Source organism: Stenotrophomonas terrae (assembly GCF_039674165.1).
Taxonomy (GTDB): domain Bacteria; phylum Pseudomonadota; class Gammaproteobacteria; order Xanthomonadales; family Xanthomonadaceae; genus Stenotrophomonas; species Stenotrophomonas terrae_A.
In genome coordinates this window covers 1-41,071 of sequence record NZ_JBDJMY010000039.1, presented here as the reverse complement: position 1 = coordinate 41,071, position 41,071 = coordinate 1, and the positions used below count along the sequence as shown (strand labels likewise).

The window sequence follows — 41,071 nt, the reverse complement described above, 5'->3', positions numbered from 1 at the left end:
CTCAGCTCCCCCGGTGCCTGTCGGTCGGCGCGCCTTCTCGCCCCCCCCCCCCCCCCCCCCCCCCACTACATGGGTATCGCCCCATGCCGAGCATGGCTCGGCACTACATGGCCTGCCTGCCTTCAGTCGTGGCCGCCGGCATCCACATCCAGCGTCATCTGGTAGGTGAACTGATCCGGCCGGTATTGCACGCTCAGCAGGTCGACCATGTTGCCGTCGCCGTCATAGGAGCGGCGCTCCAGCGCCAGCAGGGCGGTGCCTGGCTCCACCTTCAGGTGCAGGGCGGCAATCGCATCGGCGTTGACCGCCGACAAAACCTGCTCCACCTGCTTGATCTGGATGCCGGCGGCCTGGAACAGCTTCAGCCGTGAGCTGTTGGCCAGCTTGGCTTCGTTGAAGTCCGGGTGATCGGTATTGGTCCAGCTGTTGTAGTAGCCGAACGGGGTGTCGCCGCGCAGGCGCAGGCGGATGGCGTGCACCAGCACATCGCGCGGGCCGGTATCGAACAAGGCCCGGATCGGCTCCGGTGGTACCGCACGGCGGAACTGCAGCAGCTGCACCTTGGTGTGCTCGGCCAGCACTTCCAGGCTCTCCAGCAGCCCGGTCAGCGGGCTGTGCATGGGCTTGGGGCGCGAGCGGTGGATGACGTGGGTGCCCTTGCCGCGACGGCGCTCCACCAGGCCCTCAGCGGCCAGCTCGTCCAGCGCCCGCTTGGCGGTGATGCGCGACACGCCAAAGCCGTCGGCCAGGTCGAATTCGGTAGGAATACGTGCGCCGCGCGGGATCTCGCCATTGAGGATGCGGTCGCGCAGCAGGCTGAACATCTGGTGGTAAAGCGGCGTCGGCAAGTCGTTACGCAGCAGCTTGTGCGCGTTGGCACTCAATAGTGTGGCCAGTGTGTCTTGGGACATCTCGCTTCACCCTCCTTTGGCTTAATGCTATAACGATAGAACAAATAGGATAGGCCATGGTCACTGAAGAAGCCGTGATTTGCTGGAGCCGTGACGGCGCGCTCGCCCGCATCGACATCCAACGACCCGACAAGCGCAACGCCCTGGCCACCCGCCACTGGGCCGCGATCGAAACCGCACTGGATGCCATTGCCGCCAGTGACGCCCAGATCGTGGTGGTGTCGGGCGTGCCGGGGGCGTTCAGTGCCGGCGCCGATATCGACGAACTCGGTCAGCTGCTCACCGCTCCGGCCGCCTTTGCCGCCAACAACGCCCAGGTGCAACGCACCCAGCTCAAACTGCAACGCCTGCCGCAGACCACGCTGGCCGTCATCGACGGTGCCTGCGTGGGCGGCGGCCTTGGCCTGGCCCTGGCCTGCGACCTGCGGCTGGCGAGCAGCCGCAGCCGCTTCGCTATCACCCCAGCCAAGCTCGGCTTAGTTTACAGCGCCGATGACAGTCGCCGGCTGGTCAACACGGTTGGCATGGCCCGCGCCCGCGAAATGCTGCTCACCGGCCGCCTGCTCGACGCCGCCACCGCGCTGGAGTGGGGGCTGATCAACCAGCTGGCGGGCGAGGAGGGCATCGACGTACTGCAACAGGCACAGGTACAGCAGTTGCTGGCCACCTCCGGCCAGGCCCGGCGCGCGATCAAGACCGTGCTCGGCCACCTGGGTGGCGACGCCAGCATCTCCCTGGCACAGGCCGATGCGGGCTTCACCGATGCCTTCAGCAGCAGTGACTTTGTCGAAGGCGCTGCCGCCTTCCTGCAAAAACGCGCCCCGCGCTTCAGCTGAGCCCGCCATGTCCGCCTATCTGATCATCGAAGCGCATATCACCGACCCGCAGGGCTTTGCCGCCTACGCCTGCGCAACCCCGGACGTCGCTGCCCGCTACGGCGGCCAGTACCTGGTGATGGGCGGCGCGCAGCAGAGTCTGGAAGGCGAACACGCCCCGGCCCGCACCGTGATCTCGCACTGGCCGGACCGCGCCGCCGCGCTGGCGTTCTGGCACAGCCCCGAATATGCCGCGATCAAACCGCTGCGCGCCGGTACCGGCACGTTCCGCGTGCTGCTGGCCGACGGCGTGCAGATCCAGCTCCTCCCCGACACCGCAACCGAAGGTAAGGTTCCATGATCGATGCTTATCGTGCGTTGGCGCTGCAGACCACCTGTCGCGCCATCAACAGCTGCACCACGCCGGAAGACGCGGCTGCCGCCGTGGCCGACAATATCGAACGTGTCGGCCGCCAGATCCGCGCCTCCAAGGCCTTCATCGGCGCCGACCTGAAGTTGGTGGTGCTGCCGGAATACTTCGCCACCAGCTATCCGCTGGGCGACACCATTCCGGGTTGGGCGGCCAAGGGCTGCTTCGCGATGGACGGCGCCGAGTACGAACAACTGGGCCGCATCGCCCAGGACAACGGCGTTTACCTGTGCTCCAACGCCTACGAGCGTGACCCCAACTTCCCCGGGCTGTACTTCCAGTCCTCGGTGATCCTGGACGACAGCGGCAACCAGATCCTGCGCTACCGCCGGCTGATCTCCCTGTACGCGCCGAGCCCGCACGATGTCTGGGACAAGTACCTGGATGTCTATGGCGTGGATGGCGTGTTCCCGGTGGCACGCACGCCGATCGGGCGCTTGTCGTGCATCGCCTCCGAAGAAATCCTCTACCCGGAAATCGCGCGCGCGATGGGCCTGCGTGGTGCCGAGGTGTTCCTGCATTCCACCAGCGAAGTCGGCAGCCCGGAACTGACCCCGAAGGACATCGCCAAGCGCGCCCGCGCGCTGGAGAACATGGCCTATGTGGTCTCGGCCAATACGGCGGGTATCAGTGGCGTGGACATTCCCCTGGGCAGCGCCGATGGCATGAGCAAGATCGTCGACGACCAGGGCCGCGTATTGTCGGCCGCCGGCACCGGTGAATCGATGGCGGCCTATGCCGACCTGGATATCGCCGGGCTGCGCCGTCGCCGCCTGCGCCCGGGCATGGGCAATTTCCTGTCGCGTCTGCCGCAGGCCGCGATCACTGCCGGCCTCGGCAGCACCGCGTTGAAACCCAATGCGCTGCTCGACGGCGACACGCTGAAGATTCCGCAGCGGGCGGATTTCGCCGCCCGCCAGAAAGCCACCCTTGATGCACTGCTGAGCGCTGGAGTTCTGGGCAATGACTGAAGCCACAACGCTGCCACTGCGCAACCCGCGCACCGGCCAATCTGACGGCGAACTGCCGATCACCGCAGCCGCCGACGTCGCCGCGCTGGGTGCTCGCCTGCGCCAGGCGCAGCTGGGCTGGGCCGAACGCAGCATCGAGGAGCGCTGCGCGCATTTGAATGCCCTGGCCGATGCCTTGGTGGCGCGCCGCGACGGTTTTCTTGATGCCTTGCTGGCTGATACCGGCCGCTGGCATGAATCGCAGATTGAAGTGGACGGCACGGTGGGTGCGATCCGCCGCTGGGCGCAGCAGGCTGCCGCCTGTCTGCTGGAAAAGCCCGCGCAACAGGAAGCCATCCCCTTCATCCAGAGCCAGCAGACCTGGGTGCCTTACGCCGTGGTCGGCGTGATCAGCCCATGGAACTTCCCACTGATGCTGACACTGATCGATGCGGTGCCGGCACTGGCTGCTGGTTGCAGCATCTTGGCCAAGCCCAGCGAAGTCACCTCGCGCTTCGTGCCCTTGCTGCGCGATGCGCTGGAAGAAGCGGGGCTGGGCGAGGTATTCAAGCTGGTCACCGGCGCCGGTGCCACCGGCCAGGCGGTGATCGAGGCCAGCGACCAGATCTGCTTCACCGGTTCGGTCGCCACCGGCCGTAAGGTGGGTGAAGCCTGCGCGCGCCGTTTCATTCCGGCCTCGCTGGAACTGGGCGGCAAGGACCCGGCGCTGGTGTTGTCCGATGCCAATATCGACCATGCCGCGCGCGCACTGGCGTGGGGCAGCTTCGTCAACGGCGGCCAGAGCTGCATGTCGATCGAGCGCGTCTACGTCGAAGCGCCGGTGGCCGATGCCTTCATCGCTGCATTGGTGAAAGAAACCGCCGCGCTGGAACTGGCGTGGCCAGACCCGAAGCAGGGCCAGATCGGCCCGGTGATTGCCGCATCGCAGGTGGAGCTGGTGCGCGGCCAGTTGGCCGATGCCAAGGCCAAGGGCGCGCGTGCGCTGACCGGTGGCGAGCTGATCGACCATGGCGGCATCTGGTGCCCGCCGACCGTGCTCGTCGATGTGACCGACGAGATGGCCGTGGTCGCCGATGAAAGCTTTGCCAGCGTATTGCCGGTGATGGTGGTGGCCGACGAGGCCGAGGCCATTGCCCGCGCCAACAACACCGAGTTCGGCCTGTCCGCAGCGGTGTTCACGCAGAGCCCGGAGCGCGCGCAACGCGTTGCGCGTCAGCTGCAGGCCGGTGGCATCTCGATCAACGACGCATGTTTGACCGGCATGGTGCAGACCGCTGAAAAGCAGAGCTTCAAGTTGTCCGGCATGGGGGGCTCGCGCATGGGCACCGCCTCGATCCGGCGCTTCGTGCGTGCGCGTGCCTTGCTGATCAATACCGGCAGCGCATCGCCATGGTGGTTCCCGGCAGCGTGACGCGCTGCCTCAGCACACCAGCACGAACTGGCTGAGGAAGATACCGAAGCCCAGCATCCACAGCGCCAGCATCGCCGGGATGCTGGCGATGCGCAGCAACCAGCGTGGGCGTCGCTGCGCATGGCGGGTGGCGCGGAAGATCAACAGCATCAAGACCACGCCGCCGATCACGAACAGCGCGAATATCGCCCAGCCCAGCAGCCAGAACGCGGTGGATTTTTCGCCGAATTCCTGCGGGCACTGGGTCATGGCCATGGCCAGCGGCGAGGCCAGGTAAAGGGCGACGGCGAACAGCGGCCGGGACAATCCCGGTGGAGCAAATGGCATGTGGACGATTCCCCGAATGGATGCGTCAGGCCTTGATCCTGCCACAACTTGCGTTCAGAGCCCCAATACGCCCGGATTCATGCGCCGCTGTGGATCCAGCAAATGCTTGATGTCATGCAACAGGCGCGCAGGCGGCGCCTCCAGTTCGGACAGGAAGGGGTAGGTGCGGCCAATCTGGTTGGATGCACCGCCCATCTGCGCGAACAAGGCGCAGGTCTGCTGCCGCAACTGCGCGACCAGGGCGCGCGCGTCCGGGTTGTCCGGCCCCGCTGTGAGCATCTGCAAGCGTGCCGGTGGCAGTGCGGCAGCATGCAATGGCTGCCAGCTGTCCTGCCAATGAAACACCGCTTCGAAACTGAAGCTGTAGTTGCACAGCGCCGAGCAGAGATAGGTCACCCGCACACCGCATCGTTCGATGGCCGCGCTGTGTGCTGCTATCAGTTGCTGATGTGCGTGGATCAAGGCCGGTGCGCGTGAATGCGCCACCTTCACATTCAATGCGGCCCAGCGGCTGCCGTTGGCACCCAGCACCGCATCGAGGCCGGGGAAGGGATCGGCGCGGGCAATGCGCGGCACGGTCGCAGCGATGTCGATGCCGCCGTGCTGGTGCGCCAGCGCCTGCGCGCAGGCCAGATCATGTGCGACTGCGGCTGCACAGTTGCCCGCCGCCACCAGGTGCAGGCTGAAGGCATTGTCGGGAACCAGCTGGCGCCCGGCCTTCGCCATGCCGGCCAGCGCCCTGCACTTGCCGCGCAGGCCCGATGCGCTGCCGAGCACCTGCCGCAGCGCCCGCAATGCAGCGCGCAGGCTGCGGTCACGCTCGGCATTGGCCGCCACCGCACCGGCATCGAGCACATAGGCCTCCTCGGCCAGGCCGGCGCGGGCAACCGCTGACAATGCCCGCGCAGCAGCCTCGAAATCAGCGAAAGCAAATGAGGCGTAGCCACTGTGTGCGGGCAGCGGAATCAAACGGAATGCAGCGCGGGTCTTGATGCCGAAGGCGCCACCGTCGTGCATGAACAAGCCGGTCGTGTCGGGGCCGAAATTGCGGAATACCGGCTCCGCATCCGCCTTCAACGCCCATTGCCCGGTGCGCAGCAGCGTGCCATCGGCGGTAACTACTTCAACGCCGAGCACGTTGTCGGCGGCGGAACCGTAACGCGCGCTGCCGAAGAACAGCGCGCCATGGCTGAGACCACCGCCGACGCTGGCAGCCGCACCGGAAAACGTACCGAAGTAGGGCAGACGCAAGCCCAGCGGAGTGAGTGCGTCATACAGCTGCTTCCAGCTCACGCCTGCCTGTGCCACCACATACATGTCTTCTGCGCTGATGTGCTCGATGCGATTCAATGCCGACAGATCGACCAGCACGCTACCGCTGTCTTCGCATAGATAGCCGCCGGTATAACTCAGGCCGCCGCCACGCGGGACAACCGACAGGCCGGCAGCGGTGATCCGCGCGACCGCCTGCGCCAGCGACGCGCTGTCACAGGGGCGGATCACCGCCAATGGCAGCGGCCCGCTGCTGTACAGATCACCGGCCATCAGCTGCAGGGTGGCGGCATCGCACAACACGGCGTCCTCACCCAGCATGGCGCGCAGATCAGCCAGCAGCGTGGCGTTGTCATCCACGCTCATGTCGGCTTGAACACGCTGACAACGACGATGGCGGCGATGAACAGCCACAGCACGCCCAGCACCGAAGTTGCCTTCACGTAAGTGCGGCGAATGATGGCGTTGGTGGCATCGGTCGGGCCTTCCTGTGCCATCACTTTCCAGGTCCGGAAATGACTGATCAGCGCAAGACGGATGCCGACGCCCGATGCCATCACGCCGGCGTACAGCGCCAGCTTCAGGCGCAGCCACAGTGGCATCTCCCAGCTGCCGCCGAGCAGGCCGGTGGCCAGCGCCACCATCAGCGCCATGAAGACGTAGCGCGAGCCGCGGTCAATCGCGCCAAGGGTGGCACCGATGCGGCTATGGCGCAGCCGATGTACCGCTTCGACAAACGCCAGCCACAGCACGCAAAGAACGCCGGCGATGCTGGCGGTGGTTTCAGCGCCGGGGATCAGGCCATACAGCGCGGCCAGCGCGAAGCCCAAGCCTGCCTGCAGCACCAGCGCATAGCGCACGTGCTGGTCCACGTGCATCACGTGCTCCATCAGCCGGTTGCGCTCGGCGAAGGGGATGTTGCTGCCGTAGGAGACATAGCGGTAAGTGCTGTTGATCACCAGCTCCGAGCCCAGCCAATAGCCGAGCACGGTGATATGCGCCACCAGCAGGATCTGCAGCAGCACCTCAGTGCTCCACCACGGTGTAATTGCTCAGTTCGTAAGCGGTCTGCATGTAACCGGTGACGGTGGCGCGCAGCACGATGTAGTGCTCGTCGGCGGTCACCCACAGATCGTAGTCGGGGTGTTCTTCCGGCATGCCGACATCGAGGATGCGGAAGTGGCGGGCCTTGAAGCGGCCGGCGATCACCTCGATCTCCTCTTCGCCCACGTACTCGATGGCCAGCTGCACCGGGAAGATCATCGGCCCGGTGGCGCCACGATGATCTGGCGAGGACAGCAGCATGAAGAAGCTCTGCTTGCCCGGCCCCTGCGACAGGTCATACAAGGACATCGCATAGGCATCGTTGATGATGGCGTGGTTGCCGAAGGCCAGAAGCGGTGACTGCAATGGAAAGCGCTGCGAAACCCGGCCTTCGACCGTGGTGTTGGATTCGCACTGCGCCTCGGTCGGGCCGAAGGTGAACCAGCCCGAGCCACGGAACTGGCCGCCGACGGCAATGCGCACGAAGCACTCACGCGGCAGGTTGTCCGCATCCACGCGCAGGTTGACGTCGCGTACCACCGGCGGTGCATCGTCGATCTCGCAATGTGCGGCCAGCACCCGCGAACCATCGCGGTGCACATCAAGCTGGAAGTTCTCGCGGCCGCGTTCGGCGCCCTGGCGGTGGCTCTGGTTGCTGGTGTACTGGATGGTGCCGCTGATGGAACGGGCGATGCCGGTCATGCCATGGTCTCCTCGGGAAGCGGGTCGATCTGCAGGATGCTCACCGGCACGTTGTCCGGGTCGTAGACGATCATTTCGCGGTACAGGCCGGCCGGCGACCGCGCGCTGGCCACGCGCTTGGGGTAGGCCAGCGGCGGCGTCAGGAAGCGATGGCCGGCGGCGCTGAGCGCGGCGTGCAGGGCGTCGAAGTGATCGGTGGACAGCACCAGCGCGCTCTGCCCATGCGCTGGTTTGCCCAGTGGCGGGCTGAGCGCCGCAAGCGGTGTCTGGCTGATTTCGAACAGACCGACGATGACCGGTGCATCCGCGTCGGCCGCCAGCAGGGCGATGCGCATGCGGCAGGCGGGCAGTTGCAGCAGGCCGCCTGCCATCGCGCCTTCCAGGGTCTTTTCCTCGACAACCACCAGGCCCAGTGCATCGCGATAGAACCCGAGCGATGCATCCAGATCACGGCAGAACACGGTGAAGCGTTCGAACTGAAGTTTCATGCCACTCCTCGTTGCTGCGCAGGGCAGCAACGGCAGCGGTGTCCGCAGCCGCACTGCCACGGAGAGAGAATCAGGGGGCCGAGAGGTACTCGATCAGTGCCTGTCGACGTGCCGGGTCCGGCACCGCGATGGCCATGCGGGTGCCGGGTACCCGCTTCGTTGGCGCGCTCAGATAGGCGTCAAGTTGCTTGGCATCCCAGGTGATGTCGCTGGCCTTCAACGCCGGCGAATAGTCGAAACCGGGGTTGCTGCCGGCCTTGCGACCGATCAGGTTGTGCAGGTTGGGCCCCATGCCCTGATGCGCACCGGCATCGCGGCTGTGGCAGGCCGCACACATGGCGAAGGCCTGTTCACCGCTGATTGCCGGGGCCGCTGGCGTGGCTTCTACCGCAACAACGGCGGGCGCGGCCGACACAACCGCGTCGCCTGCAGCGGTGGGCGGCGTGGCAGCCATCGAGGGCGGTTCGGCCGGCTTGCTGCAACCCACCGCAAGCAGGGCGGCGACGACTATCAACAAAGAGCGCATGACAAATCCTGTTGGGGGTCAGAAAGGCTTGACCACGCCGAGGAAGGCGGTGGCCAGCAACATCAGGTAGACCAGCCACACCCAGATCCGGGTGCGGTTCATGGTGCGCAGCAGCGGCAGTTCGGTGGCATCGCTGCTGCCTTGCTTGAGCAGGGCGCCGAGCTGCGCGCCGACCGGCTTGAAGCTGACGTCGATCATGATGGCGGCAGCGAATATCACGCCGAACATCAGCGCCTTGCTGGCCAACCAGGTGGGCGCCAGCGGCGCGCCCTGCAGCAGCGAGGCCAGGCCCAGCCACAGGTAGAACAGCGCCAGCAGCCAGCGCAGTACCGATTCGATGCGGCGCGCGCGTGCCGCACGCGGGGTCTGGTCGTGGCGATGCGCATCCCACACCAGCCACAACCAGAAGCCACCGATCAGCCAGGCCAGCAGCAGCGCCCAGCCCGGCAGCGTCCAGTAGCCGCCAACATGCACCACGCTCAGGCTGACTGGCACCATCAGTGCCCATGCACTGCGCGGCACCATGTCCACTTCCACCAGCAGCTTCAGCAGTGCGATGCGCTGCTCGAGCGAATAGGCGTGGCGACGACGGAAGTGCTGGCCGAGCAGGAACACGCCGACATCGGCGCCCAGCCACAGCACGAACAGCAGCAGGTGCATGAACACCAGGATTGGATACTGCAGTGCAGCCACGTCCCGTCCTTCGCCCGCATGGCGGGTGCCTTCAATTTGTCCGGACAAACAAATATCAGAATGGGCGCGGGAAGAAAAGCTGCAAGGTCACATGACGCGCATTGGGCTCAGTTGTCGGCGAGCGGAGACGCAACTGTTTGGATCTTCTAGCCGGCCGGGAAATGACATAGGCTCCGATTCAGAATTCTGACCGTTGGGGAGCGCGTCATGGGGAATGCGGGGAAGTGGCTGTTCTGTTCCGTGCTGATGTTGGCAAGTCTGGCCTGGCCGGCAGCCGCACAGCAGGTGCCGGTGGAGGCCTTCGCCAAGGCCAGCCCGTTCACGATGCCAACGCTGTCGCCCGGCGGCGAATACCTGGCGGTGGCGACCGATTTCGGTGAGGGCAACCATGCGGTGCAGATACTGCGGCTGAGCGACATGCAGCGCACCGCGGTGCTGCGGCTGCCGCGGTACCAGAGTCCGTTCCAGCTTGGCTGGGTGAGCGATAAACGCCTGGTGGTGGCCAAGGGCCGCAAACTGGGTTCGCTGGAAAAGCCAATACCGTTGGGCGAGATCCTCGCCAGCGATTTCGACGGACAGAACCAGCGTTATATCTACGGCTATGAACAGCAGAACGCCGCTGCCGGCCTGGATCGTGGTTTCGGCTTTATCGACGGCATTGCCGACAGCAACGATGGCCGCTTCTATATGCGCCAACTGCAGCGCAATCCCACCTCATCGATGCTGTACCTGGTGGATACACAGCGGCCCACCTTCAAGCTGATCGCCAGCATCAACGTGCCCGACCTGGAGTTCGTCATCGACCGTGCCGGCGTGGCGCGCTATGCCTGGGGCGCGGACAAGCAGGACAACTACCTGCTGTATGCGTCGGTGGACGGCCGCCAATGGCAGCCGATGAAGTTGCCGTACAAGTGGACGCCGCTGGCGTTCTCGGCCGACAACCAGCGTGTGTACGGGCAGCTTGCGCGTAATGATGGGCCGGCCCAGCTTGTCTCCACTGATCTGACCGGTGCAGATCCGGACGTGCTGGCCAGCGATGCGTTCAGCAGTGTCGGCCGCCTGCAATGGACGCATGCACCGGCGATTCCGTTCGCCGCCGCACCGCTGGCTGGGCGCCCTGTGCTGAGCTACTTTGATCCTGGCCGGCCTGATGCGCAGCTGCACCAGGCATTGGCCGGATTGCTGCCGGAACAGCAAGTGAGTTTCGTCGACAGCAGCCGCGACGGGCAGACCCTGCTGGTGCACCTGGGCAGTGACCGCGACCCCGGCAGTTGGTCGATCTTCCGCCGCTCCAGCAACAAGCTGGAAAAGGTGCTGATCGCCAATGAGGGAATAGATGCGGCGTTGATGGCTGAGCGGCGCCCGCTGCGCTTCAAGGCCAGCGACGGCATGGAGCTGGAAGCGATACTGACGGTGCCACGCAACAGCGAAGGCCGCGCCTTGCCAACCGTGGTATTGCCGCATGGCGGCCCGCATGGGGTGCGCGACGGTTGGTTCTACGATACCGATGCACAATTCCTGGCCAATCGCGGCTACCTGGTGGTGCAGGTCAACTACCGTGGCAGCGGCGGCCGTGGCGATGCCTTTGAGCGTTCCGGTTACCTGCAGTGGGGAACGCGCATCCAGCAGGACATCATTGATGGGCTGGATCAAGCGGTGGCACTTGGCCTGGCGGATACGAACCGTGTCTGCAGTTATGGCGCCAGCTTTGGCGCGTACTCGGCAATGATGCTGGCCGCGCGGCAGCCAACGCGGTTCCGTTGCGCGGTAGGCTTGGCTGGCGTTTACGATCTGAAGATGATGTACAACAAGGGTGATATCGCCGACTACGCCTACGGCCGCAATTACCTGCGGCGGGCAATCGGCAACAGTGATGCAGAGCTTGTCGCCAACTCGCCTGCGGCCTTGGCCGCGAGCATCCAGATACCGGTATTCCTTGCCCATGGCGAACGCGACGAGCGTACGCCGATCGCCCAGGCCAATGCGATGCGTGCCGCACTGGTCGCCGCCGGCCGGCCGCCGCAGTGGATGGCCGTTGCCGGCGAAGGCCATGGGTTCTACAACGACGACAACAGTGCAGCGTTCTATCGTGCGTTGGAAGGTTTTCTTGCCAGGAACATCGGCGAGTGACGTGACCGTCGGCGCCGCCTGAAGGCAGCGTCCGCGGCACCAAAAACACAGGGCGCTAACCTTGCTGTACGGGCTTGTGTGTATCGTGGCGGGACGAATGAATCGCCAGGAACGGAGCACACAGCCATGATCCCGCAAGCGCATTTCGACCTGAGTGGAAAAGTCGCCATCGTCACCGGTGGCGGCAATGGCATAGGCCGCGCAAGTTCACTGATGTTGGCCGCCTATGGTGCGGCCGTGGCCATCGCCGACCTGAAGCTGGCGGCGGCCGAGAAAGTGGCGGCGGAGATCGTCGCCGCCGGCGGCAAGGCGCTGGCGCTGGAATGCAATGTGCTCAAGGATGAAGACCTGGTGCGCACGGTCGAGCGCACCGCCAATGAACTGGGTGGCATCCACATCCTGGTGAACAATGCCGGTGGCGGTGGTGCCGGCCGTGAGAGTCCGTACAAGATCAACCTGGAGCAGTTCGAGCGGCCCTTCCAGATCAATGTGTTCAGCGCCTGGCGCTTGTCGCAGCTGTGCGCGCCGCACATGGAGAAGGGTGGCTACGGTTCGATCATCAACATGTCGTCGATGAGTTCGATCAACAAAAGCCCAGCAATCAGCGCGTATGCCGCGTCCAAGGCGGCGATCAACCACATGACCGCGAACCTGGCGCATGACTATGGCCCGGCCGGCATCCGGGTCAATGCGGTAGGGCCGGGTGCGGTGCGTACCGATGCGCTGGCGACCGTGCTCACGCCGGAAATCGAGCAGCGGATGCTGTCGCATACGCCGATCAAACGCCTGGGTGAAGCGGACGACATCGCCGGTGCGGTGCTGTACTTTGCCGCGCCGATATCCAACTGGGTCAGCGGCCAGACTTTGTTCGTCAATGGCGGTGGCGTGCAGACGCTGGATTGATGCCCGGCTTAGTCGGGTAGCGAGGACAGGTATTCGATCACCGCCTGGCGGCGTGCCGGGTCGGCGGTGGCATTGACCATCTTGCTGCCGGGCACCTGCTTGGCCGGTGATTTGATGAAGGCATCCAATGTCTGCGCATCCCAGACGATGCCGCTGGCTTTCATCGCTGCAGAGTAGTTGTAGCCCGGCGCGGTGCCGGCCTTGCGGCCGATCACGCCGTGCAGATTGGGGCCGACGCGATGGCCGAGCTCGGCGCGGGTGTCGTGGCAGCCGGCGCAGATGGCGAAGGCGCGTTGCAGTTCGCGCTGGTGCGGGTCGGCGCTGGCGCTGTGGTTGAAGGCGTCGCGCTGGCCGCAGGCGGTGAGTGCCAGGCAGACAAGGGCGATCAAGAGCGGACGGGACATTGCTGACTCATTGCGTTGGCGGCCGTGGTTGTACGGCGCTGGCAATGATGGCGGGTGTTGGGAGGGGAAAGCAAAGGCAGAAGCAGAAGCCCCCTCATCCGCCCTTCGGGCACCTTCTCCCGCAAGCGGGAGAAGGGAGACTTCATGCATTTTCGGGTCTGTCGAAAAAAGCCAGAAGCAGAAGCCAGAAGCAGAAGCCGGAAGCAGAAGCCGGAAGCAGAAGCCGGAAGCAGAAGCCGGAAGCAGAAGCCGGAAGCAGAAGCCGGAAGCAGAAGCCCCCTCATCCGCCCTTCGGGCACCTTCTCCCGCAAGCGGGAGAAGGGAGGCTTCATGCATTTTCGGGTCTGCCGATAAAAGCCAGAAGCAAAAGCCAGAAGCAAAAGCCAGAAGCAAAAGCCAGAAGCAAAAGCCAGAAGCAAAAGCCAGAAGCAAAAGCCAGAAGCAAAAGCCTCTCACCTGTTGCGGGTTGAGCTTGTCGCGTTCAGGGGCCGGAATGCTTCAATACTTTGATGAAGGTGTGGGTCTTCGGCTCCGGGAAAAGCTAGCGGAGTACGCCGAAGTCAGTAATGCCAGCCCATGCAAATCCGAGCCGAAGTAATCCCCTCTCCCGTTTACGGGAGAGGGGTAGGGGTGAGGGCAGCTTTTAAGCCTCTGTCCTTCAGGACTTTCAAGCTTTAAAGCTTTAAAGCCTCAACGCACCCAGCCCAACACCCTCACTTCTTCGCAGCAAGCGTCTTATCCAGACTCTGCTCAAACGTGTGATAGCCGATCCGCTCATACAGCTCCTCACGGGTCTGCATGGTCTCCACCACATTGCGCTGGTGGCCATCTCGCCGGATCGCGGTGTACACGTTCTCCGCCGCCTTGTTCATCGCGCGGAACGCTGACAGCGGGTAGATGCACATCGCCACGCCCACCGAACCCAGCTCCTCGGTGGAGAACAATGGCGTCTGCCCGAACTCGGTCAGGTTGGCCAGCACCGGCACCTTCACCGCGTCGACAAAACGCTTGTAGGTTTCAAGGTCATACGAAGCTTCGGCGAAGATGCCGTCAGCGCCGGCTTCCACGCAGGCCAGCGAGCGCTCGATCGCCGCATCCACACCTTCCATCTGGATGGCGTCGGTACGTGCGATCAGGAAGAAATCCGGGTCGGTCTTGGCATCGGCCGCGGCCTTTACCCGGTCCACCATCTCGCCCAGCGACACGATTTCCTTGTTCGGGCGATGGCCGCAACGCTTGGCGCCAACCTGGTCTTCGATATGGCAGGCCGCCGCACCGGCCTTGATCAGCGACTTCACCGTGCGCGCGATGTTGAACGCGCTCGGGCCGAAACCGGTGTCGATGTCCGACAGCAGCGGCAGGTCGCAGACGTCGGTGATGCGGCGGATGTCGGTGAGCACGTCGTCCATGGTGTTGATGCCCAGGTCCGGCAGGCCCAGCGAGCCGGCGGCGACGCCGCCACCGGACAGGTAGACCGCACGGAAACCCGCCCGCTTGGCCAGCAACGCGTGGTTGGCGTTGATGGCGCCCGGGATCTGCAGCGGGCTCTCTTCCTTCAGCGCCGCGCGGAAGCGGGCACCTGGACTGACAATGCTCATCGAAACTCCTGTGGTTGGTTGGCGATGCTTACATCGCCGGGTAGTTCGGACCGCCGCCGCCCTGTGGGGTTACCCACACGATGTTCTGGGTCGGGTCCTTGATGTCGCAGGTCTTGCAGTGCACGCAGTTCTGCGCGTTGATCTGCAGGCGGGTGTCGCTGCCTTCACCGACGAATTCGTATACGCCGGCCGGGCAGTAACGCGCTTCCGGGCCGGCATAGGTGGCCAGGTTGACCTTCACCGGAATGCTGGCGTCCTTCAGCGTCAGATGGCTGGGCTGGTCTTCCTCGTGGTTGGTCGAGGACAGGAACACCGAGCTCAAGCGATCGAACGTCAGCACGTTGTCCGGCTTGGGATAGACGATCTTGGGCTGGCTGGCAGCCGGCTCCAGGCACTCGTGGTCGGCCTTGGTCCGGTGGATGGTCCACGGTGCATTGCGGATGCCCAGCTTGGGCAGCAGCCACTGCTCGATGCCGGTCATCAACGTGGCCAGGGTGCGGCCCTTCTTGAACCACTGCTTGAAGTTCTTGGACTGCAGCAGCTCGGTCTTGAGCCAGCTGTTCTCGAAGGCTTCCGGATAGGCGCTCAGCTCATCGCGCGAGCGGCCGGCGGCCAGCGCATCGAACGCGGCCTCGGCGGCCAGCATGCCGGTCTTGATCGCGGCGTGGCTGCCCTTGATGCGGCTGACGTTGAGGTAGCCGGCTTCGCAGCCGACCAGCGCGCCGCCGGGGAACACCGTCTTGGGCAGCGACAGGATGCCGCCGGCGGTGATCGCACGTGCGCCATAAGCAATGCGCTTGCCGCCTTCCAGGTGCTTGCGGATGGCCGGGTGGGTCTTGAAGCGCTGGAACTCCTCGAACGGGCTCAGCCACGGGTTCTTGTAGTCCAGGCCGACCACATAGCCGATCGACACCTTGCCGCCGTCGGCGTGGTACAGGAAGGCGCCGCCGTAGGTGTCGTTGTCCAGCGGCCAGCCAGCGGCGTGCACCACCAGGCCCGGCTCGTGCTTGGCCGGGTCGATCTGCCACAGCTCCTTGATGCCGATGCCGTAGGACTGCGGGTCCTTGCCGGCGTCGAGCTTGAACTTGCTGATCAGCTGGCGGCCGAGGTGGCCACGCGAGCCTTCGGCGAAGATCGTGTACTTGGCATGCAGTTCCATGCCGCGCTCGTAGTTCGGGCCCGGCGTGCCGTCCTTGTGGATGCCCATGTCGCCGGTGGCCACGCCCATCACCGCGCCGTTCTCGTCGTACAGCACTTCGGCGGCGGCAAAGCCCGGGAAGATCGACACTTCCATCGCCTCGGCCTGCTGCGCCAGCCAACGGCTCACTTCGCCCAGGCTGACGATGTAGTTGCCGTCGTTGTGGAAGCACTCCGGCAGCAGCGCGTGCGGGGTGGCCTTGGCCTTGGTTTCGTCCAGGAACAGGAACTCGTCGCGGGTGACGGCCTGCTTCAGCGGCGCACCGCGTTCCTTCCAATCCGGGAACAGCTCATTGAGCGCGCGCGGGTCCATGATCGCGCCGGACAGGATGTGCGCGCCCGGCTCGGAGCCTTTTTCCAATACGCACACCGACAGCTCCTGGCCCTTCTCCACGGCCAGCTGGCGCAGGCGGATGGCGGTGGCCAGGCCGGCAGGGCCGGCGCCGACGATGACGACGTCAAATTCCATCGCTTCGCGCGGCGGCAGGGCGGTGTTGGCTTCAGTGTTCATGCAAGGGCTCTTGGGTAAAGGCCGGCGCGTTTGTGGCGACGACGGTTGCCTGGAACCGCCGCCTCAACGTGAGGCGGCGATGATCTGCGAAGGCGCAGCGTTCCAGATCAGCCCTGCGCGGTCGGCCAGGTGGGCGAACACGCGTTCCAGGTGCTTGATGCGGTGCGGCTGCCCCATCACCCACGGATGGATGTTGAGCGCGAGCAGGCGACCCTGTCCGGTGCGCTGCGCCTCCTCAAGCAGGAAATCGCAGGCATCGACCATCTGGTCCGCATACTCGGCCTCGGCATGCAGATTTTCGCCGACGATGAAGCGATCTTCCAATTCCAGTGACAACGGCAGGGCGGTGAGCGGCCCGTTGGCGGTCTGGAACGGGTACGGCAGCTCATCGTTGATCCAGTCGCCAAACCATTGCAGGCCAGCCTGTTGCAGCAGTTCCGGGGTGTTCTGCGACTGTGAGCGGGCCGGCGACAACCAGCCCTGGATGGGGGTGTCCGAATACGGGGCCAGCGCGGCCAAACTGCGCTGGATGTATTCAGCTTCGCGCGCCGGGTCCAGCCCGCCGTAGTGCACGCTGTCCATGTTCCAGCCATGCGCCACCAGCTCGGCGCTGCGCGCCTTGAGCCGGCGCAGCAGGGCCGGGTAGCGTTCGGCCAGCTCGCCGTTGACCGCGGTGCTGGCACGCAGACCGTACTTTTCCAGCGCGTCCAGTACGCGGAACACGCCGACCCGGTTGCCGTAATCGCGCAGGGTGTAATGGCGCAGGTCCGGGTAGGGCATGACCATCGAGCCGTGCGGCTTGAAGCCCTCACCCTTGGGGTTGAGCGGGAAGTGCTCCAGGCTCAGGTTGATCCACACCGCCAGCGGCTTGTCGTCCGGCCAGCGCACGGGCGGGCGCTGCGCCAACATCGACCAGCTGTAGCGGTCGTGGTCCATGCCGTAGTGCAGATGCGGGTATTCCAGGAAGCTGCGATCCAGGCTCATGCCGCGTCCTCCGCGCTGATCGCCGCCATCGAGGCCAGCGCGTCGTCGTAGTGGTTGTCCAGGTAGTGCTGGGCGATCTCGCGGCCGGTGGCCTTCCACACCTTGTCGTGGCTGCAGATGTAGTCCATCGCGTCGTGGAACGCCGCCAGCCGGTGCGGGTGGCTCACCTGGTAGGCATGCAGCGGCACGCACATCACCGTGCCGGAGTTCTCGCCTTCGGCGTACAGGCGGTCGAAGGCGTCCTTGATCATCTGCCCGTAGCGGCGCGGTTCGATCTTGTTGGTGACGTAAACGATGGTGTCGTTGAGCTCCAGCGAGTACGGCACCGACACGAAGCGCTTGCCCGAGCGGGTCTTCACCGGCGTCGGCTGGTCGTCATGGAACAGGTCGCAGGTATACAGGCCGCCGGCTTCGGCAAACAGGTCGATGGTGGCGTCGGAATGTGACAGCGCCGGCGCCAGGTAGCCATCGCAGTGCTGGCCGGTGTGCTCGGCAATCAGCTCCATCGAGTGTTCGATCATCTCCCGCTCCTGCGCCTCGTCCATGCCGTAGGTGTAGCGGGTGTTGTAGATGCCGTGGCTGAAGAATTCCCAGTCGCGCTCGGCGGCCATCTGGATCACTTCCGGATGGTGCTTGAGCATGGCCGTGGACAGCGACACCGAGCCACGCAGGCCGTACTGGTCCATCACCCGCATCATCCGCTGGTGGCCGACGCGGTTGCCGTAGTCGCGGGTGCCGTAGCCCTGGATATCAGGCAACGGGCGCGGCCACGGCTTGCGCTGCGGGTTGGCCGGCGGCGCGTACTCGTAGAACTCGATGTTGGGCGCGATCCACAACGCCACGCGGGCACCGCCCGGCCACTGGATCTTCGGCCGGCCGTCGTAGGGCCAGTAATCGAACAGGCCCGGGTCGGACTTCGGCGCGCCGTTCATGCGCGCAATGCCTGCAGCTGGGCGGCCACGTGCTCAACCGATTCCACGTCGCCGTACTTGAGCATGATGTCGCTGAGGTTGGCGAAGTGCGGGATCTCGTGTTTGTCGGCCACGCATTCCTCAGGAACGATGCTGCGGTAGCCGCGCGACAGGCTGTCGATCACGCAGGCGCGGATGCAGCCGGAGGTGGAACCGCCGGTGATGATCAGCGTGTCGATTTTGTGGAAAGTCAGCAGCGACCACAGGTTGGTTTCGAAGAACGGGCTGGCCATGCGCTTGTGCATGACGATGTCGCCCGGCTGCACGTCGGCGCGCGGATCGAACTGGGCGCGCTCGGAGCCATGCTTGATGTTCTGCAGCGAGTCGGGCGTATTGGTGCGGGTGCCCCAGGTGCCGGCGTCTTCGCCCGATTCCAGATAGGCCACATACGTCCACACAACCGGCAGGCCGAGCGCGCGCACCTGCGCCGACAGCGCATTGATGTGCTCGATCTGGCGCGGGTCGGTTTCGTACGCGGTCTTGAACGCGGCCAGGTCGGTATAGGCGCGCTGCACATCGATGTTGACGATGGCCGGGCGTGCGCCGAAACCGAATTTGGCGCGGTTCGGGTTGGCCTTGACCTGCTCCCAGTACTGGCGGGCAGTGAGGTTGGACGTTTCCATCACGGGCATGGGGTCTCTCCGTTGCAGCAGTGGTTGGGGTCAGGCCTGGGTGGCGCGCGAACGTTCGTCGCGCACCAGCGTTGCGGCCAGCAGGGCCAGCCCGATCAGCACGCAGATCAGGCTGAAGGCGATGTGGTAGCTCTTGGTGATGTCGAAGATCTTGGCCGTCACCCAGATGCCCAGGCCGGCGGTGGTTGCATCGAGCAGGGTGATGGTGCCGAGGATCTTGCCGGCCGAGCTCAGGCCGAAGGCATTGACCGCCAGCAGCTGGATCATCGTGTACAGGCCGCCCCAGCCCAGCCCGAACAGGGCCAGCGAATACCAGATCAGGTCGGCGCGCAGGGTTGCCAGGATCACCGCACCCACCGCCATGATGGCCAGGTTGACCAGGAACACGCGTTTGGGCGGCAGCACGTCGGCAAGGAAACCGAATACGAACTTGCCCACCATCGCCAGGCCGAACATCAGGCCCAGGCCGTTGCCGGCGGTGGCCGGTTCAAAGCCGAGGTCGCGCATGTGCAGGAACAGGTTGGAGGCCACCGCCATGATCGAGAAGAAGGTGGTCATCGCCACGAACGCCAGCACCCAGAAGGTGCGCGTGCGCATGGCCTGCTGGTAGCTCAGGTCCGGCAGCGAGGCGGCAGCCGGCTTGCCTGCTGCCGCCTTGGCGGCCAGCGTGTCGGCGCCCCACGGCTGGATGCCGCCCGGGCGCGGGCTGCGCACCAGCAGGAAGGCAATCACCAGGAAGACCAGCGGAACGGCGGTCTCCCACAGCAGCGCGGCGCGCCAGTCCATGGTCTGCATCAGATGTACGCCGAGCTTCGGGAACACCATGCCGCCCAGGCTGGTGCCGACCAGGGCAATACCAATGGCGGTGCCGCGATGGGTGGCAAACCATTGCGAGACGAAGATCACCGCCACATTCAGGCCGGCGGCGACCAGCACCGCGGCAAAGCCGACGTGGATCCAGTACAGGTGGGCCAGCGAATGGATATGCGCATAGGCCGCATACAGCGCGGCCAGCAGGGCGATGCCGCCCAGGATCAGCTTGCGCGGGCCGACCTTGTCGATCAGCGCGCCCAGGAACGGTGCCATCCAGCCGGCCAGCACCAGGGTGATCAGGTCGCGCAGTTTGAGCTCGCTGCGGGTCCAGCCGAAGTCCTTGAGCAGGGATTCGTCAAAGGCGGTCAGGCCGGTCACGGTCAAGCCGTTGGAGACCAGCAGCACCAACATCCCCACCAGTGCCATCAACCACGGGAAATAACGCTTCATCTTCATCAAGCACCTCAAGAGTGGGTTACGGCAGGTAGATATGCCGGTGGGGGTTCGTCCCTGGCGTTGACCCGGGACGGATGGCATGCCTACACTTTGTCCGGACAAAGTGTGCCACAGTCTTTTACCTGGGAGGAAGCCATGCAAACCGTCATCGTCCTGTTCAACCTCAAGCCCGGCGTCAGCGCCGAGGAATACGAGGCCTGGGCCCGTGCCAGCGACCTGCCGGTGGTCAATGCGCTGCCGTCGGTGGAGAAGTTCGAGGTACTCAAGGCCAGCGGTCTGTTGATTGGTGAGGGCAGCTCGCCGTACGCGTACATCGAGCTGATACGTATCCCGGACATGGCGGCGTTTGGTGCCGACATGGCCGATGCGGCGGTTCAAGCCGGTGCGGCGCAGTTCCAGCAATACGCTGACAATCCGTTGTTCATCCTCACCAGCGCGCTGTAAGCGCACAAGGAACATTGGTCATGGCTCGTTTCCCCGAATTGCAGGGCAAGGTCGCACTCATCACCGGCGCCGGTCGCCGCGCCGGGCTGGGCGAGGGCATTGCCCGCCGCCTGCTGCAGGAAGGCTGCAAGGTGGTGCTGACCGACATCGGCCAGGTGCGTGGCGCGGAGATGCCGGTCACTGCCGTCGGTACCGACGAGGAGTTGGCCCAGGTGGCCGCCGAGCTGGCCGCCAGCACCGGTGGCGAGTGCGTGGCCATGGCGCTGGACGTGCTGGAAGAAGCGCAGGTGGAAGCGGTGGTCAAGGCCACGGTGGAACGCTTCGGCCGCCTCGACATCCTGGTCAACAACGCCGGCATCGGTTACCTGATGAAGTCGCTGGTCGACATCGATGCCAAGGAATGGGACGCGGTGCTGGGCGTGAACCTGCGCGGCGCCTTCCTGACCATCAAGCACGCCGGCCGGCAGATGATTGCCCAAGGCGGCGGGCGCATCGTCAACATCGCTTCGCAGGCCGCCAAGTCGGCATTCCCGCATGCAGCGGCGTATTGCTCGTCCAAGCACGGCCTGGTCGGCCTGACCCGGGTTGCGGCGCTGGAACTGGCTACGCATGGCATCAACGTCAATGCGGTGTGCCCGAACCATGTCACTACCGGTTTGGGCGCGTGGCAGAACGAATATTTCGCCGAGAAGCAGGGCAAGAGCGTGGAGCAATACCTGGCGGACATGCGTGCGCGCATTCCGGCCGGGCGTGCCGGTTTGCCTTCGGATACGGCGGCGGCTACGGCGTTTCTGTGCTCGGACGACGCGGTCTACATCACCGGTGAGGCGATCAATGTCTCTGGTGGCGAGGAAAACCACTGAAGCATTGCCGCGTCACTTCTAGCGCGTCGTTCCCGCCCGCGCGACGCACGGCATGAGAACAAAGCAGCACCGCAGTCCCCACCACGCACCCCATAAACGTAACGAGATTGCCATGTCCAAACCCGTCTACCAGTGGCCCAACAACGCACGCCTGGCCTTGTCGGTGGTCGTCAATGTCGAAGAGCTGTCCGAGTACAACGTCGGCCAGGGTGACAAGATCACCGAGCCGGTCGACGAGCTGCATGTGACCCTGTCCAAGCCGGTGCGCAACTACGGCAACGAATCCAATTACCGTTACGGCGTCAACGAAGGCCATGCGCGCGTTTCCGCGCTGCTGGACAAATACAACGTCACCAGCACCTATACCGCCGCTGCGGTATCGCTCGAGCGAGCGCCGGAAATCGCCGATTACCTGCGTGGCAGCCGCCATGAGGTCTGCTCGCACGGCCACCGCTGGATCCACCAGTTCCGCTTCAACGAAGAGCAGGAACGGCAGTTCATCCGCGATGCCGCCGACAGCATCGAAAAGACCACCGGCGTGCGCCCGGCGGGCTGGCTGTCGCGTTACCTGCACACCGCTTCAACCCGTCGCCTGCTGCAGGAAGAAGGTTTCCTGTACCACATGGACGACTACTCGGCCGATGCGCCGTTCTGGGGCGATGTCGACGGCAGCGACAAACCAATGATCGTGGTGCCGTACCAGCTGGACACCAACGACATGAAGATGTGGGTGGCCCCGTCCTACCTGCCCAAGGACTGGCTGGACTACGCCATCGACAGCTTCGACACCTTGTACGCCGAAGGCGAGCACAGCCCAAAGGTGATGTCGCTGGGCCTGCACCTGCGCATCATCGGCCGCCCGGGTCGCATCGGCGCGTTCGAGAAGTTCCTGCAGTACGTGGCGCAGAAGCCGGGCACCTGGTACGCAACGCGCCGCCAGATCGCTGAACACTTCGCTTCCCAGGTCGGTGCGGCGTGAGCGCATCGATGAACAACCCGCGCCGCTGCCTGCTGTTCGTGCCGGGCTCGCGCCCGGAGCGTTATTCCAAGGCCGTGGCCACCGGTGCCGACCAGGTCTGCATTGACCTGGAAGACGCGGTTGCCCCGGGCGACAAGGAAAGCGCGCGTGCCTCGCTGTTTGCCTTCCTCGCCGAACTGCCGCAGAGCCGCAGCGAGATCGGCCTGCGCATCAACCCGCTGTCCACCGAACTGGGCCAGGCAGATCTGAAGGCGCTCGCCGCTTCGGGCCTGAAGCCGGCCTTCGTCATGCTGCCCAAGGTCGAAACCGTGGCCGAACTGCAGCAGGCCGATGCCGCGCTGGCAGCAATCGACACCGCCTTCATCGCGCAGATCGAAACGCCGAAGGGCTTGCTGGATGCGCGCGCGCTGGCCATCGCCATTCCGCGCCTGCAGGCGCTTATGTTTGGTGGCTTCGACTACATCGTTGCGTTGCGTGGCCGCGCCAGCTGGGAGAGCTTCTTCCATCCGCGCGTGCAGCTGGCAACGATTGCCGCCGAAGCCGGCGTCGCCTGCATGGACGTGCCCTACCTGGACATCAAGGACGACGCTGGTCTGGTCAGCGAAACCGACCGCGTCATCGATCTTGGTTTCACCGCCAAAGCTGCAATCCATCCGGCCCAGGTCGATTCCATCCAGGCCCGTTACCTGCCCACCGCCGCCGAGTACGACCGTGCCCAACGCGTGGTCGCGGCACTTGCCGCCAGCGGCGGCGAAGCCATCCAGCTCGACGGCAAGCTGGTGGACCGCCCCATCGAAATCGCCGCCGAACGCGCCATCGCACTGGGTGCGCTTGGCGTGCGCGCCGGCTGACCTCACCGCTCCATTGAACACCTGATTCACGCCCCTCTTTGACCAAGCTGCGCCCAGCGCCAGCCCAACCCGTACCAAAAGGACATTGTCATGGTTCAGAACGTCAAGCAGATCTCCGAAAACCGCTTCCGCGAAACCTTTGGCCGCTACTACGAAGAGTTCAATGTCGGCGACATCTACGAGCACCGCCCCGGCCGCTCCATCACCGAGACCGACAACACCTGGTTCACCCTGCTGACGATGAACACCCATCCGATGCACTTCGACAAGGAGTACGCCAAGGCCTCGGAATTCGGCAAGGTCATCGTCTGCTCGCCGTTCACCGTGGCACTGATGGTCGGCATGAGCGTCACCGATGTCAGCCAGAAGGCCGTGGCCAACCTGGGTTGGAGCGACATCAAGATGACCCACCCGCTGTTTGTCGGCGACACCCTGGTGGCCGAGTCCAAGGTGCTGGACAAGCGCGAGTCCAAGTCGCGCCCGGGCGCCGGCATCGTCACCGTGCAGACCGAGGGTTTCAACCAGGACGGCAAGCTGATCTGCAGCTTCAGCCGGACCATGCTGATCGCCAAGCAGGGTCACTCGGTGGAAGACAAGGTCAACTACTGAGGACACGATGATGAGCACGGAACAGGAACAGCTGTGGGGCCCTGACGAAGAGCAGGCGTTGCTGGATTCGATCGATCATTGGGTCGAGAAGTCCGTTGCACCGATCGCCCAGGAATACGACCTCGAAGACAAGTACCCGCATCACCTCGTCGAGGAGATGAAGGATCTGGGACTGTTCGGTGCCACCATCTCGCCCGAGTACGGTGGCCTCGGCCTGCCGGCGCGCATCTACGCCAAGATCGTGATCAAGGTGTCGGCGGTATGGATGGCGCCGACCGGCATCTTCAACTCGCACCTGATCATGGCCGCGGCCATCGAGCGTTGCGGCACCGAAGAACAGAAGCGCAAGTACCTGCCGCGCATGGCTACCGGTGAGCTGCGTGGCGCGCTGGGCCTGACCGAGCCCAACGCCGGCACCGACCTGCAGGCGATCCGCAGTGTTGCCAAGCGCGAGGGTGACCATTACGTCATCAATGGCGCCAAGACCTGGATCACCAATTCCATGTACGGCGACATGGTGCTGCTGCTGGTCAAGACCGACCCGGAGGCGCAGCCGCGCCACAAGGGCATGACCATGTTCATCGCCGAGAAGGGCGAGGGCTTCATCGTTGCCAAGAAGATGAAGAAGTCCGGCTACCGCGCCATTGATACCTGCGAGCTGGTGTTCCAGGACTACAAGGTGCCGGCCGACTGCCTGCTCGGCGGTGTGGAAGGGCAGGGTTTCCAGCACGCTGTGGGTGGCCTGGAACTTGGCCGCATCAACGTGGCCGCACGCGGCTGCGGTATCGCCGAAGGCGCGCTGCGTTTGTCGGTGCGTTATGCGCAGGAGCGCATGACCTTCGGCAAGCCGATCGCCGAGCACCAGGCCATCCAGCTGAAGCTGGGCGAGATGGCGGCCAAGGTGGAGGCGTCCAAGCTGCTGATCGAGAGCGCGGCCAATGCCTATGACAAGGGCGAGCGTTGTGACATGGAAGCGGGCATGGCCAAGTACTTCGCTACCGAGACCGGCGCGTATTGTGCGCAGGAAGGCATGCGCATCTTTGGTGGTTACAGCTACTCGGTGGAATACGACATCGAGCGCTTCTACCGTGATGCGATGCTGATGTGCATTGGCGAAGGCACCAACGAAATGCAGCGCATCATCATCGCCAAGCAGCTGGTGGCAAGAAACAAGATCTGAAAGCCCAAGCAGACCAGAGCCCTAGTAGCCCCTCTCCCGCTTGCGGGAGAGGGGTTGGGGTGAGGGGAAGCTTCTAGCAAGCGGAGCCAAAGCTTTAAAAGCTCCCCTCATCCGCCCTTTGGGCACCTTCTCCCGCACGCGGGAGAAGGGACGAAGCAAAGCAACAGCTAGAAGCCAAAGCCAAAAGCAACAGCCAAAAGCAACAGCCAAAGCAATAGCCAAAGCCAAAGCCAAAGCAATAGCCAAAGCCAAAGCCAAAGCCAAAGCAATAGCCAAAGCCAAAGCAATAGCCAAAGCCAAAGCCAAAGCAATAGCCAAAGCCAAAGCCAAAGCCAAAGCAATAGCCAAAGCCAAAGCAATAGCCAAAGCCAAAGCCAAAGCCAAAGCCAAAGCCAAAGCACCGGCGCTAGCAGCAGATCCAACCCTCATCCGCCCCTTCGGGGCACCTTCTCCCGAAGGGAGAAGGGAAGCAGCATCTCTTCGCCGCGGTCCTCAACCAGCCGCGGTGCTTTTTGCAAACCAAAGGCCACACATGAAAGACCTTCCCCTGCAGGGACTACGCATCCTTGCCGTCGAACAGTACGGTGCCGGCCCCTATGGTTCGATGCACCTGGCCGATCTCGGCGCCGAGGTCATCAAGATCGAATCCCCGCCGGGCGGCGATGTCTCGCGCGCCACCGGCCCGTATTTCCTCGGCGAAGGCGACAGCCTGTTCTTCCAGACCTTCAACCTCAACAAGCGCTCGCTGCGCCTGGACCTGAAGGCCGCCGAAGGCCGCGAAGTCTTCGAGAAGCTCGTCGCCAGCGCCGATGCCGTACTCAACAACCTGCGTGGTGATCAGCCCGGCAAGCTCGGCCTGGATTACGCCACGCTGTCCAAACTCAACCCGAAGATCGTCTGCGCCCATCTGTCCGCCTATGGCCGCGACAACGAGCGCGCGGCGTGGCCGGGCTATGACTACCTGATGCAGGCCGAGGCCGGCTTCATGGCGCTGACCGGTGAACCCGACGCGCCGCCGGCGCGCTTCGGCCTGTCGATGGTCGATTTCATGACCGGTACCACCATGTCGATGGGCCTGCTGGCCGCCATCATCGGTGCCATGCGCACCGGCCAGGGCCGCGATGTCGATGTCAGTCTTTTCGATGTGGCCCTGCACCAGCTCAGCTACCCGGCCACCTGGTATCTCAACGAGGGCCACCGCACCGAGCGCTTGTCGCGCAGCGCGCATCCGTCCACCGTGCCGTGCCAGGTCTACCGCACCGCCGATGGCTGGGTGATGGTGATGTGCATGCTGGAGAAGTTCTGGCAGACCTTTGTCGAAGGTATCGGCAATCCGGCCTGGGCCGCCGAGCCGCGCTTCGCCAACTTCGCCGAGCGCCGCAAGGTGCGCGATGAACTGACCGTGCTGGTCGACGCTATCCTCGGCACCCAGCCCACCGCGCACTGGACGCAGCTGTTCGCTGGCCGCATTCCGATCGCGCCGGTGCTGGATATTGCCCAGGCGCTGGACAATCCCTATGTGCGCGATGTCGACATGTTGCAGGACGTCGAACATGCACAAGGCACGCAGCGGCTGCTGCGCAATCCGATCAAGCTCGATGGCCAGCGCCTGAGCGGCAGCGCCTGCCCGCCGCTGAACGCCGATGCCGACGCGCTGCTGCGCGAGCTCGGTTACAACGATGCAGACCGCGCGCGCCTGCTCGGCGCGTGAGGCACGGGAGTTGATGATGAAGCTTGAAGGCGTACGCGTACTGGATCTTTCGCTGTTCCTGCCCGGCCCGCACCTGACCATGGTGATGGCCGATCACGGCGCGGAGGTGATCAAGATCGAGCCGCCCAGCGGCGAACCGGTGCGCGAGGTCGGCCTGAAGCAGGCCGGGGTCAGCACCTGGTTCCGCAACACCCATCGCGGCAAGCGCTGCATCGTGCTCGATCTGAAGAGTGAGGCAGGCAAGGCGGCATTCGCCAGGCTGGTGGAATGGGCCGACGTGGTGGTGGAAGCCTTCCGCCCCGGTGTGGCCAAACGCCTGGGCATCGACTACGCCAGCTGCAAGGCCATCAATCCCAGGCTGGTGTACTGCGCGATCAGTGCCTTCGGCCAGACCGGCCCCAAGGTCAACCGCCCCGCGCACGATCTGGCCATGCAGGCCGATACCGGCGTGGTCAGCCTCAACCGTGCACCGGATGGCACGCCGGCCATGCCGCATATGCCGGTGGCCGATATGGCCGGCTCGCTGATGGCGCTCAACGGAATTCTGATGGCCTTGTTCCGCCGCGAACGCAGCGGCGAAGGCGATTACATCGATCTGTCGATGCAGGACGCGCTGATGGCCTGGCTGCCGAATGTGCTGGGCCCGCCGTTCGCGCTTGGCCGCGACCCGGTGATCAAGGAAGAACGCAGCTGGGGCGGCAATGCGCTGTACAAGCTGTACCGCTGTTCCGATGACCGCTGGATCGCACTGGGCGGCGCTGAGCACAAGTTTGCCGAGAACCTGCTCAACGCATTGGGCCGTGCCGATCTGATCCATCTGTGCCATCTGCCGCCTGGGCCCGGTCAGGACCCGGTAAAGGAATTCCTGGCGGAGACCTTCTCGCGGCGCACGCTGGTGGAATGGACCTTGTTCCTGCACGACATCGACGTGTGCTGGGCGCCGGTCAAGACGCTTACCGAGGCCTTCAACGATCCGCATACGCGTGCGCGTGAGATGGTCTGGACCGATGCGCAGGGCGGTACCCACCTGGGCATTCCAATCAAATTCGCCAACGAGCCGGGGCGTATCAATCCGCAGCTCGACGACATCGGCGAATCCACCGCAGCCGTATTGGCAGAACTAGGTCTCTAGCAAGCTGCAGGACCTCCTCCCTCCCTTTGCCTGCGGCAAGGGGAGGGCTGGGGAGGGGTAGCTCTTACCTCAAGCACCCCGCCCAAAAAACCAGACTCAGGCGTCGCTGCCGATATCGCTGGTTTCATCGGTCACGCTGGCCGCATGACGACGGCGCTGCGCGATCTGCCGCGACTTGGCTTCGATGGCCTCGTTGTCACGCTTGTTGCGGCGGTACAGCGCATAACCCAACAGGCCCAGGCCAACGGCGGCAACGGCGACGGTAGCGGTGGGGTTGCGCTTGGCGACGCGGGTAACGGCGCGGCCACCACTTTTCATCGCACCAATCGCAGCGCCGGTCTTCAGCCATTCCGCAGCGCTGGAGCCGCCGTGCTTGATGCCGCCGCCGGCGTTGTTGACCAGTTCCAGGGCGCGTTCCAGTGCCGGTCCGGTGATATCGCTGAACTTGCTCATGTGGGGGACTCCTTGTGGTTACAGGTCAGACCCTAAGTTTTACCAGAGGGGCGTGTAGGGGATGTTAGCCGGGAAGCGCAAATACGGGTTGTGGGTGGCTGAAGCTGAAGCAACGGCAACGCGGAGGTGCACGGCCGGCAAGGCTCGCATCGAGCGGTAGGATCACCGTCAAAGGTTAGATCGGAGTCAAAGGCAGGATCAAAACCAACGGCGACCCCTCCCCAACCCTCCCCTGCGCTACGCGCAAGGGAGGGGGCCAGTGCGGCTGCGCTGCACGCTGACAGATTGCCAAGAACCGCCCCTCCCTTTGCCGTAGGCAAGGGGAGGGTTGGGGAGGGGTGCTTTTGCTCTCGTTTTTTCTCTCGCTTCCGCCTGTGCCGCAGCCCCGCCAAACCCCAATCAGGTCCCCCGCGGCTTCGCCCTGTGCGTCGCCGTAGCGCTCCACGGATCGTCCGGCCATGGATGCCTGGGGTAACGCCCCTTCATTTCCTTCCGCACTTCGGCATACGTGTTCTGCCAGAAGTTGCGCAGGTCGCCGGTTACCTGCAGCGGCTTTCCGCCGGGTGACAGCAGGTGCAGCAACAAGGGCACGCGGCCATCGGCGATACGCGGCGTATCGGCCAGGCCGAACAGTTCCTGCAGCTTCACCGCCAGCACCGGCGGACGCGGGCTGATGCCGTCATCGTCGAGCGCGTACTCGATGCGCCGCTCCATGCCCGAGGGCACGCTGACGCGCAGCGGTGCGTGCTTGTCTACCAGCTGCCGCTTGCTCCAATCAAGACCCGATTTCAGCGCTTCCCCCAGCTCTTCCTCGGCCAACGCATCCAGCCGCGTCTTGCCGTTGAAGGCCGGCAGCAACCAGTCATCCAGCGTGGCCAGCAAGGCGGCATCGGAGAGGTCGGGCAGTTCCAGTTCCGGCATCCATTGCCGCAGCCCCATCACCCGCCAGCGCAACTGCTGCAGGTTTTCGGTCCACGGCAGGGCGTCCAGCCCCAGCTCACGGACGGCGTCGGTCAATGCACGTGCGGCCCGTGCAGGATCCACCTGGCCGGCAGAACGGCTGTCCAGCACGATGCGCTCAAAGCTGCTTTCGCGGCGTGCTTCCAGGGCACGTTTGCTGCTGTTCCAGCGCACCACGTCCTGGGTCTTGAAACGCTCGGGGAAGTCGCGGCGCAGGCGCCGCTCGTCCACCGGTGCCGCGCGCAGGATCAGTGCATCACGCGGATCGTGGCGCAGCTCGCTGATCACCAGCCACGGTTCGCCGCGCAGGTCGCTGTTGTCGAACTGGCGCGCGCTGCGGCCGTTGGCCAATTGATAGCGTTGCGGATCTGTAGGGTGCTGGGTGGCGATACGGTCGGGGAAGGCATGGGCCAGCAGGTCGCCTAGCGCGTGTGCTTCGCTATCGGCCGGGGGCAGCGCCTCGCAGCGCAGGCGTCGGCGCCACTGTTTGGCGGCCGCGTCGATCGCCGCCAGACCGCCGCGGTTGGCATCCTGCGGCGCGCGGCCACTGCGGAATGCAGCCAAGGCACGCCAGCGGGCGGCCAGCGCATCGCCGCCCTGGCGCAGTGGATCGCGGGCTTCCAGCAGCGCGGCCAGGTCGGCGGCCAGGGCTTGTTCGCGCGGATTGTGCGCGGACAGCAGCATCGCCGCCATCCGTGGATGCGTGCCCATCGCCAGCATGCGTTTGCCCAGCGCGGTGATGCTGTTGTCTTCGTTCAAGGCGCCGAGCCCACGCAGCAGTTCGCGCGCGGCGGAAAGAGCGCCTGCCGGTGGCGGATCGACGAAGCGCAGCTGGTCGCTGCCCCAGGCGGCCAGCTCAAGTGCCAGCCCGGCCAGTTCCACCTGCGCCATTTCAGGACGGCGTTGTGGTTCCAGTCGCTGCGATTGCGGCCACAGCCGCCACGCCCAGCCCGATGCCACACGTCCGGCACGGCCGGCACGCTGGTCGGCCGAGGCCTGCGAGATGTTCACCGCATCCAGGCGCGAGAAACCGCTGTTGGGGTCGTAACGCGGCTCGCGCGCCAGGCCGGCATCGATCACCACCCGCACGCCGGGCAGGGTGACCGAGGATTCGGCGACATTGGTAGCCAGCACCACGCGGCGACGGCCGTCGGGATCGGGCTGCAGCACGCGGGTTTGTTGCTCGATCGGCAGCTCGCCGTGGAGGGGGAGCACCTCATAGCCTTCTCCCTGCGGGAGAAGGTGGCGCGCAGCGGCGGATGAGGGTGCGGGCGAAGCCTGCTGTAGTTGGCCGATGTGGGCAGCGCCCCCGACCCTCTCCCCAACCCCTCCCCCGGAGGGGGAGGGGCTTAAAGCGGCTTGCACCCGTGCAATCTCGCGCTGTCCTGGCAGGAATACCAATACATCACCGGGATGCTCGGCCACCGCCTGCTCCACCGCGCGCCGGGTCTGTGCTTCCAGAGCCTCATCGCGCCGCGCCGGGAAATGGCTCACTTCCACCGGGTAGCTGCGGCCTTCGCTGGACAGGCGCGGCGCATCCAGAAACTGCGCCAGCCGCTCGCCATCCAACGTGGCCGACATCACCACGATGCGCAGGTCCTCGCGCAGCTGTGCCTGCACGTCCAGCGCCAGTGCCAGGCCCAGATCCGCCGACAGGTGACGTTCGTGGAATTCATCGAACAGCAGCGCGCCAACGCCTTCCAGTAGCGGGTCGTCCTGCAGCATGCGGGTCAGAATGCCTTCGGTGACCACTTCCACGCGGGTACGCGCGGACACCTTGTTCTCGAAGCGGATGCGGTAACCAACGGTTTCGCCAACCGGTTCGCCCAGCTGCTTGGCCATGAAGGTGGCGGCGCTGCGCGCGGCCACGCGGCGTGGTTCCAGCATGAGGATTTTGCCGCCCTGCAGCCACGGTGCCTCCAGCAGCGCCAGCGGCACCTGGGTGGTTTTGCCGGCGCCGGGTGGCGCCTCCAGTACCAGCCGCGAATGCGCGGCCAGCTGTTGGAGTATGTCGGGGAGCAGCGGGGTGATGGGGAATGCAGTTGCCATCGGCGCATTGTAGAAGCCGCGCACGCCAGGCGCCCGGTAGCCGCGTAGCCCGGGTAAGCCTGTAGCCCGGGTAAGCGCAGCGCACCCGGGGCTTTTCGCGCGGCCCCTACGATTCAGCGAACTGCCCCGGGTGCGCTGTGCTTACCCGGGCTACCGGGCTTCGTTCATGGTTTGGGGGCCGGGCTGGGACCAAACCTCTACAATCACGCTTTCTGTCTGCCTACTTCCAGCTCAATGCAACTGATCGACATCGGCGCCAACCTCACCCACGAATCCTTCGATCGCGACCTGGACGCGGTGCTGGAGCGCGCCAAGGCCGCCGGCGTGGCGCAGATGGTGATCACCGGCGCCAGCCGCGAGCACTCGCCGATGGCCCTGGAACTGGCGCAGCGCCATCCCGGTTTCCTGTACGCCACCGCCGGCGTGCATCCGCATCACGCCAGTGAATACACCGACGAGTGCGATGCCGAAATGCGCGCATTGCAGGCGCATCCGGAAGTGGTGGCGGTGGGCGAGTGTGGCTTGGATTACAACCGCGATTTCTCGCCGCGCCCGGCCCAGCGCAAGGCCTTCGAGCGGCAGCTGCAGATTTCCGCTGACCTTGCCGGTAAGCCGCTATTCCTGCACCAGCGCGATGCGCACGATGACTTCCTGGCGATGATGAAGAACTTCGACGGCAAGCTGGGCCCGGCAGTGGTGCATTGCTTCACCGCCGAACGCCGCGAGTTGTTCGATTACCTGGACCGCGATTGGTACATCGGCATCACCGGTTGGCTGTGCGACGAACGCCGTGGCGCGCACCTGCGCGAGCTGGTCAAGCACATCCCGGCCGAGCGCCTGATGATCGAGACCGACGCACCGTATCTGCTGCCGCGCACGATGCGGCCGCTGCCCAAGGATCGCCGCAACGAGCCGGCGTTCCTGTCGCATATCGTCGAGGAACTGGCACGTGATCGTGGCGAAGACGTGGCCGTTACCGCCGCCAATGCTACCGCCGCGACGCGCGCCTTCTTCCGCCTGCCGCCGGTCTGACGGCAGGCGCAGGCTTCAAACGGCGCGTTGCGCTTCGTAGGCCTGCAGGTGGCAGTACGCGGCCTGCAGCAGCGGTGCGGATTGCCCGGCCGCAAGCGCGCGGCCCAGCATGTCGCCGACGATATGCGCGGCCTCCACGCGTTGACCGGCTTCCAGATCGCGCAGCATTGAAGCCTTGATCGGCGAACCGGGCTTGGTGATGGCGCCCAGTGCGATGTCCTGTGCCTTCGCTGGAATCGGCTGCCCGGCCTGCGCGGCGACCGCCAGGCATTCGGCGTACAAGGCCTGCATGAAAGCGGTGCCGTGATCGCTGGCAACGATGCTGCCGACATCGGCGCGCATCAGGCAGGTGCCAGCCGCCAACGCGGTCAGGAAGCTGTATTTGATCCACTGCTCCTGGGCGATGTCGGCCGATGCAACGTGGTCGATGCCGGTCTGTTCGCAGGCTTGTGCGAGTGCAGTCACACGCGCGCTGTTGGCCGCACCATCGCGCTCACCGAAGGTCAGCTTGGCCGGCTTGTCCAGGTGCAGCACGGCGCCGTCCTCGGCCTTGGTCGCGCTGATGAAGCACAGCCCGCCGAGCACGCGCTCGCGTCCAAAGCGTGCATCCAGGTCAGCGTAGTGGCGCAGGCCATTGAGAATCGGCAGCACGCTGGTGGTGACGCCGACTGCCGCTGCGATGGCGTCGATGGAGCTCTCCAGGTCATAGGCCTTGCAGCTGAGGATGACCAGATCGAAGGGATTTTCCTTCGCCAGTTGCGGCAGGGCGTCGGCAGTGACGTGGGCGACCGCAAATGCGGCATCGCCGAGCGGGCTGCGGATTACCAGGCCATCACGATCCAGCTGTGCAGCGCGGTTGGGCCGCACCAGGAAAGTGACATCGACGCCGGCCTGGGCCAGCCGACCACCAAAGTAACCGCCGGTACCACCGGCACCGAGAATCAGGATGCGCATCGCTTGGATATCCATCAACAGTGGGGAGTGAAGCCATCATAGGGGCTCGGGGTGTTGTAGGAGCGGCGTGAGCCGCGAAGCTGACATTGCATCCGGCCAGGAAAAACAGGGTTTGCAATAGTCTGGATGCAAGAGCCAGCTTGGTCTGATGTTGTACGAGTTTCGCGGCTTATGCCGCTCCCACAAATGCGAGAACAAAAGCCAAAAAAAAAGGCGCCTTTCGGCGCCTTCTTTCAGCTGCGCAGGCCTACGCCGCGCTTCAACAGCCAGAGTGCCAAGGTGGTCAGCGCTACAACAAAACCCAGCATCAAGGCATACGACACCCACAACGGCACGTCGCTGCTGCCGAGCAGGCCGTAGCGGAACGCATTGACCATGTAGAAGATCGGGTTGGCATGGGTCATCGCCTGCGCCCAGCCCGGCAACAAGGTCACCGAGTAGAACACGCCGCCCAGGTAGGTCAGCGGGGTCAGGATGAAGGTCGGCACGATCGCTACGTCATCGAACTTCTTGGCGTAAACCGCATTGATGAAGCCGGCCAGCGAGAAGATCGTCGCGCCTAGCAGCACCGTGGTCAGCGTCACCAGCGGGTGCGGGATGCGCACCGGAGTGAAGAACATGGCGATGATCAGCACGATCACGCCCACCATCAAACCGCGCAGCACCGCGCCGGCTACATAGCCGCCGAGGATCACCCAGTTCGGCATCGGGCTGACCAGCAGTTCTTCGATATGCCGGCCGAACTTGGCGCCGAAGAACGAGGAGCTGATGTTGCCGTAGCTGTTCTGGATGACGCTCATCATCACCAGGCCCGGCACGATGAACTGCATGTAGCTGTAACCGCCCATCTGCCCGATCTTGGAGCCGATCAGGCCGCCGAAGATCAGGAAGTACAGGGTCATGGTGATGGCCGGCGGCACCAGGGTCTGGCCCCAGATGCGCAGGATGCGGTTGACCTCGCGACGAACGATGGTGCCCAGCGCCACCCAGTTGCGGCTGCTGTCGGTCACGGGAACGGGGGTACTCATGCTGCGCTGTTCTCCAGGTTGCCGGTGAGCCGCACGAACAGCTCCTCCAGGCGGTTGCTCTTGGTGCGCATCGAACGCACGCGGATGCCGGCGGCATTCAAGGCGTCGAAAACACGGTTCAGGTCCATCGCGCGCGGCATGTCCATATCCAGCGTATGCGCGTCGGTGGCGACCAGGGTGGCGCCTTCGATATGCGGCAGCTGGGCGGGCAGTTCACCGTCGATGTCGAACAGGAAGCCTTCCACGTCGAGCTTGGCCAGCAGGCCGCGCATCGGCCCCTGCTCCACGATCTGGCCGTGGTTGATGATGGCCAGGTTGCGGCACAGCTGCTCGGCCTCTTCCAGGTAATGGGTGGTGAGGATGATGGTGGTGCCGGCGGCGTTGATTTCCTGCAGCGTCTTCCACATGTCGCGGCGGATCTCGATGTCCACGCCTGCGGTGGGCTCATCGAGGATGAGCAGGCGCGGCCGGGTCATCATTGCGCGGGCGATCATCAACCGGCGCTTCATGCCGCCGGACAGGGTGCGGCTCATCATCTGCGCCTTGCCCCACAGGTGCGCACGCTTGAGCTCTTCCTCGGCGCGTACTTCAGCCTCCGCACGCGGAATCCCGTAGAAGCCGGCGTAGTTGACCAGGATGTCGAAGGGCTTCTCGAACAGGTTGAAGTTGATTTCCTGTGGCACCAGGCCGATCAGCCGCATGGTGGCGCTGCGCTCGGCGACCAGGTCGCTGCCGAACACCTGCACCTGGCCTTGGCTGAGGTTGACCAGTGAAGAGACAATGCCGATCAGGGTCGACTTGCCGGCGCCGTTGGGGCCGAGCAGGGCGAAAAAGTCGCCCGGGGCGACTTCCAGCGACACGCCCTTCAGCGCTTCGACGCCGTTGTCGTAGGTCTTGCGCAGGTCGCTGATGCGCAGCGCGGCTGTGCCGGGAGGAGCAGGGGTACGGGAGTCCAATCTTTGGCCTTCGCGCCGAGTACAGGCGTCGGATAAGTGCAGGCCGGTATTATAGGAGCCCCCGTGGTCCATGCCCGGTTACACACTGTTCCCCTCCTGTGCCAATCCAATTCCCCCTCAAGCTGGTCGGCCGCCACATGCTGGCGCCGAGCATCGGCCATTACCAGTTCGTCCGTGATGACGGCCAGCCGCTGGATTTCCTGCCCGGCCAGTTCATTCAGATTCACTTCGATTACGCCGACGGCACCCCGACCAAGCGCAGCTACTCCCTGGCCACTATCCATGACCGTGCCCTGGGCCCGGGCGAGGCGGTGGAAATCGCGGTCAGTTTCGTGCCCGGCGGCGCTGCCACGGCCTTGTTCGAGGGCATGGACCTGGGCGACCACGTCAGTGGCAGCGGTCCCTTTGGCCGGTTCTGCCTGCAGCCGGGCGACCACAATGCCCGCTACCTGCTGATCGCCACCGGCACCGGCGTCACCCCCTACCGCTCGATGCTGCCGCAGTTGCATGAGGCAATGGTCGAGCGTGGCGTGGAGGTGGTGCTGCTGCAGGGCGCGCGGACGCCGGAAGAGCTGCTCTACAGCGACGACTTCTACGCCTTTGCCGCCGCCAACCCCGGCTTCCGCTACATGCCCTGCCTGTCGCGGGAACTGCCTGAAAACCCGCACCCGGATGTCCGCAAGGGCTATGTACAGCAGCAGCTGGCGGAGATCGCGCCGGACCCGGCCCGCGATATCGCCTACCTTTGCGGTAACCCGGACATGGTCGATACCTGCGTGGAAGTGCTCAAGCAAGCGGGGCTGTCGATGCCGCAGATCCGCCGCGAGAAGTACGTCAGCAGCAAGTGATCCTTGGCGGCTGCGCTGCAGTCGCCTCTCCCGGTGAGCCGGCGTGTCCGGCCCCGGTTTGGTTTTGATCCGCATAAAGGCGCGACGCTTCGTTCGCGCCTTTCTTCGTTGTGGATGCGGTCTTGCCGGCTTGGCCCGGGCAAGGGGCAGCGTAATCGTCGTTTCCATCTGTAAAGGATGCTTGACAGGTCGGCCGTGCCGGCCCCAGGATGTGTCAAGCGTGCTTTACAGGAGTTGGGCCATGGGTCATTGCAGCTGTCTTGTCCGTTCCACCGCGACGGGTTCCGTCGCCAGCCGGTCGCTTACCCTGGCCGCCGGCCCGCAGATGCGGGCGCAAGGGGCAGGGCGATGAGCCGTACTTCTTGGACCGTGGGCATGCTGCTTGCGGCGGCGGTGTCCGCAGTCCTCGCCTGGGTCGTGATGCAGTGGCAGCCGATGGGCGCGCAGCCGAAGTTTGCCGGCATTCTGTGTGGTATCGCCCTGGGCCTGGCATTGGCAGCGCTGCTGCGCCGCTTCATGCCCGATGGCTGCGACGCCGCCCCGGCCAAGCTGCGCAAGCGTTATACCCGCGAAGTGATGCTGGCCATGGCCGGTTACATGGTGCTGCTGGTGGCATCGAGCCTGTTGCTCAAGCGCGTGGACGAACCGCTGCTGCGTGCGCTGGTCGCCTTGCTGCCGGTGCCGCCGGTGGTGTTGATGTTGCGGGCAATGGTCCGCTACATCCGCGATGTGGATGAACTGCAGCAACGCATCGAGCTGGAGGCGGTCAGCTTCGCCACTGGCTTTGTATCGCTGGTCTACCTGACCGGTGGGTTCCTGCAGGTCGCCAAGGTGATCGACATTCCTTCCGGTGTGGCGATGATCTGGGTTTTCCCGCTGGTCTGCCTGGCCTACGGGCTGGCCAAGGCCGTGGTCGTGCGGCGCTACAACTGAGAGCCGGCGATGGATAACCGATTGCGCGAACTGCGCGAGGCCAAGGGCTGGTCACAGGGCGAACTGGCCGAGCAGCTGGAGGTATCCCGGCAGACGGTCAATGCGCTGGAGACGGGCAAATACGATCCCAGCCTGCCGTTGGCGTTCCGCATTGCCCGCCTGTATGAAAGCCGCATCGAAGAAATTTTCTTTCCTGATGTCACATAGCTGCCGCGCCCGCGTCTGGATGCAGGTAGACCCGTTAATTTCCTTCAACCGTGAGGGGCTGTTCCGATGATGTCCCGCAAGACCCAAACCATCCTTGCCTTGGCCGTGATCGCCGGTATCGTCGGCTACCGCCTGGTGCGGTCCACCGATACCCCCGCGCCTGCCGCACCGCAGGCAGCCGCTGCCGCGGTTGCTGCGGGCAAGCCGCAGACGCTGGGCAGCCTGCACTTCCAGCCCTGCAGCCTGAGCGCGAGTGGCAGCCGCGACAGCCTGGAAGCGCAGTGCACCACGCTGGAAGTGCCCGAAGACCGGGCAAACCCGCAGGGCCGCAAGATTGCACTGAACATCGCCTGGGTCGCCCCGGAGAAGGAAAGCGACCTGCAGCCGGACCCGGTGTTCTTCCTGGCCGGTGGCCCTGGGCAGGCGGCGGTTGCCACCTACCCGCAGGTGGACGCGGCATTTGCCGAGGTGCGCAAGCACCGCAACGTGATCCTGGTCGACCAGCGCGGCACCGGCGAGTCGAACCTGCTGGCCTGCGATACGCCGGACGATGCGGATTTCAGCACGGCCTCGATGGTGGCAGTGGCGCGCAGCTGCGCAGCTGAGCTGGCAAAGAAGGCCGACCTGCGCTTCTACACCACCACCGAGGCGGTGGCGGATCTGGATGCGGTGCGCCAGGCCATCGGTGCGGCGCAGATCAATCTGGTCGGTGTCAGCTATGGCACCCGCGTGGCCCAGCAGTACGCCATGCGTCATCCGCAGGCCACGCGCAGCATCGTGCTGGACTCGGTGGTGCCGAACAGCCTGCAGCTGGGCAACATCTTCGCGCGCAACCTTGATGACGCCTTGGCGCTGCAGTTCGCACAGTGCACCAAGACCGCCTCGTGCAAGGACAAGCTGGGCGATCCGCGCGCCGAGCTGGACGTGCTGCTGGCCAAGCTGCGTGCGCAGCCGGTGACGGTGCAATACCGCGATGCTGGCACGGGCGAGCAGCGCGAAGGCGAGCTGCGTGCGGAAACCGTAGCCGGGCTGGTGCGCATGTATGCCTACATGCCGGCTGCCGGTGCGTTGCTGCCCAAGCTCATCCACGAAGCCAACGGCGGCCGCTACGACAATCTGATGGCGCTGACGCAGATGCTGCAGGGCGAGATGAAGGACAGCATGGCGATGGGCATGCAGCTCTCGGTGGTGTGCAGCGAGGACAACGAAAGCATGGTCGCCAACAGCGCCGATGCCGACACCGTGCTCGGTAATCAGATGGCCGAAGCCATGGGCGCGATGTGCGCCAGCTGGCCCAAGGGCACGGCGCCAGCCGACTTCCACAAGCCGCTGGCCGGCAAGGTGCCTGCGCTGGTGCTGGAAGGCGAGTTCGATCCGGTGACCCCGCCACGCTACGGCGAGGAAGTGGTCAAGCACCTGGATAACGCGCGCCTGTTCGTGCTGCGTGGCCAGGGCCACAACGTGATCGGTGCCGGCTGCATGCCCAAGCTGTTTGCGCAGTTCATTGAAAAGACCGACCCGAAGGCGCTCGACGGTGCCTGTCTGGAAAAACTCAACTACGTGCCGCCGTTCACCAGCTTCAATGGCTGGGAACCGTGACATCACCGCATCACTGAGGAATCCGCTTCCATGATCGTTGCAGAACGACTTCGCAAGACCTTCCCCGGCAAGGGCAAGGACAAGACGCCGGTGATTGCCGTGGATGACGTGGGCTTCACTGCCCACGACGGCCAGATCACCGGTCTGCTCGGCCCCAACGGCGCCGGCAAGACCACCACCCTGCGCATGCTGTACACGCTGATGACGCCGGAAAGCGGCCGCGTGCTGGTCGATGGCATCGATGCCGCCGTCGACCCCAACGCGGTGCGCCGCAGCCTCGGCGTATTGCCGGACGCACGCGGCGTCTACAAGCGCCTGACCGCGCGCGAGAACATCGACTACTTCGGTGAACTGCATGGCATGAGTTCGGCCGCCATCGTCGAGCGCACCGCGCGCCTGGCCAAGGCACTGCAGATGGAGGATTTCCTCGACCGTGCAACCGAGGGTTTCAGCCAGGGCCAGCGCACCAAGACCGCGATTGCCCGCGCGCTGATCCACGACCCGCGCAACGTGATTCTCGATGAGCCGACCAACGGCCTGGACGTGATGACCACCCGTGGCCTGCGTGGCTTCCTCAAGGAACTGCGCGAGGAAGGCCGCTGCGTGATTTTCTCCAGCCACATCATGCAGGAGGTCGCCGCGCTGTGTGACCGCATCGTGATCGTCGCGCAGGGCAGGGTGGTTGCACAGGGCACGCCGGAGGAACTGCGCGAGCAGGCCCACGAAAACAACCTGGAAGACGCGTTCGTCAAATTGATCGGCAGCGAGGAGGGCCTGCACGCATGAGCACGACCGGATACTTCCGCGCGATCTTCACGGTGATGCGCAAGGAGCTGCGCGATTTCGCCCGCGACCGCCGCACCTTCCTGCTGACCCTGCTGACCGCACCATTGCTTTACCCGCTGCTGTTCCTGGGCATGAACAAGCTCACCAACCTGCGCGCTGAAACGCAGTTGGAAAAAGACTTGAGCATCCCAGTGGTGGGCATCGCCCGCGCGCCGAATCTGGTCGCGTTCCTGGCCAGCCGCGGCATCAATGCCACCGAAGCACCGGCCGACATCGAAAGCCTGATCCGCAGCCAGCGCGAAGACTTGGCGCTGGTGATCGACGAGAACTTCGCCGCCGACTGGCAGGCCGGCAAGCCGGCCAAGGTGGAGATCGTGGCCGATACCACCCGCCGCACCGGCGAGGTGCAGATTGCTCGCGTACGCAGCGTGCTGAGTGCTTACGGGCAGTCGGTGGGTGCATTGCGTCTGCTGGCGCGTGGCGTCAACCCGATGGTGGCCGCGCCGGTCAATGTCGGTACCCGCGACCTTGCAACGGCCGAGGCCAAGCGCGGCATCTTCCTGTCGGTGGTATTGCCGCTGGTGTTGATGCTGTTCGCCTTCATCGGCGGCTCGCACCTGGCGATGGATACCACCGCCGGCGAGCGTGAGCGGCAATCGCTGGAGCCCTTGCTGGCCACACCGGCCGCACGCGGCGCCTTGGTCAGCGGCAAGATGCTGGCGGCGGTGGTACTGGGCCTGGCTTCGATGTTGCTGATCCTGATCTCGTTCAAGATCAGTGCCAGCATCGGCGGCGGCGCAGCGCGTTCACTGGATGTCAGCTTCGCGGCGATGGGCAAGCTGCTGGTGATCCTGCTGCCGCTGGTGCTCATTGGTACCGCCTTGCTGACCTGCCTGTCGGCCAGCTCCAAGAGCATGAAGGAGGCACAGAGCCATATGGTCTGGTTGATGCTGCTGCCGATGCTGCCGGGTTACGCCTTGATGGCCTACCCGCTGAAGGACACCCAGCTGTGGCAGTACGCGGTGCCGTTCCTGTCGCAGAACCAGATGCTGGTGAAGGTCACCCGCGGCGAGATGCCATCGGCCACGCAGTGGGCGGTGTATCTGGCCGCCTCGGTGCTGCTGGCGGTGCTGCTGTGGGCAGTGGCGGTATGGCGTTACCGCCAGGAGCGGCTGGCAATCTCCAGCTGACAAGGCGTCTTCGGTAGTGCCGGGCCATCCTCGGGACAACCCGTGGGTCCAAAAAAAAGTCCCCGATTGGGGAGGGCGAATGTTTTTTTTTTTTGTTTGAGTGACAAAACAGCAACGG

42 protein-coding genes are annotated in these 41,071 nt (G+C 64.8%); 21 read left to right on the top strand and 21 right to left on the bottom strand.

The genetic code is table 11. From position 1 onward, the window contains the following. Window positions 1-122: 122 nt before the first annotated feature. Complete coding sequence (locus ABE493_RS15060; RefSeq protein ID WP_346499713.1) at window positions 123-911, bottom strand: GntR family transcriptional regulator; 789 nt, start codon at window positions 909-911, stop codon at window positions 123-125. 56 nt (window positions 912-967) lie between these two features. On the opposite strand from ABE493_RS15060, the gene ABE493_RS15055 reads away from it, so the two are divergent. Genes ABE493_RS15055 through ABE493_RS15040 form a run of 4 tightly spaced genes read left to right on the top strand, consistent with a single transcriptional unit; the run spans window position 968 to window position 4,538 of the window. Beyond that, window positions 968-1,747, top strand: coding sequence for an enoyl-CoA hydratase/isomerase family protein (locus ABE493_RS15055; RefSeq protein WP_346499712.1), 780 nt, complete (start codon window positions 968-970; stop codon window positions 1,745-1,747). A 7-nt stretch (window positions 1,748-1,754) separates the two neighbouring features. After that, entirely contained in the window at window positions 1,755-2,087 is a 333-nt protein-coding gene (locus ABE493_RS15050) for a DUF1330 domain-containing protein (RefSeq protein ID WP_346499711.1), read from the top strand. After that, on the top strand, window positions 2,084-3,127 hold the full coding sequence (locus ABE493_RS15045) for a nitrilase-related carbon-nitrogen hydrolase (RefSeq protein ID WP_346499710.1): 1,044 nt from the start codon (window positions 2,084-2,086) through the stop codon (window positions 3,125-3,127). Before ABE493_RS15050 ends, ABE493_RS15045 begins: the two co-directional genes overlap by 4 nt. Further along, the gene (locus tag ABE493_RS15040) at window positions 3,120-4,538 is read left to right on the top strand and encodes an aldehyde dehydrogenase family protein (RefSeq protein ID WP_346499709.1); all 1,419 of its coding nucleotides are present in this window, start codon (window positions 3,120-3,122) and stop codon (window positions 4,536-4,538) included. The genes ABE493_RS15045 and ABE493_RS15040 overlap by 8 nt, the downstream gene beginning before the upstream one ends. 9 nt (window positions 4,539-4,547) lie before the next feature. On the opposite strand, the gene ABE493_RS15035 is transcribed toward ABE493_RS15040, so the two are convergent. The 7 genes from ABE493_RS15035 to ABE493_RS15005 form a co-directional block, all read right to left on the bottom strand. Continuing rightward, window positions 4,548-4,865 carry a hypothetical protein gene (locus ABE493_RS15035; RefSeq protein WP_346499708.1) on the bottom strand — a complete coding sequence of 106 codons (318 nt, stop codon included), beginning with the start codon at window positions 4,863-4,865 and terminating at the stop codon, window positions 4,548-4,550. A gap of 54 nt (window positions 4,866-4,919) precedes the next feature. Continuing rightward, window positions 4,920-6,503 (bottom strand): FAD-binding oxidoreductase, encoded by a 1,584-nt coding sequence (locus ABE493_RS15030; protein ID WP_346499707.1) that lies wholly within the window; start codon window positions 6,501-6,503, stop codon window positions 4,920-4,922. After that, the gene (locus ABE493_RS15025) at window positions 6,500-7,162 is read right to left on the bottom strand and encodes a hypothetical protein (RefSeq protein WP_346499706.1); all 663 of its coding nucleotides are present in this window, start codon (window positions 7,160-7,162) and stop codon (window positions 6,500-6,502) included. Before ABE493_RS15025 ends, ABE493_RS15030 begins: the two co-directional genes overlap by 4 nt. A 1-nt stretch (window position 7,163) precedes the next feature. Further along, window positions 7,164-7,883: a hypothetical protein gene (locus ABE493_RS15020; protein WP_346499705.1), complete on the bottom strand. Its 720-nt coding sequence runs from the start codon at window positions 7,881-7,883 to the stop codon at window positions 7,164-7,166. Beyond that, window positions 7,880-8,371 carry a VOC family protein gene (locus ABE493_RS15015; protein ID WP_346499704.1) on the bottom strand — a complete coding sequence of 164 codons (492 nt, stop codon included), beginning with the start codon at window positions 8,369-8,371 and terminating at the stop codon, window positions 7,880-7,882. The genes ABE493_RS15020 and ABE493_RS15015 overlap by 4 nt, the downstream gene beginning before the upstream one ends. A 70-nt stretch (window positions 8,372-8,441) precedes the next feature. Continuing rightward, window positions 8,442-8,897, bottom strand: coding sequence for a c-type cytochrome (locus ABE493_RS15010; RefSeq protein WP_346499703.1), 456 nt, complete (start codon window positions 8,895-8,897; stop codon window positions 8,442-8,444). Window positions 8,898-8,915: 18 nt separating this feature from the next. Further along, the gene (locus ABE493_RS15005) at window positions 8,916-9,638 is read right to left on the bottom strand and encodes a hypothetical protein (RefSeq protein WP_346499702.1); all 723 of its coding nucleotides are present in this window, start codon (window positions 9,636-9,638) and stop codon (window positions 8,916-8,918) included. 159 nt (window positions 9,639-9,797) lie between these two features. Here ABE493_RS15005 and ABE493_RS15000 point away from each other — a divergent pair, with 159 nt between their 5' ends. Together ABE493_RS15000 and ABE493_RS14995 are read left to right on the top strand one after the other, a co-directional pair. Next, window positions 9,798-11,720: an alpha/beta hydrolase family protein gene (locus tag ABE493_RS15000; protein WP_346499701.1), complete on the top strand. Its 1,923-nt coding sequence runs from the start codon at window positions 9,798-9,800 to the stop codon at window positions 11,718-11,720. Window positions 11,721-11,846: 126 nt separating this feature from the next. Then, window positions 11,847-12,623, top strand: a complete 777-nt coding sequence (locus ABE493_RS14995; RefSeq protein WP_346499700.1) for a glucose 1-dehydrogenase — start codon at window positions 11,847-11,849, stop codon at window positions 12,621-12,623. An 8-nt stretch (window positions 12,624-12,631) separates the two neighbouring features. Here ABE493_RS14995 and ABE493_RS14990 read toward each other — a convergent pair whose 3' ends face one another. The 7 genes from ABE493_RS14990 to ABE493_RS14960 all read right to left on the bottom strand — a co-directional run bounded on the left by ABE493_RS14990 (window position 12,632) and on the right by ABE493_RS14960 (window position 20,189). Further along, window positions 12,632-13,027 carry a c-type cytochrome gene (locus ABE493_RS14990; protein ID WP_346499699.1) on the bottom strand — a complete coding sequence of 132 codons (396 nt, stop codon included), beginning with the start codon at window positions 13,025-13,027 and terminating at the stop codon, window positions 12,632-12,634. Window positions 13,028-13,740: 713 nt separating this feature from the next. Further along, window positions 13,741-14,625 (bottom strand): methylisocitrate lyase, encoded by an 885-nt coding sequence (gene prpB / locus ABE493_RS14985; protein WP_057629153.1) that lies wholly within the window; start codon window positions 14,623-14,625, stop codon window positions 13,741-13,743. A 28-nt stretch (window positions 14,626-14,653) separates the two neighbouring features. Further along, entirely contained in the window at window positions 14,654-16,333 is a 1,680-nt protein-coding gene (locus tag ABE493_RS14980; protein WP_346499698.1) for an electron transfer flavoprotein-ubiquinone oxidoreductase, read from the bottom strand. Window positions 16,334-16,396: 63 nt separating this feature from the next. Next, window positions 16,397-17,317, bottom strand: coding sequence for a polysaccharide deacetylase family protein (locus ABE493_RS14975; protein WP_346499697.1), 921 nt, complete (start codon window positions 17,315-17,317; stop codon window positions 16,397-16,399). After that, complete coding sequence (locus tag ABE493_RS14970) at window positions 17,314-18,249, bottom strand: polysaccharide deacetylase family protein (protein ID WP_346499696.1); 936 nt, start codon at window positions 18,247-18,249, stop codon at window positions 17,314-17,316. The genes ABE493_RS14975 and ABE493_RS14970 overlap by 4 nt, the downstream gene beginning before the upstream one ends. Beyond that, window positions 18,246-18,920: an isochorismatase family protein gene (locus tag ABE493_RS14965; protein WP_062171132.1), complete on the bottom strand. Its 675-nt coding sequence runs from the start codon at window positions 18,918-18,920 to the stop codon at window positions 18,246-18,248. The genes ABE493_RS14970 and ABE493_RS14965 overlap by 4 nt, the downstream gene beginning before the upstream one ends. Before the next feature lie 30 nt (window positions 18,921-18,950). Further along, the gene (locus ABE493_RS14960; RefSeq protein ID WP_346499695.1) at window positions 18,951-20,189 is read right to left on the bottom strand and encodes an MFS transporter; all 1,239 of its coding nucleotides are present in this window, start codon (window positions 20,187-20,189) and stop codon (window positions 18,951-18,953) included. A 135-nt stretch (window positions 20,190-20,324) separates the two neighbouring features. On the opposite strand from ABE493_RS14960, the gene ABE493_RS14955 reads away from it, so the two are divergent. The 6 genes from ABE493_RS14955 to ABE493_RS14930 all read left to right on the top strand — a co-directional run bounded on the left by ABE493_RS14955 (window position 20,325) and on the right by ABE493_RS14930 (window position 25,115). Continuing rightward, window positions 20,325-20,633 (top strand): REDY-like protein HapK, encoded by a 309-nt coding sequence (locus ABE493_RS14955; RefSeq protein ID WP_057629148.1) that lies wholly within the window; start codon window positions 20,325-20,327, stop codon window positions 20,631-20,633. Window positions 20,634-20,653: 20 nt separating this feature from the next. After that, the gene (locus ABE493_RS14950) at window positions 20,654-21,496 is read left to right on the top strand and encodes an SDR family NAD(P)-dependent oxidoreductase (RefSeq protein ID WP_346499694.1); all 843 of its coding nucleotides are present in this window, start codon (window positions 20,654-20,656) and stop codon (window positions 21,494-21,496) included. Window positions 21,497-21,608: 112 nt separating this feature from the next. Then, entirely contained in the window at window positions 21,609-22,475 is an 867-nt protein-coding gene (locus tag ABE493_RS14945) for a polysaccharide deacetylase family protein (protein WP_346499693.1), read from the top strand. A gap of 8 nt (window positions 22,476-22,483) precedes the next feature. After that, window positions 22,484-23,326 carry an HpcH/HpaI aldolase/citrate lyase family protein gene (locus tag ABE493_RS14940; RefSeq protein ID WP_346499692.1) on the top strand — a complete coding sequence of 281 codons (843 nt, stop codon included), beginning with the start codon at window positions 22,484-22,486 and terminating at the stop codon, window positions 23,324-23,326. 90 nt (window positions 23,327-23,416) lie between these two features. Next, window positions 23,417-23,935: a MaoC family dehydratase gene (locus tag ABE493_RS14935; RefSeq protein ID WP_062171143.1), complete on the top strand. Its 519-nt coding sequence runs from the start codon at window positions 23,417-23,419 to the stop codon at window positions 23,933-23,935. A 10-nt stretch (window positions 23,936-23,945) separates the two neighbouring features. Then, on the top strand, window positions 23,946-25,115 hold the full coding sequence (locus ABE493_RS14930) for an acyl-CoA dehydrogenase family protein (protein WP_346499691.1): 1,170 nt from the start codon (window positions 23,946-23,948) through the stop codon (window positions 25,113-25,115). A gap of 21 nt (window positions 25,116-25,136) precedes the next feature. On the opposite strand, the gene ABE493_RS14925 is transcribed toward ABE493_RS14930, so the two are convergent. Further along, the gene (locus ABE493_RS14925) at window positions 25,137-25,544 is read right to left on the bottom strand and encodes a hypothetical protein (RefSeq protein ID WP_346499690.1); all 408 of its coding nucleotides are present in this window, start codon (window positions 25,542-25,544) and stop codon (window positions 25,137-25,139) included. 103 nt (window positions 25,545-25,647) lie between these two features. Here ABE493_RS14925 and ABE493_RS14920 point away from each other — a divergent pair, with 103 nt between their 5' ends. Continuing rightward, window positions 25,648-26,826, top strand: coding sequence for a CaiB/BaiF CoA transferase family protein (locus ABE493_RS14920; RefSeq protein ID WP_346499689.1), 1,179 nt, complete (start codon window positions 25,648-25,650; stop codon window positions 26,824-26,826). Then, window positions 26,795-27,958, top strand: coding sequence for a CaiB/BaiF CoA transferase family protein (locus tag ABE493_RS14915; RefSeq protein ID WP_346499688.1), 1,164 nt, complete (start codon window positions 26,795-26,797; stop codon window positions 27,956-27,958). The genes ABE493_RS14920 and ABE493_RS14915 overlap by 32 nt, the downstream gene beginning before the upstream one ends. A gap of 96 nt (window positions 27,959-28,054) precedes the next feature. Here the strand turns inward: ABE493_RS14915 and ABE493_RS14910 are convergent, their stop codons facing one another. Together ABE493_RS14910 and hrpB are read right to left on the bottom strand one after the other, a co-directional pair. Then, the gene (locus tag ABE493_RS14910) at window positions 28,055-28,411 is read right to left on the bottom strand and encodes a hypothetical protein (protein WP_346499687.1); all 357 of its coding nucleotides are present in this window, start codon (window positions 28,409-28,411) and stop codon (window positions 28,055-28,057) included. A gap of 399 nt (window positions 28,412-28,810) precedes the next feature. After that, a complete protein-coding gene (gene hrpB, locus ABE493_RS14905; protein ID WP_346499686.1) occupies window positions 28,811-31,420 on the bottom strand; it encodes an ATP-dependent helicase HrpB in 2,610 nt (869 codons plus the stop codon). A 234-nt stretch (window positions 31,421-31,654) separates the two neighbouring features. Between hrpB and ABE493_RS14900 the strand changes: the two genes are divergently transcribed. Next, window positions 31,655-32,452 carry a TatD family hydrolase gene (locus ABE493_RS14900; RefSeq protein ID WP_346499685.1) on the top strand — a complete coding sequence of 266 codons (798 nt, stop codon included), beginning with the start codon at window positions 31,655-31,657 and terminating at the stop codon, window positions 32,450-32,452. 15 nt (window positions 32,453-32,467) lie between these two features. Here ABE493_RS14900 and panE read toward each other — a convergent pair whose 3' ends face one another. From panE to ABE493_RS14885, 3 genes are all read right to left on the bottom strand, one after another. Continuing rightward, window positions 32,468-33,406, bottom strand: coding sequence for a 2-dehydropantoate 2-reductase (panE, locus tag ABE493_RS14895; RefSeq protein WP_346499684.1), 939 nt, complete (start codon window positions 33,404-33,406; stop codon window positions 32,468-32,470). A 233-nt stretch (window positions 33,407-33,639) separates the two neighbouring features. Further along, window positions 33,640-34,434 carry an ABC transporter permease gene (locus tag ABE493_RS14890; RefSeq protein ID WP_346499683.1) on the bottom strand — a complete coding sequence of 265 codons (795 nt, stop codon included), beginning with the start codon at window positions 34,432-34,434 and terminating at the stop codon, window positions 33,640-33,642. Continuing rightward, window positions 34,431-35,390: an ABC transporter ATP-binding protein gene (locus ABE493_RS14885; protein ID WP_346499682.1), complete on the bottom strand. Its 960-nt coding sequence runs from the start codon at window positions 35,388-35,390 to the stop codon at window positions 34,431-34,433. The genes ABE493_RS14890 and ABE493_RS14885 overlap by 4 nt, the downstream gene beginning before the upstream one ends. Window positions 35,391-35,488: 98 nt before the next feature. Between ABE493_RS14885 and ABE493_RS14880 the strand changes: the two genes are divergently transcribed. The 6 genes from ABE493_RS14880 to ABE493_RS14855 all read left to right on the top strand — a co-directional run bounded on the left by ABE493_RS14880 (window position 35,489) and on the right by ABE493_RS14855 (window position 40,953). Next, on the top strand, window positions 35,489-36,238 hold the full coding sequence (locus ABE493_RS14880; RefSeq protein WP_346499681.1) for a ferredoxin--NADP reductase: 750 nt from the start codon (window positions 35,489-35,491) through the stop codon (window positions 36,236-36,238). Between the two features lie 348 nt (window positions 36,239-36,586). Next, window positions 36,587-37,171, top strand: coding sequence for a hypothetical protein (locus ABE493_RS14875; protein ID WP_346499680.1), 585 nt, complete (start codon window positions 36,587-36,589; stop codon window positions 37,169-37,171). Window positions 37,172-37,180: 9 nt separating this feature from the next. Continuing rightward, entirely contained in the window at window positions 37,181-37,378 is a 198-nt protein-coding gene (locus tag ABE493_RS14870) for a helix-turn-helix transcriptional regulator (RefSeq protein WP_057629134.1), read from the top strand. A gap of 69 nt (window positions 37,379-37,447) precedes the next feature. Further along, the gene (locus tag ABE493_RS14865; protein ID WP_346499679.1) at window positions 37,448-38,977 is read left to right on the top strand and encodes an alpha/beta hydrolase; all 1,530 of its coding nucleotides are present in this window, start codon (window positions 37,448-37,450) and stop codon (window positions 38,975-38,977) included. 30 nt (window positions 38,978-39,007) lie between these two features. Beyond that, window positions 39,008-39,763 (top strand): ABC transporter ATP-binding protein, encoded by a 756-nt coding sequence (locus ABE493_RS14860; protein ID WP_346499678.1) that lies wholly within the window; start codon window positions 39,008-39,010, stop codon window positions 39,761-39,763. Continuing rightward, window positions 39,760-40,953 carry an ABC transporter permease gene (locus ABE493_RS14855; RefSeq protein ID WP_346499677.1) on the top strand — a complete coding sequence of 398 codons (1,194 nt, stop codon included), beginning with the start codon at window positions 39,760-39,762 and terminating at the stop codon, window positions 40,951-40,953. The genes ABE493_RS14860 and ABE493_RS14855 overlap by 4 nt, the downstream gene beginning before the upstream one ends. The last annotated feature ends 118 nt before the right edge of the window (window positions 40,954-41,071 follow it).

Bases quoted from the DNA above. Each gene is read 5' to 3' on its own strand.
- ABE493_RS15060 (WP_346499713.1), bottom strand. From the start codon at position 911: ATGTCCCAAGACACACTGGCCACACTATTGAGTGCCAACGCGCACAAG.
- ABE493_RS15055 (WP_346499712.1), top strand. From the start codon at position 968: ATGGTCACTGAAGAAGCCGTGATTTGCTGGAGCCGTGACGGCGCGCTC.
- ABE493_RS15050 (WP_346499711.1), top strand. From the start codon at position 1,755: ATGTCCGCCTATCTGATCATCGAAGCGCATATCACCGACCCGCAGGGC.
- ABE493_RS15045 (WP_346499710.1), top strand. From the start codon at position 2,084: ATGATCGATGCTTATCGTGCGTTGGCGCTGCAGACCACCTGTCGCGCC.
- ABE493_RS15040 (WP_346499709.1), top strand. From the start codon at position 3,120: ATGACTGAAGCCACAACGCTGCCACTGCGCAACCCGCGCACCGGCCAA.
- ABE493_RS15035 (WP_346499708.1), bottom strand. From the start codon at position 4,865: ATGCCATTTGCTCCACCGGGATTGTCCCGGCCGCTGTTCGCCGTCGCC.
- ABE493_RS15030 (WP_346499707.1), bottom strand. From the start codon at position 6,503: ATGAGCGTGGATGACAACGCCACGCTGCTGGCTGATCTGCGCGCCATG.
- ABE493_RS15020 (WP_346499705.1), bottom strand. From the start codon at position 7,883: ATGACCGGCATCGCCCGTTCCATCAGCGGCACCATCCAGTACACCAGC.
- ABE493_RS15015 (WP_346499704.1), bottom strand. From the start codon at position 8,371: ATGAAACTTCAGTTCGAACGCTTCACCGTGTTCTGCCGTGATCTGGAT.
- ABE493_RS15010 (WP_346499703.1), bottom strand. From the start codon at position 8,897: ATGCGCTCTTTGTTGATAGTCGTCGCCGCCCTGCTTGCGGTGGGTTGC.
- ABE493_RS15000 (WP_346499701.1), top strand. From the start codon at position 9,798: ATGGGGAATGCGGGGAAGTGGCTGTTCTGTTCCGTGCTGATGTTGGCA.
- ABE493_RS14995 (WP_346499700.1), top strand. From the start codon at position 11,847: ATGATCCCGCAAGCGCATTTCGACCTGAGTGGAAAAGTCGCCATCGTC.
- ABE493_RS14990 (WP_346499699.1), bottom strand. From the start codon at position 13,027: ATGTCCCGTCCGCTCTTGATCGCCCTTGTCTGCCTGGCACTCACCGCC.
- prpB (WP_057629153.1), bottom strand. From the start codon at position 14,625: ATGAGCATTGTCAGTCCAGGTGCCCGCTTCCGCGCGGCGCTGAAGGAA.
- ABE493_RS14980 (WP_346499698.1), bottom strand. From the start codon at position 16,333: ATGAACACTGAAGCCAACACCGCCCTGCCGCCGCGCGAAGCGATGGAA.
- ABE493_RS14975 (WP_346499697.1), bottom strand. From the start codon at position 17,317: ATGAGCCTGGATCGCAGCTTCCTGGAATACCCGCATCTGCACTACGGC.
- ABE493_RS14970 (WP_346499696.1), bottom strand. From the start codon at position 18,249: ATGAACGGCGCGCCGAAGTCCGACCCGGGCCTGTTCGATTACTGGCCC.
- ABE493_RS14965 (WP_062171132.1), bottom strand. From the start codon at position 18,920: ATGCCCGTGATGGAAACGTCCAACCTCACTGCCCGCCAGTACTGGGAG.
- ABE493_RS14960 (WP_346499695.1), bottom strand. From the start codon at position 20,189: ATGAAGATGAAGCGTTATTTCCCGTGGTTGATGGCACTGGTGGGGATG.
- ABE493_RS14955 (WP_057629148.1), top strand. From the start codon at position 20,325: ATGCAAACCGTCATCGTCCTGTTCAACCTCAAGCCCGGCGTCAGCGCC.
- ABE493_RS14950 (WP_346499694.1), top strand. From the start codon at position 20,654: ATGGCTCGTTTCCCCGAATTGCAGGGCAAGGTCGCACTCATCACCGGC.
- ABE493_RS14945 (WP_346499693.1), top strand. From the start codon at position 21,609: ATGTCCAAACCCGTCTACCAGTGGCCCAACAACGCACGCCTGGCCTTG.
- ABE493_RS14940 (WP_346499692.1), top strand. From the start codon at position 22,484: ATGAACAACCCGCGCCGCTGCCTGCTGTTCGTGCCGGGCTCGCGCCCG.
- ABE493_RS14935 (WP_062171143.1), top strand. From the start codon at position 23,417: ATGGTTCAGAACGTCAAGCAGATCTCCGAAAACCGCTTCCGCGAAACC.
- ABE493_RS14930 (WP_346499691.1), top strand. From the start codon at position 23,946: ATGAGCACGGAACAGGAACAGCTGTGGGGCCCTGACGAAGAGCAGGCG.
- ABE493_RS14925 (WP_346499690.1), bottom strand. From the start codon at position 25,544: ATGAGGGTTGGATCTGCTGCTAGCGCCGGTGCTTTGGCTTTGGCTTTG.
- ABE493_RS14920 (WP_346499689.1), top strand. From the start codon at position 25,648: ATGAAAGACCTTCCCCTGCAGGGACTACGCATCCTTGCCGTCGAACAG.
- ABE493_RS14915 (WP_346499688.1), top strand. From the start codon at position 26,795: ATGCAGACCGCGCGCGCCTGCTCGGCGCGTGAGGCACGGGAGTTGATG.
- ABE493_RS14910 (WP_346499687.1), bottom strand. From the start codon at position 28,411: ATGAGCAAGTTCAGCGATATCACCGGACCGGCACTGGAACGCGCCCTG.
- hrpB (WP_346499686.1), bottom strand. From the start codon at position 31,420: ATGGCAACTGCATTCCCCATCACCCCGCTGCTCCCCGACATACTCCAA.
- ABE493_RS14900 (WP_346499685.1), top strand. From the start codon at position 31,655: ATGCAACTGATCGACATCGGCGCCAACCTCACCCACGAATCCTTCGAT.
- panE (WP_346499684.1), bottom strand. From the start codon at position 33,406: ATGCGCATCCTGATTCTCGGTGCCGGTGGTACCGGCGGTTACTTTGGT.
- ABE493_RS14890 (WP_346499683.1), bottom strand. From the start codon at position 34,434: ATGAGTACCCCCGTTCCCGTGACCGACAGCAGCCGCAACTGGGTGGCG.
- ABE493_RS14875 (WP_346499680.1), top strand. From the start codon at position 36,587: ATGAGCCGTACTTCTTGGACCGTGGGCATGCTGCTTGCGGCGGCGGTG.
- ABE493_RS14870 (WP_057629134.1), top strand. From the start codon at position 37,181: ATGGATAACCGATTGCGCGAACTGCGCGAGGCCAAGGGCTGGTCACAG.
- ABE493_RS14865 (WP_346499679.1), top strand. From the start codon at position 37,448: ATGTCCCGCAAGACCCAAACCATCCTTGCCTTGGCCGTGATCGCCGGT.
- ABE493_RS14860 (WP_346499678.1), top strand. From the start codon at position 39,008: ATGATCGTTGCAGAACGACTTCGCAAGACCTTCCCCGGCAAGGGCAAG.
- ABE493_RS14855 (WP_346499677.1), top strand. From the start codon at position 39,760: ATGAGCACGACCGGATACTTCCGCGCGATCTTCACGGTGATGCGCAAG.